Annotated in this window: 55 protein-coding genes (1 of these 55 cut by a window edge); 33 read left to right on the forward strand and 22 right to left on the reverse strand. The window is 59.6% G+C overall.

Features of this window, described 5'->3' with window-relative positions; translation table 11 throughout:
* The 8 genes from uvrC to secG form a co-directional block, all read left to right on the forward strand.
* Positions 1-558, forward strand: the end of a protein-coding gene (uvrC, locus tag WG915_RS01070) for an excinuclease ABC subunit UvrC (protein ID WP_339563508.1). 1,434 nt of this gene lie to the left of the window's left edge; 558 of the gene's 1,992 nt are visible here — the last part of the coding sequence; its start codon lies off the left edge, out of view; it ends in the stop codon at positions 556-558.
* 183 nt (positions 559-741) lie between these two features.
* Positions 742-1,596 (forward strand): RNase adapter RapZ, encoded by an 855-nt coding sequence (rapZ, locus tag WG915_RS01075; RefSeq protein ID WP_339563663.1) that lies wholly within the window; start codon positions 742-744, stop codon positions 1,594-1,596.
* A gap of 80 nt (positions 1,597-1,676) precedes the next feature.
* Positions 1,677-2,627, forward strand: coding sequence for a gluconeogenesis factor YvcK family protein (locus WG915_RS01080; protein WP_445227752.1), 951 nt, complete (start codon positions 1,677-1,679; stop codon positions 2,625-2,627).
* A 51-nt stretch (positions 2,628-2,678) separates the two neighbouring features.
* A complete protein-coding gene (gene whiA, locus WG915_RS01085) occupies positions 2,679-3,662 on the forward strand; it encodes a DNA-binding protein WhiA (protein WP_339563510.1) in 984 nt (327 codons plus the stop codon).
* A 335-nt stretch (positions 3,663-3,997) separates the two neighbouring features.
* On the forward strand, positions 3,998-5,005 hold the full coding sequence (gene gap, locus WG915_RS01090; RefSeq protein ID WP_339563511.1) for a type I glyceraldehyde-3-phosphate dehydrogenase: 1,008 nt from the start codon (positions 3,998-4,000) through the stop codon (positions 5,003-5,005).
* 108 nt (positions 5,006-5,113) lie between these two features.
* A complete protein-coding gene (locus WG915_RS01095) occupies positions 5,114-6,319 on the forward strand; it encodes a phosphoglycerate kinase (protein ID WP_339563512.1) in 1,206 nt (401 codons plus the stop codon).
* A gap of 15 nt (positions 6,320-6,334) precedes the next feature.
* Positions 6,335-7,117 carry a triose-phosphate isomerase gene (gene tpiA, locus WG915_RS01100; RefSeq protein ID WP_339563513.1) on the forward strand — a complete coding sequence of 261 codons (783 nt, stop codon included), beginning with the start codon at positions 6,335-6,337 and terminating at the stop codon, positions 7,115-7,117.
* A 91-nt stretch (positions 7,118-7,208) separates the two neighbouring features.
* The gene (gene secG / locus WG915_RS01105; RefSeq protein WP_339563514.1) at positions 7,209-7,442 is read left to right on the forward strand and encodes a preprotein translocase subunit SecG; all 234 of its coding nucleotides are present in this window, start codon (positions 7,209-7,211) and stop codon (positions 7,440-7,442) included.
* 64 nt (positions 7,443-7,506) lie between these two features.
* Here the strand turns inward: secG and pgl are convergent, their stop codons facing one another.
* Genes pgl through tkt form a run of 5 tightly spaced genes read right to left on the reverse strand, consistent with a single transcriptional unit; the run spans position 7,507 to position 14,008 of the window.
* Positions 7,507-8,259, reverse strand: a complete 753-nt coding sequence (pgl, locus tag WG915_RS01110) for a 6-phosphogluconolactonase (protein ID WP_339563515.1) — start codon at positions 8,257-8,259, stop codon at positions 7,507-7,509.
* Between the two features lie 2 nt (positions 8,260-8,261).
* Positions 8,262-9,209 carry a glucose-6-phosphate dehydrogenase assembly protein OpcA gene (locus tag WG915_RS01115; RefSeq protein ID WP_339563516.1) on the reverse strand — a complete coding sequence of 316 codons (948 nt, stop codon included), beginning with the start codon at positions 9,207-9,209 and terminating at the stop codon, positions 8,262-8,264.
* Between the two features lie 16 nt (positions 9,210-9,225).
* Positions 9,226-10,764, reverse strand: a complete 1,539-nt coding sequence (gene zwf / locus WG915_RS01120; protein WP_339563517.1) for a glucose-6-phosphate dehydrogenase — start codon at positions 10,762-10,764, stop codon at positions 9,226-9,228.
* Positions 10,765-10,807: 43 nt separating this feature from the next.
* Positions 10,808-11,893, reverse strand: a complete 1,086-nt coding sequence (tal, locus tag WG915_RS01125) for a transaldolase (RefSeq protein ID WP_339563518.1) — start codon at positions 11,891-11,893, stop codon at positions 10,808-10,810.
* A 24-nt stretch (positions 11,894-11,917) separates the two neighbouring features.
* Positions 11,918-14,008, reverse strand: a complete 2,091-nt coding sequence (gene tkt / locus WG915_RS01130; protein ID WP_339563519.1) for a transketolase — start codon at positions 14,006-14,008, stop codon at positions 11,918-11,920.
* A 273-nt stretch (positions 14,009-14,281) separates the two neighbouring features.
* Here tkt and WG915_RS01135 point away from each other — a divergent pair, with 273 nt between their 5' ends.
* Entirely contained in the window at positions 14,282-15,196 is a 915-nt protein-coding gene (locus tag WG915_RS01135; RefSeq protein ID WP_339563664.1) for a heme o synthase, read from the forward strand.
* A gap of 64 nt (positions 15,197-15,260) precedes the next feature.
* Complete coding sequence (locus tag WG915_RS01140) at positions 15,261-15,845, forward strand: DUF4126 domain-containing protein (RefSeq protein WP_339563520.1); 585 nt, start codon at positions 15,261-15,263, stop codon at positions 15,843-15,845.
* Here the strand turns inward: WG915_RS01140 and WG915_RS01145 are convergent, their stop codons facing one another.
* The 4 genes from WG915_RS01145 to mptB all read right to left on the reverse strand — a co-directional run bounded on the left by WG915_RS01145 (position 15,846) and on the right by mptB (position 20,235).
* Positions 15,846-16,760, reverse strand: coding sequence for a COX15/CtaA family protein (locus WG915_RS01145; protein WP_339563521.1), 915 nt, complete (start codon positions 16,758-16,760; stop codon positions 15,846-15,848).
* Positions 16,761-16,856: 96 nt separating this feature from the next.
* Positions 16,857-17,621 carry an ABC transporter permease gene (locus tag WG915_RS01150; RefSeq protein ID WP_339563522.1) on the reverse strand — a complete coding sequence of 255 codons (765 nt, stop codon included), beginning with the start codon at positions 17,619-17,621 and terminating at the stop codon, positions 16,857-16,859.
* 4 nt (positions 17,622-17,625) lie between these two features.
* Positions 17,626-18,570 (reverse strand): ABC transporter ATP-binding protein, encoded by a 945-nt coding sequence (locus WG915_RS01155; RefSeq protein ID WP_339563523.1) that lies wholly within the window; start codon positions 18,568-18,570, stop codon positions 17,626-17,628.
* 6 nt (positions 18,571-18,576) lie between these two features.
* Complete coding sequence (gene mptB / locus WG915_RS01160) at positions 18,577-20,235, reverse strand: polyprenol phosphomannose-dependent alpha 1,6 mannosyltransferase MptB (protein WP_339563524.1); 1,659 nt, start codon at positions 20,233-20,235, stop codon at positions 18,577-18,579.
* A gap of 132 nt (positions 20,236-20,367) precedes the next feature.
* On the opposite strand from mptB, the gene WG915_RS01165 reads away from it, so the two are divergent.
* The 7 genes from WG915_RS01165 to WG915_RS01195 are packed head-to-tail and all read left to right on the forward strand — an operon-like array spanning position 20,368 to position 26,595.
* The gene (locus WG915_RS01165; protein ID WP_445227753.1) at positions 20,368-21,090 is read left to right on the forward strand and encodes a helix-turn-helix transcriptional regulator; all 723 of its coding nucleotides are present in this window, start codon (positions 20,368-20,370) and stop codon (positions 21,088-21,090) included.
* Positions 21,074-22,519, forward strand: coding sequence for a Fe-S cluster assembly protein SufB (gene sufB / locus WG915_RS01170; protein WP_339563526.1), 1,446 nt, complete (start codon positions 21,074-21,076; stop codon positions 22,517-22,519). The genes WG915_RS01165 and sufB overlap by 17 nt, the downstream gene beginning before the upstream one ends.
* A 5-nt stretch (positions 22,520-22,524) precedes the next feature.
* Positions 22,525-23,706, forward strand: coding sequence for a Fe-S cluster assembly protein SufD (gene sufD / locus WG915_RS01175; protein WP_339563527.1), 1,182 nt, complete (start codon positions 22,525-22,527; stop codon positions 23,704-23,706).
* Positions 23,707-23,731: 25 nt separating this feature from the next.
* Positions 23,732-24,487 (forward strand): Fe-S cluster assembly ATPase SufC, encoded by a 756-nt coding sequence (gene sufC / locus WG915_RS01180; RefSeq protein ID WP_339563528.1) that lies wholly within the window; start codon positions 23,732-23,734, stop codon positions 24,485-24,487.
* Positions 24,487-25,752 (forward strand): SufS family cysteine desulfurase, encoded by a 1,266-nt coding sequence (locus WG915_RS01185; protein WP_339563529.1) that lies wholly within the window; start codon positions 24,487-24,489, stop codon positions 25,750-25,752. The genes sufC and WG915_RS01185 overlap by 1 nt, the downstream gene beginning before the upstream one ends.
* The gene (sufU, locus tag WG915_RS01190; RefSeq protein ID WP_339563530.1) at positions 25,753-26,202 is read left to right on the forward strand and encodes a Fe-S cluster assembly sulfur transfer protein SufU; all 450 of its coding nucleotides are present in this window, start codon (positions 25,753-25,755) and stop codon (positions 26,200-26,202) included. It begins immediately after the preceding gene.
* Entirely contained in the window at positions 26,203-26,595 is a 393-nt protein-coding gene (locus WG915_RS01195; protein WP_339563531.1) for a metal-sulfur cluster assembly factor, read from the forward strand. It begins immediately after the preceding gene.
* On the opposite strand, the gene WG915_RS01200 is transcribed toward WG915_RS01195, so the two are convergent.
* Both WG915_RS01200 and WG915_RS01205 read right to left on the reverse strand, forming a co-directional pair.
* A complete protein-coding gene (locus tag WG915_RS01200; RefSeq protein WP_339563532.1) occupies positions 26,592-27,095 on the reverse strand; it encodes a hypothetical protein in 504 nt (167 codons plus the stop codon). The genes WG915_RS01195 and WG915_RS01200 overlap by 4 nt on opposite strands.
* Before the next feature lie 4 nt (positions 27,096-27,099).
* Complete coding sequence (locus WG915_RS01205) at positions 27,100-28,104, reverse strand: lycopene cyclase family protein (protein ID WP_339563533.1); 1,005 nt, start codon at positions 28,102-28,104, stop codon at positions 27,100-27,102.
* A 25-nt stretch (positions 28,105-28,129) separates the two neighbouring features.
* On the opposite strand from WG915_RS01205, the gene WG915_RS01210 reads away from it, so the two are divergent.
* Complete coding sequence (locus WG915_RS01210; RefSeq protein WP_339563534.1) at positions 28,130-29,758, forward strand: ABC-F family ATP-binding cassette domain-containing protein; 1,629 nt, start codon at positions 28,130-28,132, stop codon at positions 29,756-29,758.
* A gap of 52 nt (positions 29,759-29,810) precedes the next feature.
* A complete protein-coding gene (locus WG915_RS01215; RefSeq protein ID WP_339563535.1) occupies positions 29,811-30,407 on the forward strand; it encodes a GNAT family N-acetyltransferase in 597 nt (198 codons plus the stop codon).
* A 39-nt stretch (positions 30,408-30,446) separates the two neighbouring features.
* Here the strand turns inward: WG915_RS01215 and WG915_RS01220 are convergent, their stop codons facing one another.
* Positions 30,447-31,814, reverse strand: a complete 1,368-nt coding sequence (locus tag WG915_RS01220) for a PFL family protein (RefSeq protein ID WP_339563536.1) — start codon at positions 31,812-31,814, stop codon at positions 30,447-30,449.
* A 12-nt stretch (positions 31,815-31,826) separates the two neighbouring features.
* Positions 31,827-32,096: an ACT domain-containing protein gene (locus WG915_RS01225; protein ID WP_339563537.1), complete on the reverse strand. Its 270-nt coding sequence runs from the start codon at positions 32,094-32,096 to the stop codon at positions 31,827-31,829.
* A gap of 45 nt (positions 32,097-32,141) precedes the next feature.
* Between WG915_RS01225 and WG915_RS01230 the strand changes: the two genes are divergently transcribed.
* Positions 32,142-32,378, forward strand: coding sequence for a hypothetical protein (locus WG915_RS01230; RefSeq protein ID WP_339563538.1), 237 nt, complete (start codon positions 32,142-32,144; stop codon positions 32,376-32,378).
* Positions 32,379-32,481: 103 nt separating this feature from the next.
* Complete coding sequence (gene nagB / locus WG915_RS01235; protein WP_339563539.1) at positions 32,482-33,246, forward strand: glucosamine-6-phosphate deaminase; 765 nt, start codon at positions 32,482-32,484, stop codon at positions 33,244-33,246.
* On the opposite strand, the gene WG915_RS01240 is transcribed toward nagB, so the two are convergent.
* Complete coding sequence (locus tag WG915_RS01240) at positions 33,243-33,956, reverse strand: glutamine amidotransferase (protein ID WP_339563540.1); 714 nt, start codon at positions 33,954-33,956, stop codon at positions 33,243-33,245. The two genes, nagB and WG915_RS01240, sit on opposite strands and share 4 nt — an antisense overlap.
* A gap of 24 nt (positions 33,957-33,980) precedes the next feature.
* Between WG915_RS01240 and WG915_RS01245 the strand changes: the two genes are divergently transcribed.
* Entirely contained in the window at positions 33,981-34,472 is a 492-nt protein-coding gene (locus WG915_RS01245) for a DUF1990 family protein (protein ID WP_339563541.1), read from the forward strand.
* Here WG915_RS01245 and WG915_RS01250 read toward each other — a convergent pair.
* Positions 34,455-35,018, reverse strand: a complete 564-nt coding sequence (locus WG915_RS01250; RefSeq protein ID WP_339563542.1) for a TetR/AcrR family transcriptional regulator — start codon at positions 35,016-35,018, stop codon at positions 34,455-34,457. The two genes, WG915_RS01245 and WG915_RS01250, sit on opposite strands and share 18 nt — an antisense overlap.
* A 124-nt stretch (positions 35,019-35,142) precedes the next feature.
* Complete coding sequence (gene can / locus WG915_RS01255) at positions 35,143-37,959, reverse strand: aconitate hydratase (RefSeq protein ID WP_339563543.1); 2,817 nt, start codon at positions 37,957-37,959, stop codon at positions 35,143-35,145.
* A gap of 247 nt (positions 37,960-38,206) precedes the next feature.
* Between can and WG915_RS01260 the strand changes: the two genes are divergently transcribed.
* From WG915_RS01260 to WG915_RS01270, 3 genes are all read left to right on the forward strand, one after another.
* Entirely contained in the window at positions 38,207-38,713 is a 507-nt protein-coding gene (locus tag WG915_RS01260) for an Rv1476 family membrane protein (protein WP_339563544.1), read from the forward strand.
* A gap of 430 nt (positions 38,714-39,143) precedes the next feature.
* Positions 39,144-40,814, forward strand: coding sequence for a DIP1281 family NlpC/P60 protein (locus tag WG915_RS01265; protein WP_445227760.1), 1,671 nt, complete (start codon positions 39,144-39,146; stop codon positions 40,812-40,814).
* Between the two features lie 24 nt (positions 40,815-40,838).
* Positions 40,839-41,906, forward strand: coding sequence for a ferrochelatase (locus tag WG915_RS01270; RefSeq protein ID WP_339563546.1), 1,068 nt, complete (start codon positions 40,839-40,841; stop codon positions 41,904-41,906).
* Here WG915_RS01270 and WG915_RS01275 read toward each other — a convergent pair whose 3' ends face one another.
* A complete protein-coding gene (locus WG915_RS01275) occupies positions 41,907-42,671 on the reverse strand; it encodes a hypothetical protein (RefSeq protein WP_339563547.1) in 765 nt (254 codons plus the stop codon). It abuts the gene before it with no gap.
* 34 nt (positions 42,672-42,705) lie between these two features.
* Between WG915_RS01275 and WG915_RS01280 the strand changes: the two genes are divergently transcribed.
* Genes WG915_RS01280 through WG915_RS01290 form a run of 3 tightly spaced genes read left to right on the forward strand, consistent with a single transcriptional unit; the run spans position 42,706 to position 45,272 of the window.
* Entirely contained in the window at positions 42,706-43,542 is an 837-nt protein-coding gene (locus tag WG915_RS01280) for a DUF3097 domain-containing protein (protein ID WP_339563548.1), read from the forward strand.
* A 40-nt stretch (positions 43,543-43,582) separates the two neighbouring features.
* A complete protein-coding gene (locus WG915_RS01285; RefSeq protein WP_339563549.1) occupies positions 43,583-44,011 on the forward strand; it encodes an NfeD family protein in 429 nt (142 codons plus the stop codon).
* Between the two features lies 1 nt (position 44,012).
* Complete coding sequence (locus WG915_RS01290) at positions 44,013-45,272, forward strand: SPFH domain-containing protein (protein WP_339563550.1); 1,260 nt, start codon at positions 44,013-44,015, stop codon at positions 45,270-45,272.
* Here the strand turns inward: WG915_RS01290 and WG915_RS01295 are convergent.
* Both WG915_RS01295 and WG915_RS01300 read right to left on the reverse strand, forming a co-directional pair.
* Entirely contained in the window at positions 45,223-45,831 is a 609-nt protein-coding gene (locus tag WG915_RS01295) for a MarR family transcriptional regulator (protein ID WP_339563551.1), read from the reverse strand. The two genes, WG915_RS01290 and WG915_RS01295, sit on opposite strands and share 50 nt — an antisense overlap.
* Positions 45,832-45,841: 10 nt before the next feature.
* Positions 45,842-46,525, reverse strand: coding sequence for a TVP38/TMEM64 family protein (locus WG915_RS01300; RefSeq protein ID WP_339563552.1), 684 nt, complete (start codon positions 46,523-46,525; stop codon positions 45,842-45,844).
* 238 nt (positions 46,526-46,763) lie between these two features.
* On the opposite strand from WG915_RS01300, the gene WG915_RS01305 reads away from it, so the two are divergent.
* From WG915_RS01305 to meaB, 3 genes are all read left to right on the forward strand, one after another.
* Entirely contained in the window at positions 46,764-48,662 is a 1,899-nt protein-coding gene (locus tag WG915_RS01305) for a methylmalonyl-CoA mutase family protein (protein ID WP_445227754.1), read from the forward strand.
* 8 nt (positions 48,663-48,670) lie between these two features.
* Complete coding sequence (scpA, locus tag WG915_RS01310) at positions 48,671-50,884, forward strand: methylmalonyl-CoA mutase (protein WP_339563554.1); 2,214 nt, start codon at positions 48,671-48,673, stop codon at positions 50,882-50,884.
* Positions 50,885-50,971: 87 nt separating this feature from the next.
* Positions 50,972-52,069 (forward strand): methylmalonyl Co-A mutase-associated GTPase MeaB, encoded by a 1,098-nt coding sequence (meaB, locus tag WG915_RS01315; RefSeq protein WP_339563555.1) that lies wholly within the window; start codon positions 50,972-50,974, stop codon positions 52,067-52,069.
* Between the two features lies 1 nt (position 52,070).
* Here meaB and WG915_RS01320 read toward each other — a convergent pair whose 3' ends face one another.
* Positions 52,071-53,465 carry a DUF222 domain-containing protein gene (locus tag WG915_RS01320; protein WP_339563556.1) on the reverse strand — a complete coding sequence of 465 codons (1,395 nt, stop codon included), beginning with the start codon at positions 53,463-53,465 and terminating at the stop codon, positions 52,071-52,073.
* A gap of 130 nt (positions 53,466-53,595) precedes the next feature.
* Here WG915_RS01320 and WG915_RS01325 point away from each other — a divergent pair, with 130 nt between their 5' ends.
* The gene (locus WG915_RS01325; protein WP_339563557.1) at positions 53,596-54,021 is read left to right on the forward strand and encodes a cupin domain-containing protein; all 426 of its coding nucleotides are present in this window, start codon (positions 53,596-53,598) and stop codon (positions 54,019-54,021) included.
* Here the strand turns inward: WG915_RS01325 and WG915_RS01330 are convergent.
* Both WG915_RS01330 and WG915_RS01335 read right to left on the reverse strand, forming a co-directional pair.
* The gene (locus WG915_RS01330) at positions 54,018-54,614 is read right to left on the reverse strand and encodes a GNAT family N-acetyltransferase (RefSeq protein ID WP_339563558.1); all 597 of its coding nucleotides are present in this window, start codon (positions 54,612-54,614) and stop codon (positions 54,018-54,020) included. The genes WG915_RS01325 and WG915_RS01330 overlap by 4 nt on opposite strands.
* Positions 54,608-56,098 (reverse strand): SDR family NAD(P)-dependent oxidoreductase, encoded by a 1,491-nt coding sequence (locus WG915_RS01335; protein WP_339563559.1) that lies wholly within the window; start codon positions 56,096-56,098, stop codon positions 54,608-54,610. Before WG915_RS01335 ends, WG915_RS01330 begins: the two co-directional genes overlap by 7 nt.
* Before the next feature lie 35 nt (positions 56,099-56,133).
* On the opposite strand from WG915_RS01335, the gene WG915_RS01340 reads away from it, so the two are divergent.
* Positions 56,134-57,600 (forward strand): DUF5129 domain-containing protein, encoded by a 1,467-nt coding sequence (locus tag WG915_RS01340; RefSeq protein ID WP_339563560.1) that lies wholly within the window; start codon positions 56,134-56,136, stop codon positions 57,598-57,600.
* The last annotated feature ends 71 nt before the right edge of the window (positions 57,601-57,671 follow it).

Consider the following 57,671-nt stretch of genomic DNA (forward strand, 5'->3'; position numbering starts at 1 on the left):
CGCTTCCTGCGCCACAACCAGGACCGAACTGCGGTGCCTGATGCCGAGGAATTTGACGGCACACGCTTTGCCGACGAACAGGTCACGGAATATTCCGTCAGCGGCAAGAGATTCGCATATCCGCCGCAGCTTTACATCGTTGACGGCGGCCTGCCGCAAGTCAATGCCGCCCAGGAGGTCTTTGAGGAGCTTGGTGTACACGACGTCATGCTCATCGGACTGGCGAAACGCCTCGAGGAAGTATGGTTGCCAGGAGAGGAAGACCCGCTCATCCTGCCACGAAACTCTCAGGCGCTGTATCTCTTGCAGCACATTCGTGATGAGGCGCACCGCTTCGCGATCACATTTCATCGGCAGCAGCGCTCCCAACGGCTGCGGGTTTCCGAGCTGGACGATATCCCCGGATTGGGGCAACAACGCAAGGCGGAGTTGGTGAAGCATTTCGGTTCGGTGAAGAAACTGCGCTCCGCCACCCAGGAGGAGATCGAACAAGTCAAGGGCTTCGGGCCGAACCTAGCGGCGAAGGTTGTGGAAAAGTTACAACAGAGCGCTACCTGAGCGCTACGCAGATGCATTTTCCCGGGCTACACTGTGAGCATGACACAAGCCGATCGCAGTGGGGAACCTGTGACCAATGGACTTCCGACTTCCGCGGACATCGTAGTAACACCGGAAGCCGACGACGAGCGCACCCGTGGCGCGGTACTCAAACATGCCGAAAAGGAAGAAAACGGTACTAAAATGCCGGTGCTTATCACCGGTATGTCTGGCGCTGGCTTGAATTCTGCTGCCCGGGTCCTGGAAGACATGGGCTGGTATGTTGCGCAGAACCTACCGTCCGCCCTCATCTTGGACATGGTGCAGATGTGCTTGGCCGAGGACTCGCCGGTGGAGCGGCTGGCACTGGTCTCGGATGTGCGATCCCGACCATTCAGCGGCAACCTCATTCAGGTTATCGACGAGCTAGACGCCCGGGGGCAACGCCCAATTATTTTGTATATGGAAGCCCGCGATGACATTCTCGTGCGCCGCTTCGACTCCGTGCGCCGCACCCACCCGATGCAAGGTCCAGATACCTTGCAGCACGGGATTTCCCGCGAGCGCCAGGCCATGTTCGAGGTGAAGGAAATTGCGGACATCGTCATCGATACTTCGGACTTGTCCGTTCATGACTTGCGGCGTGCGATTGAATCCAGCTTCTACAGTGTTACCTCCAACAAGGAGCATGTGACTCTGCAGTCTTTCGGTTTCAAACGCGGTGCCCCGCATGACACCGACTTGATTTTGGATGTTCGTTTTCTGCCGAATCCCTATTGGGTGGGGGACTTGCGCAAGTTCCGCGGTACAGACGCACCTGTCTCCGAATATGTGCTGGCACAAAAGGGCGCCCGCGAGTTCATTGACAACTTTGTGAGCATGTTTAACACCATGGTGCGCGGCTACCGCCGGGAGGGGAAGCGCTTTGTCACCGTCAGCATCGGCTGCACCGGAGGACACCACCGCTCCGTTGCAATGGCGGAAGAGATCGGGCGAATTTTGTCACAAAACAGCGAACTTGAAGTGGCTGTTATCCATCGCGACATTAAACTTAGCTAATTATTCATCACTAGCCACTGATACTAACGAGGTTTATCATGCCTTCCGAGGACGTCTCCTTACCTGAACACTTACGCTCAATGGTGTGTTTAGGCGGCGGACACGGACTATTCCAGACCCTGCGAGCAGCGCGGATCCTACAAGTCCCGAATATTCAGGCGATCGTCACGGTTGCCGATGACGGTGGCTCATCAGGACGCATCCGGCGGGAACTCGGACAGATCCCGCCCGGAGATCTCCGGATGGCGCTGTCCGCGCTCGCCCGGGACGACGCGGAAGGGATGATGTGGGAGCAGCTGCTGCAGCATCGATTTGCAGGCACCGGGGCGCTAGCCGGACATGCCGTGGGCAATCTGCTGATCGCAGGCCTGACGGATGTGCTCGGCAATGAGACAGCGGCGCTGGATGTCGTCGCAAAGCTCACGCGCTCTTATGGGCGGGTGCTACCGATGTGTGCACAGCCGCTGGAGATTGAGGCGGAAGTCGCTGGGCTTTCCGACGACCCGAGGCTGATCCGCAACCTGCGGGGCCAAGTGGCGGTGGCAACCACCCCCGGCGAGGTACGCCGGGTGCGGCTGTTGCCGGATCGCCCGCCAGCTTCTCTGGAGGCGTTGGCGGCCATTCAGGACGCTGACTTGCTCACCATCGGTCCGGGGTCGTGGTTCACCAGCGTGATTCCGCACATCCTGGTGCCGGACATCGTGGCGGCCATTAACGAGTCGCAGGCGCTGCGCGTGGTGATCCTGAATCTCTCCAACACGCAGCTGGAAACTACCGGCTTCTCCATCGAACGTCATGTGCATATGCTTCGCCAGCACGCGCCGGAACTGCGAGTTGATCGCTTCCTACTGGATCGGGCGATGCCGATCGATTCCACTGCATTAAGTCACCTGGAGCGTGCTGCTGCGGCTATGGGCGCAGTGGTGCAGGTTGATGACGTGCGCAAATTCCGGGACAACGGCGAGGTTACTGATCGTCATGCGCCGGAAAAGCTAGCCCGATCACTGCTGCGCCTCATGCCTGCAGACTAGAGTGTTTATTCATCCCGCAACCATCTATGTGAAAACCAGGAGAGAAGCTTCGTGACGCTCACCGCGCAGGTCAAAGACGAGTTGGCAGTTGTATCTGTAAGCAGGGCGTCCGCACGAGTGGCGGAGGTGGCTGCGATAGTACGCTTCGCGGGGTCCGTGGAGACGGTTGCCGGCCACAACATCTTGGAGATTGAGCTCGACAATTCTGGGGCCGCTCGTCGGGTGCAGGAAACCCTTTCCGAGCTGTATCACAAGCAGGTGCAGATCCACACGATCGGCCCGGGCGGGATGAGTAAATCCACCCGCTATGTGTTGCGCATAAGCGATGGCGTGGATGAGGTTATTCGCAGGCTCGGACTGATTACTCGATCCGGCCATCCGGTGCGCGGATTGCCGCCGCAGGTGGTTTCCGGCACCGTTTCGGATGCCGAGGCAGCGTGGCGGGGTGCCTTTCTAGCCGCGGGTACGTTGACGGAACCGGGGCGTACCTGCTCTTTGGAGATCGAATGCCCAGGGCAGGAAGCAGCCTTGGCGTTGGTGGGGTGTGCTCGCCGCCTTGGCATCAGTACTAAGACCAAGGAAACCCGGGGCAGTGAGAAAGTATTCGTCCGTGACGGGGAAGCCATTGGCGCGCTTCTCACGCGTATTGGCGCTATGAGCACTCGTTTGGAGTGGGAGAAGCATCGCGAACGCAAGCAGCAGCAAAGCGGCGGGCATCGCCTGGCAAACTTTGATGATGCCAACCTGCGACGTTCCGCGCGGGCCGCTGTCGCTGCCGCGGCACGGGTTGAGCGAGCCCTCGAGATTCTGGGCGATGACATCCCGCAGCACCTTGCCGAAGCCGGCCAGTTGCGGGTGCTTCACCGCCAGGCTTCGCTGGAAGAATTGGGCCGACTGGCTGACCCGCAGATGACCAAAGACGCTGTTGCCGGCCGTATCCGTCGACTGTTGTCGATGGCTGATAAGCGTGCCGAGGAGATGGGGCTGCCGGATACAAACTCGGCTGTTACGGAAGAGTTGCTCGAAGATCTCTAGCCTGTGTCTAGAGTCACACAACATTTCAAAAGATACATAGCTTACTGTCCAGATTAGGGTACCTTTCGGTGGCGGTTCTTCGCAGCTAAGGGCTTATTTCTCTGGCCACACGGCAGGCGACTTCGGGCACTCCACAAGCCCGAACTAAGTTATGTGAGAATATGCCCGAATATGTGGTCTTTTGTGGGGGTGGGCCAAACCGGGCAGGGCTGCAATGGGCTTTTCCCGCTGCACGTCAGTGATTGCGTAGGTACGCTTGGGGCAGACGCGGATGCAGCGGCCCGAAAGTCGGTCGGCATTCTCGTGGCACAGCACCCTAACTAAAGGAGAACATTGTGACCATTCGTGTGGGAATTAACGGCTTTGGCCGAATCGGACGTAACTTCTTCCGCGCTGTCCTGGAGACTGGCTCGGACATCGAGATCATCGCAGTTAACGATCTGACCGACAACAAGACCCTGGCAAACCTGCTGAAGTACGACTCCATCTTGGGTCGCCTGGGCAAGACCGTTGAATTCGATGATGAATCCATCACCGTCGATGGCAAGAAGATCATCGTCACCGCCGAGCGCGATCCAAAGAACCTGAAGTGGGGCGAGTGGGGCGTAGACGTAGTCGTCGAGTCCACCGGCTTCTTCACCAAGAAGGAAGACGCACAGGCCCACATCGACGCTGGTGCCAAGAAGGTCGTCATTTCCGCACCCGGTTCCGGTGTTGACGGCACCTTCGTTGTCGGTGTGAACCACACTGATTACGACCCGGAGACGATGACCATCATCTCCAACGCATCGTGCACCACCAACTGCCTGGCTCCAATGGCAAAGGTGCTCAACGACAAGTTCGGCATCGTCAAGGGCCTGATGACCACCATCCACGCTTACACCGGCGACCAGCGCCTGCACGACGCTCCGCACAAGGATCTGCGTCGTTCCCGCGCCGCTGCAGTGAACATCGTTCCTACCTCCACCGGTGCAGCTAAGGCAGTTTCCCTGGTTCTCCCAGAGCTCGAGGGCAAGCTGGACGGCTTCGCAATGCGTGTCCCAGTGATCACCGGTTCTGCTACCGACCTGACTTTCGAGGCTTCTCGTGAAGTAACCGTCGAAGAGATCAACGCTGCCATGAAGGAAGCCGCAGAAAACGGCCCACTCAAGGGCACCCTGATGTACTCCGAGGACCCACTGGTTTCCTCCGACATCGTCACCGATCCACACGCTTCCATCTTCGACTCCGGCCTCACCAAGGTTATGGGCAACCAGGTCAAGGTTGTCTCTTGGTACGACAACGAGTGGGGTTACACTAACCAGCTCGTGAAGATGACCGAATACGTAGGCGAGCGCATCTAATCCTCGCTAGACTTTAAGCAGTGGCCCGCGCCTGTAAGAGGCTGCGGGCCAGCTGCCTATCTGGACCACATTTTTTACTCGCAGCAACAATTCAGGAGACTGTGACTAATGAAGAACCTCAACGACCTGCTCACCGAAGGCGTCGCAGGCCGCAACGTGCTCGTACGTTCGGACTTTAACGTCCCGCTCAACGACGAAGGCGATATCACCGATGCTGGCCGCATCAACGCTTCGCTGCCAACGATTAAAGCACTGGTAGAAGCCGAAGCCCGCGTCATCCTCATGGCGCACCTTGGCCGACCTAAGGGCGAAGTCAATCCTAAGTACTCCCTGGCGCCGGTCGCTGAGGCACTGTCTGAGGCACTCGGTCAGTACGTTCCGCTGGCTGCTGACGTCGTTGGCGAGGACGCCCATGAGCGGGCCAACGGCCTGAACGATGGCGACGTCCTCCTGCTGGAAAACGTCCGTTTTGACGCGCGCGAGACCTCCAAGGACGAGTCCGAACGCGGGGCATTCGCGGATCAGCTGGTCGCATTGACCGGCGACAATGGTGCCTTCGTATCCGACGGCTTTGGCGTGGTCCACCGTGCCCAGGCTTCCGTTTATGACGTCGCGCAGCGCCTGCCACACTACGCTGGCGGCCTGGTGCAGAAGGAAATTGAGGTTCTTAAGAAGATCGCCGATGAGCCTGCACAGCCTTATGTTGTCGTACTCGGTGGCTCAAAGGTTTCCGACAAGCTCGGTGTGATCGAGGCACTGGCTCCGAAGACGGACGCGCTCATCATCGGTGGTGGCATGTGCTACACCTTCCTCGCTGCACAGGGTTACAACGTACAAAAGTCCATGCTGCAGGAAGAGATGATCGATACCTGTAAGGACCTGCTCGAGCGCTACGGCGACAAGATCAACCTGCCGGTGGACCTCGCATGGGCACCAGAGTTCGCGGAATCTGCTGAGAAGACCATTACCGGCTTGGAAGACACCCCAGCAGGTCAGCTTTCTTTGGACATCGGACCGGAGTCCGTCAAGAAGTTCGCTGCGGTGCTCAGCACCGCCAAGACCATTTTCTGGAATGGCCCGATGGGCGTCTTCGAGTTTGAGAAGTTCTCCGATGGCACCCGCGGCGTTGCACAGGCAATCATCGATGCCACCGCTGCTGGAGCCTTCTCTGTGGTCGGCGGTGGCGATTCCGCTGCTTCCGTCCGCGTACTCGGCCTGAATGAAGACGGCTTCTCTCACATTTCCACCGGTGGTGGCGCTTCCCTCGAATACCTCGAGGGTAAAGAACTTCCCGGCGTCGCAGCGCTGGCATAGAAAGGTAGTAGAAACATGACCCGTAAGCCACTTATTGCCGGCAACTGGAAAATGAACCTGACTCACCTGCAGGCGGTCGGTTCCGCACAGAAGCTGGCTTTCTCCCTGCCTAAGGACCGCTACGAGAAGGTGGACGTTGCCCTGATGGTGCCGTTCACCGACATCCGCTCCGTGCAGACGCTTGTCGACGGCGACAAGTTAGAGTTCACCTATGGTGCGCAGGACATCTCCCAGCATGAGTCCGGAGCCTACACCGGTGAGGTCTCCGCTGAAATGCTCAAGGCACTTGGTTGCACCTGGGTGGTCGTCGGCCACTCAGAGCGCCGTGAGTACCACGCTGAAACTAACGAGATTGTGGCTGCTAAGGCGAAGGTCGCGCTGACACACGGAATTTCTCCAATCGTCTGCGTCGGCGAAAAGCTGGATGTACGCGAAGCAGGGGAGCACGTTGCGTTCGTCGTCGAGCAGACTAAGCAGTCCCTGGCAGGGCTCAGCGCCGAGGAACTCGCTACTACCGTCATTGCCTACGAACCAGTGTGGGCGATCGGCACCGGCAAGGTTGCCTCAGCAGCGGACGCCCAGGAAGTGTGCGCTGCGATCCGCGTTGCCGTGCGTGAGCTGGCTGGCGACGCCGTCGCAGACGGTATGCGGATCCTCTATGGTGGCTCCGTGAAGACGGATTCAGTGGGCGAGATCGTCTCCCAGCCGGATGTTGATGGTGGCCTCGTCGGTGGTGCCTCGCTCGACGGCGAGGACTTTGCCAAGCTCTGCGCTGCAGCAGCAGCCGCCGCAGTCTAATTCGCTATGCGAGTCGTTTAACTTCAGCTGATGTGCCACGTGTACAATGGCTGAAGTTAATCGCTTTTCACTTATGAAGGATCATTGAAACATGGCTCTCGCACTACAGATCATCCTTGTCGCAGCCAGCGTCATCATGACCATTCTGGTCCTGCTGCACAAGGGTAAAGGCGGCGGCCTGTCGAGCTTGTTCGGTGGTGGCATGCAGTCGAACCTGGCGGGATCTACCGTGGTGGAAAAGAACCTCGACCGCTTCACGATCATCACTGCCGTGATTTGGATCGCGTGCATCATCGGTCTGAACCTGCTGCAGGCCTACAGCTAAGCCCTTAAGCACTAAGGAGCCCCCTCATCCCATTAAGGGAGAGGGGCTCCTTCGCTGTGCGATGTTAGTGAAGACTAGCATCCTGCGCGAGGTATAGGCGAGAGTCTTTCCGGCCCTGCGCCCCTGCAGCGGGCCAATCCACATGGCTCGACCCAGCGATCACATGACCGGCAGCCACAGCTTTCTCTGCACCCGCGACCAACAACCACACCGCATCCGCGCTGCGGACAGCAGGTAAGGTGAGCGACACGCGGGTAGCCGGTGGCTTAGGAGAATCCTGCACCGCCACCACGAGTTTGCTGTCTTCTCGCACGGCAGCTGTATGCGGGAAGAGGGAGTTGATGTGGCCTTCGCCGCCCATGCCGAGCAAGTGCAGGTCGAAGCCTTTCGGAGCCCAGGTGGCCAGCTCTTGTTCGTACCAAGCAGTTGATTCCTCTAGGGACATCTCACCGAGCCGGTAGGAATGTACCCAGTCCGGATTGACGGGAACGTGGTTTAGTAGCGCTTCCCGTGCCTGGCCTTCATTGGAGTCAGGGTGCGCCACAGGAACGGCGCGCTCGTCACCGAAGAACACGTGCACCCGTGACCAATCGATACGCAGTGCCGGGAACGTTTCCGCCTGCGCAGTGGCTGCGGCGTCGAACTCAGCGAGAGTGCGCAGGACACCGATGCCAGCACCGCCGCCGGTGAGCACCACGCGGGCGATGCCGTCGCCATGCACGCCGCCTCCGGCCTGAACAGCAGCGATTTTTGCGATGGTGTCGCTGGCGGCGCGCTGGATGAGGGCATCGAGGTCAGAAACATTAATGACGTCCATTCTTAGACCTCCTGTACTCGGTAGAGACCACGCAGCGCCTTGGCGTAAGCGTTATCGGGATCGAGGTGGCGCAATTCCTCAGCCAGGCAGTCAGAGTTGGCGCGGCGCCCAACCGCGACGAGGGAAGGTGGACAACCCGGCAACTGGACAGACATGGTGTGGGCGTCGCTGACCGCGACGATGACCGTGCCGGAGCTGCGGTGTAGTTCGATCTTTGAGATCGGGTGGCAGCATTCGCCACTCTGGTCGCGGTACTCGCAATCGTGGGTAGTGCGGTGCAGTCGGATTGGCACTGCGAGGCGATCGGCGAGCCAGCCAGCGGCCACATTAACGGCCGGGTCGTTGGGCCCATGAATGTCCACGGAGGTTACCTGTTCGTGGGGTGGCTGATCCAATGCGGAGGCCAAGACACCGCGCCACGGGGTTAGTCGTGACCAGGAGAGATCCGAATCCCCAGGGGTGTAGTGGTTGCGGCGGGACAGCGCGGCGGTGGGGTCTGGATCGTAGGCCACATCCGTGATGCGCCGCTGGGCGATCTGGCCAATAGGATCATGAGCCAATTGCTTCGGGGCGCTCGTGGGCCACCACGCGACGATAGGGGTATCGGGAAGCAGCAGGGGAGTGACGATCGCGGCCAAGTGTTCGGTGATCTCGCCACTCACCCGCATAATAATGATCTCGGAGGCACCGGCGTCGCCGCCGATGCGGATCTCGGCGTCGAGGCGCGTGGTGGCGGTGACATCGCCGCGGATCAGGACCAGCACGCGGGAGGGATGCTCGCCCGAGGAGTCATTGATGGAGTGCAGGATGTCATCGATGGGACTGCTGGTGTCTGTAACCACGATCAGGGTCAGGACGCGGCCAGTGGTGACCTGGTTGCCCATTTCGCGAATCGTGACGAGTTGCTTCGCGATGTCCCGGGTGCTGGTGTCTGCAAGTTCAAAAATCATGTCCAGAATCCTTCTGCTATGGGCGTCGCCACGTGCGGCCTTCACGGGCCATCATTCGGTCAGCACTCTCAGGGCCCCACGTACCGGCGGGATAGTCCTCCGGCTTGCCACGCCCGGCCCAATACTCCAGAATCGGATCGAGGATAGCCCAGCTCAACTCGACTTCCTCGTTGGTCGGGAACAGGGAGTTCTCGTCCAACAGCGCGTCGAGGATGAGGCGCTCATAGGCCTCGGGAGATTCCTCGGTAAAGGCCTCAGAATAGGCGAAATCCATGTTGACGTCACGAACCTCCATGGTCGAGCCGGGAACCTTGGAGCCAAAGCGCATCAGCACGCCCTCGTCGGGCTGCACGCGAATGACCAGTGCATTCGGCCCCTGGGACGCGGTGGTCGATTCATCGAAAGTCAGGTGTGGTGCCTGCTTGAACACGACGGCAATCTCAGTCACGCGCCTGCCGAGCCGCTTACCGGTGCGCAGGTAGAAGGGGACGCCCGCCCAGCGCCGCGAGTTGATGTGCAACGTACATGCGGCAAAGGTCTCGGTGCCGGACTCGGGGTCAAAGCCCTCTTCGTCGCGCAGCCCGACGACGCGCTCCGAGCCCTGCCAACCTGCGGTGTACTGGCCGCGTGCAGTAGTTTTTGCCAGCGGGTACACCGGCGCAGTTGCACGCAGTACCTTGATCTTTTCTGCCCGCAATTCACGAGGGTTAAAGGTGATCGGCTCTTCCATGGCCACGAGCGCCAGCAGCTGCAGCAGGTGGTTTTGGATCACGTCTCGGGCAGCGCCAATGCCGTCGTAATAGCCGGCACGGCCGCCCAGTCCGATGTCCTCTGCCATGGTGATTTGGACATGGTCCACAAAGTTCGCGTTCCAGAGCGGATCGAAAAGCTGGTTGGCAAAGCGCAGCGCCATGATGTTCTGGACGGTTTCTTTGCCCAGGTAGTGGTCGATACGGAACACCGAGTCTTCTGGGAACACCGCGTTGACAGCCTGGTTGAGGACCCGAGCGGAGTCTTGGTCATGGCCGAAAGGCTTCTCAATAATGACGCGACGCCAGGAAGAGTCAGTGCCGTGGGCCATTCCGGAGCGATCGAGCTGATTGACTACGTCGTCAAAGAAGTCTGGGGGAACGGAGAGATAGAAGGCCCAGTTGCCGGCGGTACCGCGAGAAGAATCGAGGTCGGCAAGCAGTGCCGCAAGGCTGTCGAAGGCGAGGTCGTCATTGAAGGCACCACTAACAAAGTGCATACCGTCCGCAAGCCGTTCCCAAACATTCTGGCGGATCTCAGTGCGAGCCCCGGCGATGACCGCCTCGTAGACATAATTCTCAAAGTCTTGTTTGGACCATTCGCGGCGCCCAAAACCGACAAGAGAAAAGCCCGCAGGCAGCAGGCCGCGATTGGCGAGATCATAAATCGCGGGCAGCAGCTTCTTGCGGGCAAGGTCACCCGTCACACCGAAGATGACCATGCCGGAAGGGCCAGCAATGCGCGGCAAGCGCTTGTCTTGGGGATCTTTTAATGGATTCACCCATTGTCCGGTGCTTGCTGCCACGCTGATTTCCTTCCGACGGCTAAAACGGTACGTGAAAGAAATCTTATGCTAGTTTGCCCTCGATCGAAATCAACAGGTCGCTCCAACTAGCAATGAACTTGTCCACGCCCTCTTGTTCGAGTACTCGGAACACGTCCTCAGTGTCCACCCCGGCGGCGAGAACCTTGGCAAAAAGCTCCTCGGACTCTACCTGGCGGCCGGAAAGGGTATCGCCGTGCAAGACATCAGAATCCAGGAGCGCGCGCAGCGTTGCCTCTGGCATGGTGTTGACGGTGTGTGGGCCTGCCAGTTCGGAGACGTACATCGTTGCGGGGTAATCCGGGTTCTTCACACCGGTGGACGCCCACAGTGGACGCTGGACATTGGCTCCGGCTGGCAGCACGTTGTCAGCGAGGAGCAGATCCTCGAAGGCAGCATATGCCAGGTGAGCATTTGCTAGTCCGGCTTTGCCCTTGAGATCCAATGCCTCTGGAGTTCCGATGGCATCGAGGCGCTTATCAATCTCAGTATCCACGCGGGAGACGAAGAAGCTCGCCACGGAGTGGATCTTTGAGATGTCGAGGCCCTTCTCGTGGGCGCGGTTGATGCCGTCGATAAATGCTCCGACGACCTCGCGGTAGCGGGCTACGGAGAAGATCAGGGTGACGTTCACGCTGATCCCCTCTGCAAGTGCTTCGGTGACTGCTGGCAGCGACTCCAATGAGGCCGGGATCTTGATCATGACGTTCTCGCGGCCGACACGTTCGTAGAGCTGGCGGGCCTGCGCGAGGGTGGCATCCTTGTCCTGGAACAGGCGGGGATCTACCTCGATGGAAACCCGGCCATCCTGGCCGTTGCTTGCTTCGTAGATTTCGCTGAACTGATCGCAGGCATTGCGTACGTCCTGGATGGCCATCTCATAAACCGCCTCGTCAGCGTTCATGCCTTGGGCCTTCAATTCGGCAAGCTGTTGGTCGTAGGCGTTGCCCTTGCTCATCGCGCTGGCGAAGATAGCAGGATTGGTGGTCACGCCCACGATGCCGGTGGTGTCGATGATTTCGCGGAGGGTGCCGGAATCTAGGCTGTCCCGGGAGAGATCATCGAGCCAGACGGATGTGCCTAGCTTTGCTAGTAGCTCTACTTGGGTCATAGTTGTATCTTCTTTCTGCATCGGCTAGTTGCCGAGCGTTTCGCGAGCTGCGGACACAACTGACTCAGTGGTCAAACCGAACTCGCGGTACAGGGTTTGGTAATCGGCGGATGCGCCGAAGTGCTCGAGGGAAACTGCCTTACCTTGGGTACCCAGGAATTGGTGCCATGGCATCGCAATCCCGGCTTCCACGGATACTCGGGCTGGCACGGTGGCTGGGAGGACTTCCTCCCGGTAGGACTGATCTTGTTGCAGGAACCAATCCATGCACGGCATGGACACTACGCGCGCCTTGATGCCATCCTTGGCCAGTTCGGCTGCTGCCTCAACCGCAATCTGGACTTCAGAGCCCGAGCCCATGAGGATGATGTCAGGGGTGCCCGCAGTGTCCACCAGGGTGTAGGCGCCCTTTGCGACGCCGGCCATGGCCTTCTCCTTGGTGCCTTCCAGCACCGGCACGTTCTGGCGGGTGAGCGCCAGGCCCTTTGGGCCGGCAGGTGCCTCGAGGGCACACTTCCAAGCCGCAGCGGTTTCGTTGGCATCAGCGGGGCGCAAAATGCTGAGGTTCGGCATCGCGCGGAGCGCCGCGAGCTGCTCGATGGGCTGGTGGGTTGGGCCGTCTTCGCCGAGACCGATGGAATCGTGCGTCCAGACGTAATAGGTATCAATTCCCATCAACGCGGCCTGACGCACGGCCGGACGCATGTACTCGGAGAAGATGAGGAAGGTGCCGCCATAAGGCCGGTTGCGGCCGTGCAGCGCCATACCGTTGAGGATCGCGCCCATGGCGTGCTCACGGATACCGAAGTGCAAGTTGCGGCCATAAGGGGAGGTAGTCCACGTCTCGGTGGTGATCTCCTCTGGGCCGAAGGACTTCTCACCCTTAATAACGGTGTTGTTTGAGCCGGCAAGGTCGGCGGAGCCGCCCCACAACTCAGGCAGGGACTTGCCCAACGCCTGCAGGGTGGCCTCCGAAGCCTTACGAGTGGCTACACCCTTGGGATCGGCATCCCACGTTGGCAATTCCTCGGCCCAACCGGCAGGCAATTCCCGGGCCTGGGTGCGTTCGAGGTAGGCCTTGCGCTCTGGGTACTGGGCGGCCCAGGCGTCGAAACGCTGCTGCCACTCGGACTGCATGGCTTCGCCGCGCTCGGCAGCCTTGCGGGTGTGGGCAAGTACGTCGTCGTCGATGTGGAAGTGCTTATCGACGTCAAAACCGAGCTCGCGCTTAGTCGCAGCAACCTCTTCTGCGCCCAGTGCCGCGCCGTGAATACCGCCGGTATTCATAAGGGTAGGGGCGGGGTAGCCAATGATCGTGCGCAGCCGGATGAACGTCGGACGCTGGGTGTCCGCCTTGGCTTCTGCTACTGCTGCGAGAATCCCTGCGACGTCTTCGCCACCTTCGATCTCGAGCACTTGCCAACCGTAGGCACGGTAGCGGGCGCAGACATCCTCGGTGAAAGCGATCTGGGTGTTGTCTTCGATGGAAATGCGGTTGTCATCCCAGAACACAATGAGATTGCCTAGTTGCTGGGTACCGGCGAGTGAGGAAGCTTCTGCGGTGACGCCTTCCTGCATGTCGCCGTCGGAAGCAATGACGTAAATGTGGTGATCCCAAATGGACTCACCTACAGCCGCCTCTGGCTCGAGCAGGCCGCGCTCGCGGCGGGCAGCCATTGCCATGCCAACGGCGGAAGCCAGACCCTGACCGAGTGGTCCGGTGGTAATTTCCACACCCTTAGTGTGGCCGAATTCGGGGTGTCCAGGGGTCAATGCGTCCCAGGTGCGCAGTGCCTGTAGGTCCGGCATTTCTAATCCGAATCCAGCCAAGTACAGCTGGATGTACTGGGTGAGGGAGGTGTGCCCGCAGGAGAGAACGAAGCGGTCGCGACCTAACCATTGGTCGTCCGTGGGGTTATGCCGCAGGACGCGTTGGTAGAGGGTGTACGCCAGGGGTGCCAAACTCATTGCGGTACCTGGGTGGCCGGAGCCCACTTTCTGGACTGCATCGATGGCAAGAACGCGTGTGGTATCCACCGCCTTAGTATCTAGCTCGGTCCAGTCAGCTGGATAGGTGCGCTTAAAAAGAGCTTGAAGATCCGGCGACAATGCCACGATAGGTTCCTTCTTTCCAGGTGGTATTCAACTTATAAGGCACCCCGAACTTGCCAGAGGTGCAAACAGGATCCAGTTTAGTGGAAAGCCCCAACTGGGGTTCCGATTCGGCATTCTGCTGTGCTAGGCGATACCATGGCTCAGTTGGCATTTCCACACTCGGGAACTAATTGGGCTCCAGATCCGACTACTGTTGGTGAAGCCTTGAATAACGACGGGCTCGTGGTGTCGAAATGCGGCGAAAATACTGACATTTGTGCTGGAGGGACATCCTTGGAGACAATCAAGGCTTACATTGCGCTGACGAAGCCAAGGGTGATTGAGCTCCTGCTGGTGGCAACAATCCCTGCCATGCTGCAGGCGGACCGTGGCGAACATCATGCAGGTCTAGTCTTGCTCACCGTCATTGGTGGTTGGATGGGTGCAGCTGCCGCCAACACCTTCAATATGGTCGCCGATTCTGATATCGACAAGGTGATGGGACGCACCCAGAAGCGTCCGCTCGCAAAGGCCACAGTCTCCAATCGTGCCGCGACGATCTTCGCGTGGACGCTCACCATCGTGAGCTTCCTCTGGCTTTGGTTGCTGTGTCACTCCTTGCTCGCTGCGGTGTTTGTCATGCTGACCATCGCGTTCTATATCTTCGTCTACACCAAGTGGCTGAAGCGTTCCACACCGATGAATATCGTGTGGGGCGGCGCAGCTGGCTGCATGCCAGTTGTCGTTGGCTGGGCTGTGATTAAAGACAACCTACCGGCTGGTTCTCCCTATGTCTGGTGGCAAGCCGTCGTGTTGTTCATGGTCATTTTCTTCTGGACTCCACCCCACACCTGGGCGCTGGCGATGAAGTACAAAGAGGACTACAAGGCTGCGGGCGTGCCCATGCTCCCCGTGGTTAAGGAGCCGCACGAGGTAACCCGGCAAATGGTCTGGTACACCTGGGCAACTGTGATTACCACCTTGTTGCTCGTTCCTGCTGCTGGCTGGGTCTATGCTGCGACTGCTGTAATCGCTGGCATCTGGTTCATCGTGATGGCAACCTCCCTGCACCGCAAGGTGTGTAAGGGCGAGGAAACTAAGCCCTTGGCGTTGTTCATCTTGTCCAATAACTACTTGGCAGTGCTCTTTGTTGCACTTTCTATCGACGCGATTATGGCTCTAGAACCCCTGCGTACCGTGTTGTTCTAACTGACTCTCATTGCGCCCTGGCTGATTGATATCAGCTGGGGCACTTTTATGTTTAACTATCAACATGGGTTTATCAGCTGCCATTGGTTTGGCCACGTCCGCAGGGCTCAACGCCTACATCCCGCTGCTGGCCTTCGGGCTTCTGGCGCGCTATACGGAGCTCGTGACGCTCCCCGAAGGGTGGGTGTGGCTCAGCAACCCCATCTTGTTAGCCGTGGTGGGCGTTTTGTTGCTGATCGAATTAGTGGCCGACATGATTCCGGCCGTTGACTCCGTTAATGACGTGATCCAGACTTTGGTGCGACCTACCTCTGGCGGCTTGATGTTCGCCTCCGCATTCGGGGACCAAACGGTTTCATCCACGGAGACCTTCTCGAACCCTAAGACCTGGGGTCTTTTGGCTGCGGGATTTGTGATCGCGTTGATTATGCATCTGATGAAGTCCACCTCGCGGCCAGCCATTAATGCGGGGACGCTAGGTTTCGGTGCGCCAGTAGCCTCCACTGCTGAAAATGTTGCGGCGGCCTCACTCACCGGCGCGGCGCTCTTTGCGCCGGCGTTGGTGTTTGTGCTGCTGATTCTGCTGTTGGGTGGGGCCGCATGGCTGTTGTTGAAGCTGCGCGGTTGGCGCGAACGGCTGCGCGGCTAGCTAAGCGACGCGCTCGCGTCCGGCTGCGTAGAGCAGCGCAGTGTACGCGGTGACGACGCCCGAGAGGACAACGTGGAACGGCACTGTCCACCGTGGGACACCGAACCAGAATTGGATCATGCCGACAGCTGCTTGTAGCACGATGAAGAAAATCAGCAAGTAGCCGAGCTTACGGGAGCGCTGAGAGGAACGAACCGTGATGAGTGCAACCACCAGTCCGATGGTCAGCCCCAAGTACAGGTACATGAATCCGGCGTGGACATGGGCCATTCCGGCGATGTCGACTTCAAGGCGGCCTTCCATGCCCTTGGTGGAATCGCCGGAGTGCACGCCTGCGCCAGTGACCATGGTGCCGGTGATCAGGACAGCAGAAAGGGCCGCAGCAGAACCGACGGCCAGGTAGCGCAGCGGACGTGGGTAGCGCCATTCGTCGTGGCCCTCGTCTGGGGCTTTGACGTGCTCATAGAGCAGCGCCGCGAGCCAGATGAGGATGATAGAAGGCAGGAAGTGGATCGCAACCGCCCACCACTTCAGATCGAGGTGCACCGAAATGCCACCGAGCACTGCCTGGAAGATGACGCCAATGAGCTGGTACCACGCATGGGCCTTCACGACGCTGCGGCGGCCAGCCAGATACACGGCGAGCAGCAAAAGACCAACGACTAGGCCAAGTACAACCGCGAGCCCGCGGTTACCGAACTCGATCAGTTGATGGATCCAGGGGGCCGCGCCTTCGACAGGGATCAGTGATCCTTCGTGACAATTCGGCCAGGTATCACAGCCCAAACCGGAGCCGGTCACTCGGACAACTGCACCGGTAAAGGTAATGGCAATTTCACCGATAAGGACTGCAAGGGCCAAACCGAGCTGCGCCTTCGGTGCGGTTATTCGGCGTTGTGGGGTAGCGGTATTCACGGTTGTTTATCTTATCTGGTTGGCTCTGGAAGCCCGCATTGATGCCGGCGGAGACGGTGAGAGTCTTGCCACACCGTCGGGTGGGGCTACTGCCCGCTAGCTAAACCGGAATAGCCGGATCGCGGCGGCGGAGCTCACAGCCGCCCATACCGCGAGACTCAGCAAGTTCATCCAGGCGATGGTGCCGTGGAAGGCTTGCCGAAGGGCGTCGGCAAAGGCCACGGAAGGGATCGCCAGGGAGTATCCGGGCACAGTGCCGCCACCGCGGAGCACGAAGTAGGCCGCAGCACCGAGAAGCACGAACCACGCGGTGTTCGCAACTGCCAGCACAACCTCTGAGCTCAGCGTGCCGCCGAGCAGCAACCCGATTGCGGTAAAGGTGCCCACGCCGAGCACCATAGCCAGCACTGTGGGGACAATCCCGCCCAAAGGCATGCGCCAGCCGAGCACTAAGGCCACGCTCCCCAGGATCAACGTCTGTACTAGTGCCACGCCAAGGACCGCGACCACCTTGCCAAAGATGATGGTCCACGCTGGAACTCCGGAAGCCCCGATTCGTTTCAAAGCGCCGTATCTGCGATCGAAGGCGACAGCAATTGCCTGGCCGGTAAAACCTGCGCTCATGCCAGCGACGGCAAGAGTAAAGGGAAAGACTGTGAAAACTGGTTTCTCACCTGGCAACAGGGTGGTTAAGGACAGCGCTATCAGCAGACCGAGCGGAATGATGAGGGAAAGCAGCTGCTGTTCACCGTGGCGCAAGAAGAGTTTTGCTTCAATGAGAGCCTGTGAGCCGATCATGGCGCCCATTCCCGCCCGCGCGGGATCAGGGGTGAAGCTGCCTGACTTAAACTGCTGGGTCATGGTGTTAGCTCCGCATCTCTCGGCCGGTGACATCGAGGAAGACTTCCTCCAGGGAGGTTGCATCGACGCCCAGGTTTCGGATCAGGACTCCTTGGCGCGCCGCCTCGGCAGTAACAACTGCAAGCAACTCCGGTGTGGCAGGGATTTCCAGGTGATAAGCCTGCGGACGAATTGGAGTGAGAGTACCCGTGGCGCCCGCGACTCGCAGCGCCGCCTCCATCGCTGGTACATCCAGGCTGGCCATGGTCTCTAGGTGCACGCTGGAAAGTTGTTCGGCGCGCGCCCGCATTAACTGAGCTGGGCTTCCGGAGGCAACGACGCTGCCTCGATCCACGATCACCACTTGGTCTGCCAGTGCTTCCGCTTCATCCATGAGATGCGTGGTGAGAACCACGGCAACGCCGTCGGCACGCAGCTGCGCGATGAGGTCCCACACTAGGAGCCGGGACTGTGCGTCCATGCCCGCGGTTGGCTCATCAAGAAAAACTAGCTCGGGTCTGCCGACCAGTGCGAGTGCAAGGGACAGGCGCTGCTGTTGCCCTCCCGAGAGGCGTCGATAAGCGGTGCGGCGGTGCTCACCCAGCCCCACCAGCTCTAGCAACCAATCCGGGTCCAGCGGGCGAGCGCTATACGACGCCACTAGCCGCATCATCTCTGCAACCCTGATACCGGGATAGGCTCCGCCACCTTGCAACATAATTCCGATGCGTCGTCGCACCTCATCGGTGTGGGTGACTGGGTTGAGCCCCAACACCCGGATCTCACCGCTCGACGGGGTTTGGAAACCCTCGCATATTTCGATCGTGGTGGTCTTGCCTGCGCCGTTGGGGCCGAGGAGAGCCAGCACAGACGCAGCGGGGACATCGAAGCTTAAGTCCGCGACGGCGACGGTAGAGCCGAAAGTCTTGCGCACGTTGCGCAAAGACAAGGCGATATCGGGAGCGTTCACAAGGAATCAGTGTAGGCCAACGATGCCGCGACGCTTTAACAGCCACCATAGGGCGCACAACAAGAGCGCGAAGAGCACGGCAGCGCCGAAATAGATGCTGAGTACGGTCACGGGCGGTAGCCGTAGTCCACGAGGCAAGACGAAAAAGCTCATGATCACCGAATATCCCATTGCCAAGACACGAAATAGCGGTCGGTTTGCCCATGCAGCGAGTGGCGCCAGCGACCACAGCAGGTACCAGGGGTGTACGACGGGGAAGAGGACAACCATGACGAACATCGCTACGCCAAGGCCACCAACGGGGTGAATCCGGCCGTAGAGCGTGGCCAGCAGCATGCGGAGCATAAAGAGCCCGGCGATGAAAACGCCAACCGCCCGGGTGAACACCAACATCTGCTCGGTGTGGTCGCCGAGCTGCAGCCAGCTGCCCAAAGCGCCAGCGATGACGCCGACATCCGTGCTGATGGACATCCAACTGCGGATAGTGGCGGCGCCGCCTTGCCCGGTGATCCAGCCCAACCCGATCCCGGATACCGCTGTTACCAGCCCTGTGGTAGCCACCAACACAGCCAACATGCTGCCCGCTGCGACCGTTAGCGCGAGAATTTTATTAAAGCCGCGCAGCAACAGTTGGCGCGCTAGGGCCATCCCCAGGAATCCAAGCGCGATGAAACCTGTGACTTTGACCAGCCCCGCACAGGTGATCAGAGCGGCACCAATTACCAGAAGTACTGCGCCCTTACGGGGGCCGCGATCCACGCCCCGGAGACCGACCTCCAGGCCGACCAGCATGAAACCGATCAGGATGGCCTCGTTGTGAATCCCGCCAATCAGGTGCAACAGGCACAGTGGGTTCAGGATGCCGAGCCACAGCGCCGCCTGTTTGGACACACGACACCGCCCCGCCAGCTTGACGACGCCCCAGGCGGCGGCCACTAGGCCCAGCACCGACACCAAGCGATGCGCTAACACCCCGAGCACGATGCTGTTGTTGGTAATCATGCTGATTCCAGCAGCGATCGCGAGGGCTACAGGACCGTAGGGGGACGGCGAGTGTGCCCAAATGAAGGGAACGCTGCGTGCCAAGGGATTATCGGGGCTGAGCAGGTCAATCGGGCCACCAGAGTAGGGATCCATTCCGGCAGCAACGATCGCACCTTGTGCCAGATAAGAGTAGATGTCTTGCGTAAAAAGTGGGGTAGTCAAGGAGATTGGCAATACCCAAGCAATGAAGGTGCGTCGCAGCATTTTCATGCTCACTCTGGCAGCATTCTCGCGAGTGCCCGTGATAGGGGCGGCCAGCGTGGTGGAGACGAAAGGAGCCATCAGCGCCCAGGCGAGGACCAGAAAACCGACGCCGATCAACGTGATGATCGATGAGGTAGTCAGCATTCGGGCGAGGATCTCGCCGCCCGGAAAGTGTGGATAGGGATTGTCAACTACCGGGAAGGCACCAGCGCCCAAAGCGCCCATCCCGATCATGAGCGAACCAACTGTGCCGATCCACCGGAGCGTGGCGAATCTTTCGAGCTCAGTAAAGTTCAGCTGTCTCGCATCGAGGGCGCGGTCATCGTGAAGCTCAGCAGAGCGGGAACCTGGACTACCCAGCCGGGGCAGGGCATTCCTGAGCCACCCGAGGGGGCGAGTTTCACTGGAAAGTATCACGGAGCCAAATTCTACTCGAGCCGAGTCTGCGACCGTTTCGGCGTGTCTGTGTCCTACCGCTGGACTTTAACGGCGAATTACGGAACACTTGTGTTGTCTAATAGATAAAGACATGGAAAGTGGTACAAGGAGGTGACGGTCTTGTCTCGAACAGAAGGACTCGAAGGACGCACACGCAGCGACATTCTGGTCACCCTGCTCAAGCATGGGCCGTGCAGTGCCTCTTATCTTGGCGATCACCTTGGATTCTCCGCTGCTGGCGTGCGCCGGCACCTCGATAACCTCGAGGCGGAAGGGTTAGCAATGGTGGCCGCCACGCGAGGTGGCAGCACTCGGGGTCGTGGCCGACCAGCCAAGGAATACGTCCTTACTGATAAGGGACGTAGCCAATTCGGACACGACTACGACGGCCTGGCAGCCTCCGCACTGGAGGCACTCCGGGAAACCGGTGGGGAAGCGGCAGTGCGGGCATTTGCTCGCAAGCGGATCGAAAGCATCGTGGCGGGGATTTCTCCGGCCGGTGAATCGGCCGACTCCGTGAAGGAAACCACCGAGCACATCGTTGATGCCTTCGTGAAGTCGGGTTATGCGGCGTCGACAAGCAACGCAGGCAGTGGCGTGCAGCTCTGCCAGCACCATTGTCCGATCTCACACGTAGCTTCGGAATTTCCGGAGTTATGCGAGGCCGAACACCGTGCGATCGCGGAGCTGCTCGGGCAGCATATCCAGCCCTTGGCCACCATTGTGGATGGTCACGGCATTTGTACCACCAACATTCCACTGACTCCTATTAACAACTCACCCAAAGAAACATCCCAGCACAGGAAGGGAGTGGCTGATGACGCAGGCAATTAACCAACGCGATGTCAATGCCCAACTCACCGACGAAGAGATCATTGACTCCATCGGTGCCTACCAATTCGGTTGGCACGACCCAGATGCCGCTGGTGCCGCAGCGAAGCGCGGTCTGAACCAGGCCGTAGTTAAGGACATCTCCCGGCTTAAGAACGAGCCAGAGTGGATGCTGGAGCGCCGTCTGAAGTCGCTCGAGATCTTCGATAAGAAGCCAATGCCGAAGTGGGGTGCGGATCTTTCCGGCATCGACTTCGACAATATTAAATACTTCGTCCGCTCCACAGAGAAGCAGGCCACCAGCTGGGAGGACCTGCCCGAGGACATCAAAAATACTTATGACAAGCTGGGCATCCCGGAGGCGGAAAAGCAGCGCCTAGTGGCCGGCGTTGCCGCGCAGTACGAATCTGAGGTGGTTTACCACCAGATCCGCGAGGACCTGGAAGAAAAGGGCGTTATCTTCGTCGATACCGATACTGCTTTGCGTGAGCACGAAGAGATCTTCCGCGAGTACTTCGGCACCGTCATCCCTTCCGGCGATAACAAATTCTCCGCGCTCAACACTGCCGTGTGGTCGGGTGGCTCCTTCATCTACGTGCCCAAGGGCGTTCACGTGGACATCCCGCTGCAGGCCTACTTCCGCATCAACACCGAGAACATGGGTCAATTCGAGCGCACCCTGATCGTCGTGGACGAGGACGCTTATGTTCACTACGTTGAGGGCTGTACTGCGCCGATCTACAAGTCTGATTCCCTGCACTCTGCAGTGGTGGAAATCATCGTGAAGAAGGGCGGCCGCTGCCGCTACACCACGATCCAGAACTGGTCGAATAACGTGTACAACCTGGTGACCAAGCGCACCAAGTGTGAAGAAGGCGCCACCATGGAATGGGTCGACGGCAACATCGGCTCCAAGGTGACCATGAAGTACCCGGCAGTCTGGATGACCGGCCCACACGCTAAGGGTGAGGTCCTTTCCGTCGCCTTTGCTGGTGAAGGCCAGTTCCAGGACACAGGCGCAAAGATGGTGCACATGGCGCCATACACCTCCTCCAACATTGTTTCTAAGTCTGTGGCCCGCGCCGGTGGACGTGCCGCCTACCGTGGCTTGGTGCAGATTAACAAGGACGCGCACCATTCGACTTCTAACGTCGAGTGCGACGCGCTGTTGGTGGATAACATCTCGCGTTCGGATACCTACCCTTACAATGACATCCGCAACGACCACGTCTCGCTCGGTCACGAGGCAAAGGTCTCCCAGGTTTCCGAGGACCAGCTGTTTTACCTCATGTCCCGCGGCCTGGCCGAGGATGAAGCAATGGCGATGATTGTGCGTGGCTTCGTGGAGCCTATCGCCAAGGAACTGCCAATGGAATACGCCCTTGAGCTCAACCGACTCATCGAGCTGCAAATGGAAGGATCGGTGGGCTAAGCGCAATGACCGCCCCTGTAGAACGAGTTAAGAACGCCACTTACCACGACACCAAGGGAGACCTATTTTCCTCCTTTGATGTCGCGGACTTTGAGGTTCCGCACGGCCGCGACGAAGTGTGGCGCTTCGTCCCAATGCGTCGCCTGCGTGGCCTGCACGACGGCAGCTTCGCGACGCCAGTCGCCCCGAAGGTAGCCGTCGAACTGCCGGAATCGGCAAGCGGCATCAGTGTTGAAACCGTGACTAAAGACGATCCTCGCCTCGGTCAGGCGGGTGCACCAGTGGATCGCACCGCGGCTCAGGCATGGACTGCCATGAGCGAAGCAACCGTGGTTACCTTTGCCAAGAACAGCGTGAACGCGGATGCAGTGAACATTACCGTCAGCGGCTCCGGCGCGGACGTCACCTCCTTCGGCGCAATCACGATCATCGTAGAAGAAGGCGCGGAAGCACTGGTCAATCTGCACTTTGTTGGTTCCGGCACGCATTCCGATAACCACGAGTACATCGTTGGCGATAACGCGCGCTTGTCCGTGGTCGTCCACGAAGACTGGGCTGATGATGCGGTGCACCTCGCAGGTGAGCGTGCCCTCGTCGGGCGGGATGCTGTGCTGCGTCACGCCGTTGCCGTATTCGGTGGCAGCTTGGTGCGCCTGGTGCCACAGGTGAAGTTCGCAGGCCCAGGTGGCGACGCCGAACTCCTCGGTGTCTACTTCGCCGATGATGGACAGTTCTTTGAACAGCGTCTATTGGTGGATCACGCACACCCGAACTGCAAGTCAAACGTGTTGTACAAGGGCGCTCTGCAGGGCGATCCCAGCACCGAGCGCACCGAGGCCCGCACCGCATGGGTGGGAGATGTGCTCATCCGCGCCAACGCTCAAGGCACCAGCACCTATGAGGCAAACCGTAACCTTGTCCTCACCGAGGGTGCACGCGCTGATGCAGTGCCGAACCTGGAAATCGAAACCGGTGAAATCGCCGGTGCAGGTCACGCTGCCACCGTGGGTCGTTTCGATGACGAGCAGCTGTTCTACCTGCTGTCTCGCGGCATCGAAGCTGATGATGCCCGTCGCTTGATCGTCCGCGGCTTCTTCTCCGAGGTCATTGGTCGCATTCCGGGTGAAGCCACCCGCGAACTGCTGGAAGCCAAGATCGCGCAAGAACTTGACGGCACCGAACTTTAATCAAACTTAAAACAAGGAACGACATATGAGCACTCTTGAAATCCGTAACCTGACCGCCCAGGTGCTGCCTTCCGACGACAACGCCGAGCCAAAGCAGATCCTGAACGGCGTCAACCTCACCATCAACTCCGGTGAGACCCATGCCATCATGGGCCCTAACGGCTCCGGCAAGTCCACTCTCGCTTACACCCTGGCGGGCCACCCTCGCTACGAGGTCACTGGCGGCGAGGTGCTACTCGACGGCGTGAACATCCTCGACCTCGAGGTTGATGAGCGCGCCCGCGCCGGCCTGTTCTTGGCAATGCAGTACCCAGTAGAGGTACCGGGTGTCTCCATGGCGAACTTCCTGCGTACCGCCGCCACTGCCGTTCGCGGTGAAGCCCCTAAGCTGCGCGACTGGGTGAAGGAAGTTAAGGAAGCCCAGGAAGAACTTTCTATCTCCAAGGAGTTCTCCGAGCGCTCCGTCAACGAGGGCTTCTCCGGTGGCGAGAAGAAGCGCCATGAGGTGCTACAGCTCGGTCTGCTTAAGCCGAAGTTTGCCGTGCTGGATGAGACCGATTCGGGTCTCGACGTCGACGCACTGCGCGTAGTCTCCGAGGGCATCAACAAGTACCAGGAACGCGAGAACGGTGGCGTGCTGATGATTACGCACTACAAGCGCATCCTGAACTACGTCAAGCCTGATTACGTGCACGTGTTTGCCAACGGCAAAATCATCACCACTGGTGGCCCTGAGCTTGCTGATGAGCTTGAGGCAAACGGCTACGACCAGTACCTGTAATGGCCACACTGACACATTCCGACGGATCGCTGAACACTCAGGCGATCCGGGCGGAATTTCCCATCCTGCGCCGTAAGGTACGCGGTGATCAGCCACTGACGTACCTCGACTCCGGTGCAACTTCACAGCGCCCGGAGCGGGTATGGCGGGTGGAAGAGCAGTTTGTGCTGCACACCAACGCGCCGGTGCACCGGGGAGCCTATTCGCTGGCCGAAGAAGCAACCGATGCTTATGAGTCTGCGCGCGCTGCAATTGCGGCGTTCGTCGGCGCAGCGCCGGAAGAGCTCGCCTTCACCAAGAATGCCACCGAGGCGCTCAACCTGGTGGCCTATGTCCTCGGCGATGAGCGGGCGGGCGACTTGGCTGTGGGTGAGGGCGATACGGTCGTCGTCACGGAGCTGGAGCACCACGCCAACCTGGTGCCGTGGCAGGAACTGTGCCGCCGCACCGGCGCGACGCTCAAGTGGTACGCCACCACTGACGACGGCCGGATTGACCTGGATTCGCTGGAATTGGATGATTCCGTGAAGGTTGTTGCCTTCACCCACCAGTCCAATGTCACCGGCGCGGTTGCTGACGTGCCCGAGATGGTGCGTCGTGCACAGGCCGTCGGCGCGTTGACCGTACTGGATGCCTGCCAATCAGTGCCACACATGCCGGTGGACTTCCATGCTCTTGGCGTCGATTTCGCTGCTTTCTCCGGCCATAAGATGTGTGGGCCCTCTGGTGTGGGTGCGGTATATGGTCGCGCAGAATTGCTGCGCCAGCTGCCGCCTTTCCTCACCGGTGGTTCGATGATTGAACTAGTGCGTATGGACGGTTCTACCTATGCACCGCCGCCGCAGCGTTTTGAGGCGGGGACGCAGATGACCTCTCAGGTGGTTGGTCTCGGTGCTGCAGTGCAGTTCTTGACCGAAATCGGCATGGAGCACATCGCAGCACACGAGCATGCACTCACCGAGTATGCGTTGGAGCAGCTGCAGCAGATCGATGGACTGCACATCTTCGGACCCCGTACCGCGGAAAGTCGTGGCGGTGCCATTTCCTTTGCCGTTGACGGTATTCACCCGCACGATCTCGGTCAGGTCTTAGACGATCAGGGCGTGTCCATTCGAGTTGGTCATCACTGTGCATGGCCTATCCACCGCGCGAAGGGAGTGCAAGCGAGCGCTCGCGCCAGCTTCTACCTCTACAACACGATGGAAGAGGTGGACCGGCTGGTAGCAGCAGTCCGGCATGCGCAGGAATTCTTTGGAGTAGCGTAAATGAAGCTAGAGCAGATGTACCAAGAAGTGATCTTGGATCACTACAAGCACCCTCAGCACGCCGGATTGCGAGAGCCCTTCGGTGCCGAGGTGCACCATGTCAACACCTCCTGTGGCGACGAACTGACGCTGCGGGTGCACCTGTCTGAAGACGGGGAGACCGTGGCAGATATCTCCTACGAGGCCGAGGGCTGCTCCATCAGCCAGGCATCGACCTCCGTGATGGCGGAGGAGATCGTCGGTCGGCCGGTGAAAGAAGCAATGGCAACCCTGGCCGCGTTCGAAGAGATGGTGACTTCACGCGGCACAGTCGAAGGTGATGCCGAGGTGATTGGTGATGGCATTGCTTTCGCCGGCGTGTCCAAGTACCCGGCCCGCGTGAAATGCGCCCTCCTGGGGTGGAAAGCATTCCAAGCGGCCACCGCTGAAGCTTTGGAAGGAAAGAAGTAAGTGAGCGAAGAGAACACCCCCGCACCGGAGGACACGAAGCCTCCGGTACCACCGAAGCCCGAGCAGTCCGAAGCTGACCTTGCTAAGGCAGCTGACGTTGAGGAATACATGCGCGACGTCATTGACCCTGAGTTGGGCATTAACGTGGTTGACCTCGGCTTGGTGTACGACGTTTACATGGTCGAGGGCACCCATGCAGTAGTCAACATGACGCTGACCTCCCCGGCATGCCCGTTGACTGATGTCATTGAGGAACAGGCCGAGCAGGCTGTCGTGGGCGGCGGCGTCGCAGAGAAAATGACCCTGCACTGGGTATGGATGCCGCCATGGGGCCCGCACATGATCACCGAAGATGGTCGCGATCAGCTACGGGCCTTAGGATTTTCGGTCTAGCTCTGCTTCGCCTGACCGATGGTCACCCCGGCGATGCATCCTGCGTATTGAGTTAGGTATGCGGGATGCCAGATGTCCGCCTCTGAGCGATGGCTCGCTACCGTGCTGCACAGCATTAGTGCGTCTGGCGCGGAAGCGAGCTTTTCGCCGTCTTCCATGGCGCTAAAGCCATTCGGGATCTCCACCATAATGCCGAAGAGATACAGTGCGAGGGCGATCTTCAGGAACGTGGAAAGACACCCGCGCTGCTTTTTCGGCTGCGCAAGTTGGGGTTGGATCGGCCCTTGGACAGTCTGCATTGCGGGAGTTGGCGCATGGCCCACCCGGTGTACCGGCTCGTGGAAAGTAGCTTTCAGTTCCTTCGGTTCGATGCCGTATTTTTCCAACTCGGCGGCCACATCCCGCTGACTAGGTTCGCGCATAAACCTTAAATTGATGCGACCTTGCTGTCCCGAGTTCAGCGTGTACGCAACGTAGTAGTCCTGTCCGATATCGGCCATGAAGTTAACCTTTCACTAACGCGCGGACGATGGCGAGCTTGGTGGATAGTGGCACTTGCGCGAAAACCAGCGCCATGCCAACCAGGGTGCCTCGGAGATTGCCGAGCTGCAGGAAGTCGCGGTGCAGTGGCGTCGGCAAGCGCAGCAGGGCGCGCAGCAAGTGCTGCACCCGTGGTGGCTCGAGGTTGAGCAAAGCGCGTTGCAGCAGCTCGGCCAGGTGTCGGTCAGCGCGGAAAGCCCGAGTGCGCCAGGGCAGTGTGCCATGGCCCCACAGCGCGTCCAGCGTGGGCTCTGCCATGCGGATTGCCGTGGCAAGGCTAAACCCGGTGATGGGGTTGATGAATCCCGCGCGGGCACCGAAAGGCAGTGCGCTTTTCGACGCCGGTGGCCGCCCCAACGGGATCACCACGCGCTCCACCTCCCGTGGCTTCTTCCCCGGGAAACGACGGCTCAGGGCGCCTTCCAACTCTCCCCAGGAATGGAAGTCAGCAATGGCCAGATAAGTTTCCTCCACGAGCCGGCCGCGCGGGGTGTCGAAGCTATAGAGAAAGGTGGACTCGCGGAAATCCATCCAGGCATCAGGAGCGGAATCAATGAACCAGCCCAAGGCCTGTTGCAGTGGTTGGCCCGCTACGTAGGACATGCCCCGAGCATCGACGACCACGTCGGTGAGATGCTTCTGGCCGTCGATAAGCACGCTGTTGGCGTTGCTGATCTCCGCCTCGCCGATGACGATGGGGAAGTCGAGGAGTTGGCTGCGCCAGCGATCGGCGTCAATAATCGCGTACTCACGCTCGAGAACACGACCGACGCCGCCGAAGCGCACCGTAGGCTTTGTGCGGCTGTACAACGGCACACCCGGTAGCTCGTCGACCCAACCGCCATAAGTGGCATCCCAGGCGTCTTTCCTGTCTACACCTAAGACCTTGAGGCCCCGGGCATGCGCGCGGTGGCCGAGGTAAGCACCGGCGGGGCCGAGGCCAACAATGATCAGGTCGTAGGAACTCATACTTCACACGCTATACTGACCTGCTGTGATTGTCACCGAAGATTTGGAAGTGCGCGTCGGCGCCCGCACCCTGCTCAACGCCCCCGGCCAGCACCTGCGTGTGCAACCCGGCGACCGGATCGGCTTGGTCGGCCGTAATGGTGCAGGCAAGACGACGACCATGCGCATCCTTGCTGGTGAAGGGGAGCCTTATGGCGGCAAAGTAGTGCGTTCCGGGGAGATCGGCTACCTGCCGCAGGATTCGCGCGAAGGAAATATCGACCAGACTGCGCGGGATCGCGTGCTATCTGCCCGCGGCTTGGATCGCCTCAAGACCTCAATGGAGCGACAGCAGGAGCTCATCGAAACCGGAACCGATGCGGTGCGCGATAAGGCCGTGAATAAGTACTCCCGCCTTGAGGAGCAGTACTATTCCCTCGGTGGTTATGAGGCGGATGCTGAAGCGGCCCGCATTTGCGACGCCCTGGGACTTCCTGAAAGAGTCCTCGACCAGCAGCTCAAGACACTTTCCGGTGGTCAACGTCGCCGTGTAGAACTCGCGCAAATCCTGTTCGCCGCCACCGCAGGTTCGGGTCGTTCGCAGACGACGCTGCTGCTCGATGAACCTACGAACCACCTCGATGCAGACTCCATCACTTGGCTCCGCGAATTCCTGTCCAAGCACGAGGGCGGTCTTATCATGATCTCTCACGACGTGGAGCTGCTGGAAGCGGTCTGTAACAAGGTCTGGTTCCTCGATGCCGTCCGCAGTGAAGCGGACGTGTACAACATGGGTTGGAAGAAGTACCTGGATGCCCGCGCCACCGACGAAGCTAGACGACGTCGGGAGCGTGCCAACGCAGAGAAGAAGGCATCTGCGCTTAAAACTCAGGCTGCAAAGCTGGGAGCTAAGGCTACCAAGGCCGCAGCTGCTAAACAGATGCTCGCCCGCGCCGAGAAGATGGTTTCTTCCACCGATGATCTGCGCCAGGCAGATCGCGTGGCTCACATCCAGTTCCCAGAGCCAGCGCCATGCGGCAAGACTCCGCTGAACGCCACGGGACTAACCAAGATGTATGGCTCCCTCGAGGTGTTCGCGGGAGTGGACTTGGCCATTGATAAGGGCTCACGAGTCGTCGTGCTTGGCTTCAACGGTGCTGGTAAGACCACGTTGCTCAAGTTGCTCGCAGGGGTGGAACGCACTGATGGCGAAGGAGGTATCGTTTCTGGTCACGGTCTGAAGATCGGCTATTTCGCGCAGGAGCACGACACCATTGATCCCGCGAAATCCGTGTGGCAAAACACCATCGATGCGTGCCCGGAGGCGGGGGAGCAGGATCTGCGTTCTCTCCTCGGTGCCTTCATGTTCTCCGGCGAGCAACTAGACCAGCCAGCCGGCACACTGTCCGGCGGTGAGAAGACCCGCCTTGCATTGGCATCGCTCGTGTCATCGCGCGCTAACGTGCTGCTGCTGGACGAGCCGACCAACAACCTCGATCCACAGTCTCGCGAGCAAGTTCTTGACGCGCTGCGCACCTACACCGGTGCCGTCGTGCTGGTCACCCACGACCCGGGCGCTGTGAAGGCCTTGGAACCGGAACGCGTCATCGTGCTTCCCGACGGCACCGAGGACCTGTGGAATGACGAGTACATGGAAATCGTGGAGTTGGCATAGCCCGCACTTTGTGCAGGCTTCGAGCCGGAGAATCGGCAAGTATCCTTAACCTATGTGGATTTCCCCAACCCTCACCCTTGCTAATGACCACGTCCGTCTCGAGCCGCTGAGCGTCGCACACACGCCGGAGTTGCAGCGGGCCGTGGGGGACCTCAGTGAAGCGTTTTGGACTTCAACGCCGACTCCCGAGGGCATGCATGCCGATATCGAGGGCAAGTTGCAGCGCCGCGACACCGGAGCCATGATCCCCTTTGCCGTGCGCTCCGCATTTACCGGCGAAGCGCTGGGCGTGACCGCCTACTATGACCTACAACCCGAAGTACCACACCTGGAAATCGGGTACACGTGGATCTCCGCCGATGCCCAAGGCACAGACACCAATCCCGCAATGAAGCTGCTGCTCCTAGAGCATGCCTTTGAAACACTCGGGTGTGAGGCGGTGGGTATCCGCACCAAGTGGAGCAACCAGCAGTCTCAACGAGCGATCGAGAAGGTGGGTTTCAAACTCGATGGCATCATCCGGGCAAGCGCCCGCCTCAGGAATGGCGTACTGGATGATCAGGTGTTGTACTCAATGGTGAAAAGCGAATGGCCAGCCGTGAAGGCTGGCCTGGAATGTCGAATTACTGGATCGAAAACATTGGTTTAGGGCTTAAAATCATGTTTTCGATCCACAAATTCGGTCAAGCTAGTTCCTAAACCCGTGCACCGGCGCAGGAATATAGCCACCACGGTGAATGAACTGCGTGTTGCCCACGGTGTTCACCGGTATGACCGGTGCATATCCGAGCAGACCGCCGAAGTTGACCTCGTCGCCCGGCTGCGTGCCCGGCACCGGGATGACGCGCACGGCGGTGGTCTTATGGTTCATGATGCCGATGGCTGCTTCGTCGGCAATCATGCCGGAGATCAGTGCAGCGCTCGTATCACCTGGGATAGCGACCATATCCAGGCCGACGGAGCAGATCGCGGTCATCGCTTCCAACTTGTCGATCGAGATGGAGCCGGCGCGGACGGCGTCGATCATGCCCTTGTCCTCTGAGACCGGGATGAAGGAACCGGAAAGGCCACCGACGCGGGAACAGGCCATCATGCCGCCTTTTTTGACGGCGTCGTTAAGCAGCGCAAGCGCGGCGGTGGTGCCGTGGGTGCCTACCTGGTCCAAGCCCATCGCCTCGAGGATGTTAGCCACGGAGTCGCCGACCTCGGCGGTCGGGGCCAGCGAGAGATCCACGATGCCGAATGGGACGCCGAGGCGCTCGGAAGCGAGGTTGCCCACGAGCTGTCCCGCGCGAGTGATCTTGAAAGCAGCCTTCTTGATCTCCTCTGCGACTTGATCCAGGGAGGCGTCGGCAGGCATGCGCTCGAGGGCGCGGGCGACCACACCCGGCCCGGACACGCCAACGCTGACCACGCAGTCAGGTTCCTCGATGCCGTGGAAAGCCCCCGCCATGAAGGGATTATCACCCACAGAATTAGCGAACACGACGAGCTTTGCACAGGCGATGGCGCTGCGGTCTTTGGTCAGCTCTGCGGCCTCCTTAACCACTTCACCCATGCGCTTGACGGCGTTCATGTTGAGTCCTGCGCGGGAGGTGCCCACGTTGACGGAAGAGCACACGCGTTCGGTGACGGTGAGTGCCTCTGGGATGGCGTCGATGAGGCGGCGATCACCGGAGGTAGCGCCCTTCTCCACGAGCGCAGAAAAGCCTCCCACAAAGTTGACGCCAGTCTCATTGGCCGCACGGTCCAGCGCCTTCGCGAGTTCTACCGGGCTGCCTTCGACAGATGCTGCGAGGAGTGCGATCGGGGTGACCGAAATGCGTCGGTTGACGATGGGAATGCCAAGCTCGCGTTCGATGCCTTCGCAAGTGCTCACGAGATCTTGCGCCTGGGTGGTCAGCCGGTCATAGACGGCGTCGCAGGTCTCCGCCATGGTGCCACGGATGCAATCAAGGAGGCTAACGCCCATCGTCACGGTACGAATGTCCAGCCGGTACTGCTGGATCATCTCAATAGTGTCCCAAATGGCGTGGCTGCGCTGTGCAAAGTTCATGGTGGCCGCCCGTTAAATTTCAGTGGTGGCGTTAAAAAGCGCCTCGGACTGTACCCGGATGGCCAGGTTTTGTTGCTTGCCGACGGCCGTCATGTGTTCCTGCACTGTGACGATATCCAACTTGGACTCGTCGAAGGCAACATGCAGGATCATGGTGAAATAGCCCTCCATGATCGTCTGGGAGACATTGTGGATATTGACATCCATGGCCGCGAGGTCAGTGGCAACGGCGGCGATAATGCCCGAATGGTCGGGGCCGGCGACGGAAATGATTGCATACATGCTCTCAACATTAGCGCGTCTGCGAGCAGTGGTAAGACTAAAGCTATGAGTAAAGATAGTGAGCAGCATAGGAAACCGCGCTGGGCGGATCTGAGTCCCGCAGCAAAGCGCTTGATCATCGGACTTGTCACCTGGGAAGTCCTGGAGAAACTCATGGTGTGGCACTTCATCTACCACACGCCGAAAGAGCGAACGCGGGGATCGAAGTGGATGTGGTTCGGTTTAAGCTCGATCGACTTCTTCGGCCCAGCAGCTTATGCGCTATTTGGGCGAAAGAAATAGTGCACTAACGGGGCTACTAACGAGCACTTTCCGGCAGTTGACAATATATTAAATTAGTCCGCAATTGGATTTAGCAAATAATTAACTGTCAGGAAGTGCCGACATGGAAATCCTCATTAAGCAGTCCGCTGCAGAGGTCGCGATACACGCGGCCGACATCATGGCCAGCTACGTCACCCCAGGGGCTGTCCTCGGCTTAGCAACCGGATCAACTCCGCTGCAAATGTATCGCGAACTAATTTCCAGGTGCGAATCCGGGCAGATCAGCTTTGCTGGCACGCAGGCGTTCTTGCTGGACGAATACATCGGGCTACCGCGTGAGCATGATCAGAGTTACTACCGATTCATACGCGAGGAGTTCACCAGCCACATCGACATCGACGACGCGCAGGTGCACAGCCCCAACGGCTTCGCCAGCGACATTCACGCGGAGGGACCAGCCTACGACGCCGCGATTGCGGCTGCTGGTGGCGTGGACATCCAACTGCTCGGCATCGGCAGCAATGGCCACATCGGATTCAATGAGCCCGCGAGCTCCCTCACCTCTGGCACGCGAGTGGAAACGCTGCATCCACAGACGGTCAAGGACAATGCGCGCTTCTTTGACGGCGAGGAAAGCCAGGTACCGGTCCATGTGCTTACACAGGGACTCGGCACCATTTCCAAGGCGGGCCACCTGCTATTGATCGCTACCGGCGCCAACAAAGCTCACGCAGTCCGCGACATGATCGAAGGCCCACTCTCCGCGCACTGCCCAGCCTCAATCCTGCAACTGCACCCAAAGGCAACGGTGATTGTCGACGAAGCAGCAGCAGCGCTATTAGATAACAGCGACTACTACCGCTTTTGTGCAGCGAACAAGATCTAGCTAGCGCACATCGCCACGAAGTTGCGCATGATCTGATGAGCGTGCGTGGTATCGACGCTTGCAAGTGAGGTGATGATTTCCTCCAGCTTTTCCGGGGCAAAGTAGCCGTTGTTCAGGTAGAAGCGCATCCGCGCCGCCAGTCCGGCTGCATCCATCTCGGGGTGAAACTGGCACGCCCAAGTCGAATCGTGCAGGCGGAACATCTGGACCGGACATGCGGGGCCGGTGGCCAGTAGTATCGCTCCCTCCGGCAATTCGTGGACGCTTTCCGTATGTCCCGTCAGCGCCGTGAACTGTTGTGGCACGGCGCGCAATAGCGGATCGGACTGTCCGGCGGGGGTCAGTGCGACCTTTGTGGCACCGGCGTCCTCAGCGAACTCGGCCCGCACCTCGCCACCGCAAAACTGCGTGAGCAAACTCGAGCCAAAACAGACATAGAAGGTGGAGATCGGGCTTAGCGCCAGCGCCAACATTTCGCGCTGCACATGAAGCTGCACTTCCGACTGCTGCGCGTCGGTGACGTTAAAGGGGCTACCGCCTAAGAAAACACCAGCGTAGTCCGCAACAGAAGGAATGCGGGAGGTAGCTGAATCAAGGACGCAGCGGTCTAGCTGCTCGGCGCGCAGCCCAGTGGACTTGAGGAAGTCCTGATACTCGGAACGCAGAACCTCTGCGCCCTCTCGCGCCTGGACCAGCAGAAACTTAGACATACCGCTTAGTCTAGTATGGGGAATATGGCGCCCGTGACATATCCAGCAGAATTTCTTGGCTGGTCTCTCGATCTCGACCCACACCAATCCGAACTCACCCGCCAGGGCTGGCATTGCTTCACGATCCGCCGCAAAATTGGACACGGACAGGCTGCTTTCCGCGAAGCTCGGAGGCGGCTGCTGGCATGGGAAATGCAACGTGCGGTGCGTCTTCGACCGCTTATCGACGGCAAAATCATCACCCTCCACCTTGGCTGCCTGCGCCAACGCTGTTGGATTATTCATACAACCCAGTCCGATACCCACGCCTGCGTGGCTTATGGAACTTTGCCAGGGCACCTCGAGACCGGGGAGGAATCCTTCCGAGTGTGGCTGGAAGATGGGACGGTCTGGGCTGAATGTGCAGCGTTTTCTCGTCCAGCATCGTGGGTGACTCAGCTGGGTGGCAGCCTCGCGCGGCTCCTCCAACGACTCATCGCGCGGCGCTACCTCGCTGCACTAGTCCCGGCGGACTGAGGCTTCCACGAGGTCTAGAACGGGGGAGAAGGCGGCGGTTTCGATCCCTGATGCGAGTTTCGCAGTCAGGCCGTCGAACATCGTCTCCAGGTAAAGGTAGAGCACCTCTGAATCGACGTCGGTACGCATCGTTCCGGCATCGGCGTTTGCTTGGAGGCGGCGGCGAACGGCGTCGTCAAGCACGGCCTGTTGCTCCTGCCAGCGTGCGCGGAAGGCGGCGTCGGTACGCAGCAAGCGGGTGATTTCGAGGCGAGTGGACAGCCAGTCGTAGCGGTCCGGGTAGGCCAGCATATCGCGCATAACCTGTACTAGACCTTCTTCGGCAACGGTTTCCGCCATACGCAGGGCATCCTCGCGGCCGATTTCGAGGAAGAGGGTTTCCTTGTCCGCGAAATGGTGGAATATTGCGCCGCGGGACTTGCCGGTGGCCTCTTCGAGGCGGCGCACGGTAGCGCCCTCATAGCCGTGCTCCGCGAAACACTTGCGTGCGCCTTCGAGGATCTCGTGGCGGCGTTCTTCGAGATCAGCACTGCTAACCCTAGGCATGCTTAAATCAACGCTCCTTCGCGGAAAAGTTTCTAAAGAAATGCCCTGGGGCTGCCCAGGCTGGCCACGATTGCTATCGCGACCTGCCGTGGACAGCCCCAGAACTAGAGATCAACGAGGCAGATTAGCCCTTGATCATGTTGCGCAGCACGTACTGCAGGATGCCACCATTGCGGTAGTAGTCAGCCTCACCTGGGGTGTCGATGCGGACAACAGCGTCGAACTCGACCTTGTCGCCGGACTCCTTGGTTGCGGTGACCTTAACCGTCTTAGGGGTCACACCGTTGTTCAGTTCCTCGATGCCCTCAATGTCGAAGGTCTCGGTGCCGTCCAAGCCCAGCGAAGCGTGGGACTCGCCAGCAGGGAACTGCAGTGGGATGACACCCATGCCGATGAGGTTCGAACGGTGAATACGCTCGAAGGACTCGGTGATAACGGCCTTGACGCCCAGGAGGTTGGTGCCCTTAGCTGCCCAGTCGCGGGAAGAACCGGTGCCGTACTCCTTGCCAGCAAGGACGACCAGCGGGATGCCGGCGGCCTTGTAGTTCTGGCACGCGTCGAAGATGAAGGCCTGCTCGCCACCCTTGGTGAAGTCACGGGTGTAGCCACCGGCGATGTCAACCAGCTGGTTCTGGAGGCGGATGTTGGCAAAGGTGCCACGCATCATGACCTCGTGGTTACCACGACGGGAACCGAGGGAGTTGTAATCCTTGCGCTCCACGCCGTTCTCGTCCAGGTACTGCGCAGCAGGGGTACCCGGCTTGATGGAAGAAGCAGGGGAGATGTGGTCGGTAGTGACCGAATCGCCCAGCTTAGCCAGCACGCGAGCGCCCTTGATGTCAGAGACCGGAGCTGGCTGGAGCTCCATGCCATCGAAGTAAGGAGCCTTGCGGATGTAAGTGGAGTTCTCATCCCATTCGAAGGTCTTGCCCTCTGGGGTTGGGAGGTTCTGCCACTGCTCATCGCCCTTGAAGACGTCAGCGTAGTCAGCTTCGTAGAGCTCGCGAGAGATAGCCTGCTGGATCGTAGCTTCGATCTCTTCGGTGGAAGGCCAGATGTCCTTCAGGAAGACGTCGTTGCCATCCTGGTCCTGACCCAGGGCCTGGGTCTCGAAGTCGAAGTCCATGGTGCCGGCGATAGCGTAAGCGATGACCATGATTGGCGAAGCCAAGTAGTTCATCTTCACGTCAGGGGAGATGCGACCTTCGAAGTTACGGTTACCGGAAAGCACTGCGGTAGCTGCGAGATCATTCGCGTTGATCGCATTGGAAACCTCGTCTGGCAGCGGGCCGGAGTTACCGATACAGGTGGTGCAGCCGAAGCCGGAGAGGTAGAAGCCCATGGCCTCCAGGTCCTTCCAGAGGTCAGCGCGCTTGTAGTAGCCGTCGACGACCTGGGAACCAGGGGCACAGATGGTCTTGACCCAAGGCTTGGACTTGAGACCCTTCTCGGCAGCCTTGCGTGCGATCAGGCCAGCGCCGATCATCACAGAAGGGTTAGAGGTGTTGGTGCAAGAGGTGATGGAGGCGATGGCAACCATACCGTGGTCGAGGGTGTACTCGCCGCCCTTAGGGGAGGTCACGGTGATTGGGTTGGACTGGCGACCCGCACGGCCGATGGCAGCGGATTCACCGTTGCCAGCCTGGGAGACATTCAGGTCGGTGACCTGGTTGGTCTCGCTCTGATCACTGTTGGCTTCGCCTTCAGCTTCCATGCGCTTTGCAGGCAAAGACTCGTCGGTGCAGACTTCGTCCTCGGTATAGCTAGCCAGGTCCTTGCGGAACTGCTGCTTGGCCTCGGAGAGCAGGATGCGGTCCTGTGGACGCTTCGGGCCAGCGATGGAAGGAACAACTGTGGACAGATCCAGCTCGAGGTACTCGGAGTAGGTAGCTTCTGGAGCGTCTTCCTCGAGCCACATGCCCTGAGCCTTGGCATAAGCCTCGACCAGTGCAACCTGTTCTTCTGGGCGACCGGTGAGCAGCATGTACTTGGTGGTCTCCTCGTCGATCGGGAAGATCGCACAGGTGGAGCCGAACTCCGGAGACATGTTGCCGATGGTGGCGCGGTTTGCCAGTGGGATGGACTTGACGCCGTTGCCGTAGAACTCGACGAACTTCTGGACCACACCGTGCTCGCGGAGCATCTGGGTGATGGTGAGAACGACGTCGGTAGCGGTGACGCCGACAGGGATTTCACCGGTCAGCTTGAAGCCGACGACACGTGGGATGAGCATGGAGACTGGCTGGCCGAGCATGGCTGCCTCGGCTTCGATGCCGCCCACGCCCCAGCCCAGGATGCCCAGGCCGTTTTCCATGGTGGTGTGGGAGTCCGTACCAATACAGGTATCTGGGTAAGCCAGGCCGTTGTTGTCGAAGACAACGCGCGCCAGGTTCTCGATGTTTACCTGGTGGACGATGCCGGTTCCTGGAGGAACAACGCGGAAGTTGGAGAATGCCTTGGAGCCCCAACGGAGGAACTTGTAGCGCTCTTCGTTGCGTTCGTACTCAATGGCAACGTTCGTCTTAAGGGCGTCCTTGGAGGCGAAGGCCTCAACAATGACGGAGTGGTCGATGACCATCTCGGCAGGATTCAGTGGGTTGACCTGATCTGGGTCGCCGCCGAGGACCTTCACTGCTTCGCGCATGGTTGCCAAGTCGACAACACAAGGAACGCCAGTGAAGTCCTGCATCAGCACGCGGGCAGGGGTGAACTGAATCTCGATGCTTGGCTCAGCAGCGGCATCCCAGTTGGCGATTGCGTTGATGTGGTCAGCGGTGATGTTCGCGCCATCTTCGGTACGCAGCAGGTTCTCTCCGAGAACCTTGAGAGAGTATGGCAGTTTCTCCATGCCTGGCACAGCGTTGAGTGCGAAGTAGTCGTAAGACTTGTCGCCAACCTCGAGGGTGCTCTTAGCATTGAAGGAGTTCTTGCTTGTCGTCACAGTCAGCTCCACTTCCTATTAATTATGGGTGAGTAAACGGGAGGCTTAAAGTAGCCTTCGTCTGTCAGACAGCTTAACAGTACGGGCGTTCTGTTGGGAGTATTTCCCTCCGCGCGCCCCCTGAATGGGTAGTTGGGCTGTTACCGTTGCCGTCCATCTTTGAGCCTACGTGGAATTCGGGGCTGATTGGGCGCGTCACTTAGGAGGGAGTTTGATCCCACACTAAACTTCTAGGACACCAGCATTATTGTCGAACGAAACGGACCGGATGATTCCTGAGGATGTGGATCTGAACTCGCTACGGAGTCAGATCGAGGCTGACAGTGTGGCCATTAATAAGCTCGGCCTCGAGTACCCCTCGTTGGAGCCTGAGCTTGTCGACGTCAGCCGCCACGCCAGCGAGTCCGGCTTTGGCAAGACCGCCTTCGTGCTCTTGGATCGCACTCCCAATGGGGCAGCGGCAACGCGCGACGTTGCGCAAGAGCTTCTGAACACCACCGACTTTGAAACAATCATCGTCCGCACGCCCGGTTCCGGGGCGATCGTGAGTCACGACTTTTCTCGCGCTCAGATTGAAGCAGCGCAGTATGACTTCTTTGCGAACCCGGAGATAGCGAGCGGAGCGCGGGAGTTCGTGGACACACTCAATACGCAGCAGTACCCGTGGATGTACATCAACATCGCCATAGCAGTAGCTCTACTACTCGCTATCCTTGTTAGCGCCTACTTTGCACGGTCAAGCACTCACGCTTGACCAAAGAGGTCACTGTTAGATAACAGTTTGAGCGGCAAATATTCCGCGCAACACGGCAAATGTTACACAATGTGACATATTTCACTTTCTGTTTGAACTTTAGATGTTTCTGCAGGCCAGTCCCACTAAGTTAGTCATGGGACTGGCCTTTACTAGTGTGACTTCTGGGTTACGAGTGTTGAATTTGCACAATTGTGACTTATCGTGTCCATGTCGGCTCATGAGTCTGCACGCTTCACAAAAGTTAATCTCCGTCCCAATTCGCTGATGTGGGGAAGCATTGCGCGAAGATCAAGGGAATAAGCTTGATTAGCGTCGTTTAGCGGTAGGAATGTGAGCCCACGTATTACCCGTATCTTGTCTCAGACACCTTCAATGAGCTGCTTGCAGCCATCGGTGGTGGAATGGAGTTCACGTGGCAACGAAGTTAATGTCGCAAGCCCGCATTTCGCAGGCGCGCACCTGGGTGGCAGCTGCCGCCTGCTGCGCGTCGCTAAGCACTGTGCCCGCTGTGGCTGAACCGGTCGCGCCACCAAATCCCTCCGACGCAGAGATCGGTGCTGCCGAAAGTGCGGTGTCTGCGGGCAACGGCGATGTCTCGCGCTTGGCCACTGATCTCTCCGCGAAAGAATCTGAAGTCTCAACCCTCGAAAATGAGATGGGCGGACTTCGCGAAGCCGTAAACAAGGCGAACGTAGACCTCGCCAACGCGCGTGCGGAAGCCAAGAAGGCCCGCGATGACGTCAATGCGGCGCGTGCGGACCTCGACGAGACCCAAAAGCAGATCGAGCAAGCGCAACAGGTGCTCGACGAGGTCTCGCGTACTGCGTACCGCCGTGGTGCTGCAAACCCAGCTGTCGCCGGCGCCGCCGGCACGGCAAATACCGAAGACGCATTGGCGCGGCAGACATACCTTCGTTCCAATGCTGCTAAGCAGCGTGCTGCAATCGAGGAATTGGATCGCCTGCGCGCTGAAGCCGCGAACAAGGAATCAGACCTCCGCGAAAAGCGTCGTATTGCCGAAGCGCGGGAAGCTGAGGCAAGCCAAGCGGAGATCGCCGCTAAACAAGCACTCGATGCCAACTCCGCCTTGTTGGCGCAACGTGCCACCGAACACAGGCAGCTGATCGAAGAACGTAACGTAGCCAAGGCCCGCCTCGAAGCAGCCAAGGCAAACCGCAGCACCCTTCACGAACAACGCAAGGAATACACTGACTTCGTTAAGGCAGAAGAAGCTCGTAAGGCTGCAGAAAAGGCCGCAGCGGAAGCTGCCGCAGCTAAGGCGAAAGCAGAGGCAGAAGCCCGTGCTCGTGCGCAGGCTGAAGCAGAAGCAAAGGCACGCGCCGAAGCTGCCGCTGCAGCCGAACGCGCGGAAGCCGAGCGCCAGGCGCAGGAAGCGGCGGCCGCAGCAGCTGCCGCTGAGCAGGCGGCGCAGACCCAACGCGAGCAGGAACAGCAGCTAAACCAAGACTCGACCGCTGCGGCCGCCGCAGCGGCTGCCGCTGCAGCCGCCCTGGCTGCTGCTGAAGCTGCCGATCAGGGCGCAACTCCAGGTGCAGCTGCACAGGAGAACAGCGGGGCACAGGAAAGCGCCGGCGCAAGCACTGGTACTCCTTCATCGGGCGCAGGTTCCGCAGGATCCGACAGTGCTGCGCCCGGCACCGTAGCCTCTGGTACACGCGCAGCAAAGGTCGAGGCAGTAATCGCCCGCGCCAAGGGGCAGCTCGGTTTGCCATATGCCTGGGGCGGCGGCGACGCGAGCGGTCCGACACAGGGCATCCGTGATGGTGGCGTGGCTGACTCCTACGGCGACTACAACAAGATCGGTTTCGACTGTTCAGGTTTGACGCTCTATGCTTTCGCCGGCGTGGGTATCTCACTACCGCACTACACCGGCTACCAGTACGAGCACGGCACCAAGGTCAGCCCGAGCGAGATGCAACGCGGAGACCTCATCTTCTATGGTCCGAACGCTGAACATCACGTGGCCATCTACCTTGGCGACGGCATGATGATCGAAGCACCACAATCCGGATCCACCGTGTCCATCAACCCGGTTCGCTGGAGTGGCATGAGCCCTTACGCGGTGCGTCTGCTCTAACGTCGGTGCAGTATCCTTGTCTGCATGATTAACAACGAGGAGCTCATATCGGGCCTGCCGTTCGACGCACTTTTGGTGTTGTCCTTCGGCGGGCCCGAAGGCGTGGCGGACGTCCGCCCCTTCATGGAAAACGTCACGCGGGGCCGCGGAATTCCCCCAGAGCGTCTTGATGAAGTCTCCGAGCACTACTACTACTTTGACGGTGTTAGCCCGCTTAATGCGCTGAACCGCGAGATCATCGCAAAGCTCCAGGAGGCACTACCGGGGCTGCCCATCTACTTTGGCAACCGTAACTGGCATCCCTTCGGAACCGAAGCGGCAGCTGACATTGCTCGCGACGGCCATCGCAAGGTCGCTGTGTTCGCAACCTCGGCATGGGGTGGCTACTCCGGTTGCCGACAGTATGACGAGGACATCGAGGCAATCCGCGCAGAGCTCGCAGCACAGCAATTGCCGGAACTGACGTTTACTAAGCTGCGGCAGTTCTTTGACCACCCGCTGTTTATCTCCGCCAACGCGCGCCTCGTACAAGAATCCATTGCCGCTCTGGGTGACGGAGATTTCCGCCTGGTGTTCACCGCGCATTCCATCCCTTTGGCCGCGGACAATTCCTCCGGTACGCCCGCGGACGGCCCCCTCTACTCAAGCCAGGTGGCTGAAGCGGCGCGCTTGATCGCTGCGGAGGTTGGGATCTCTGACTATGACTTAGTGTGGCAGTCACGCTCCGGAGCTGCGCACATCCCATGGCTGGAACCAGACATTGTGGACCATGCGCAGGCGCTGCATGAGCGCGGGGTGGCAACGATGGTGGTTTGTCCGGTCGGATTCATTTCCGATCACATCGAGGTGGTGTGGGATTTAGACACCGAGTTGATCAACGCCGCCAAGGCTAATGGCCAACAGGTAATCCGGGTAAACACCGTGGGACCGACCCCTGAGTTCACTGAACTGGTCGTCGAGTTGCTCGCGGAACACGCAGGGCTCGCGCAGCCCCGGAAGTTGGGCAAGGTTGCAGGCCGAGGTTGCACTGTCGACGGTGCGCCGTGCGCTGCCGACTGTTGTCGGCCGGCGCGGCGTCCGACTGCTAGCTAATTAAAGCCGGGCAAGCTCGCGGACGGCATAGTCCACTCCGGCCATGCGAGCCAGGCGGATTTGCCTGGTTAGTGGCAGCAGGAAGGGATCCAAGGAATGATCCACAATGCGGGTAGTCACAGCTTCGATGATTGCGGAGACTTGGTCCGCGCGCGCAAAGAGTTTGGCGGCCCGCGGCGGCGTGCAATGCGGAAGCCCAGGAGTGTCGTAGAAGTCTGCCAGTGTGCCGATAGTCAGCCGGGGATTCGGGAGGTCGGGCGTCGAAAAACGCTGGCTCTCGATCAGTGTAGCCGCCTGGCGGGTGGCGTCGGCAAGCAGCAAATCGGCATCACCCGGGGAAAGGTACGCCGGGGCGGGCAGCGGGGCAGATTCCTCGAAAATACGCCACTGCGTGCCTACGGCGCTGGCCACCGGCACGAAAATGCGGCTGTGTGGGAAAGCTCCGGGCATGATGAGAGCGCCGATGCCATTAGCGACGGCCGCTGCCATAGCCGCAGAACCCGCACGCAAGCCCGGAGCATCGCCAGGCCCAGACAACGCCAATTGCAGGGTGACCCCCTCCTCCGGTGCAGCGGCGCGGAATTGCCGCAGGAGCTCTGCGGTCTGGCCGATATCCTGCGAACCCGGTTGCGCCAGCAGGTGCGGCCCACCGAGGTCACGCAGGGCATCCAGACACTCGTCGGTAGAAATTTCGCCGTAGAGCCAAGCTGCGACCCAGATAGCAGTGTTCTGTAGCGGCGAGTAGACGTTGGCGCGGTGATCCATAATTCAATCAAGTTACCCGATAGGCTGTTTCTCCATGACTGATCCCTACTCTGGCGATATTTTCTCCGGTCACAAACGCAAGCAGCGCCCCACATATCCCACGGTCCCAGCGCAGCCTGGCCTCGTAGTGGAGGTGTTGAGCGACGGCTACGTTGGCGCCGTCACCGGGTTTGAGCGCACCTACGACGGCGACTTCATCCGGCTGGAGGACCGACAAGGTCGGGAACGCCTTTTCAAGCTGGTTACGGGCGGATTCCTCGTGGAGGGTAAGCGTGTGAGTCTCACCCGCTTTGTGCCAAAGCAGACCCCGGCGCGTTCCAATTCTGGCTCACGGAAGGTTGCGGGCGTGCAAGCGAAAGTGGCGGCCCCCTCGCGGATCTGGGTCGAGGGCATTCACGACGCCGCCATCGTGGAAAAGGTGTGGGGCCATGACCTGCGGGTGGAAGGAGTCGTCGTGGAGTATCTCGAGGGCTTAGACAACTTGCCCGAGCGCCTAGCGGAGTTTCAACCCGGCCCAGGACGACGCGTGGGGGTGCTAGCAGACCACCTGGTTCACGGATCCAAGGAAACCCGGTTGGTCGCGGACGTCGGAGAGCATGTGCTTGTGACGGGCCATCCCTTCATTGATATCTGGGCGGCTGTGAAGCCACAGAAGCTCGGGTTGCGGGCGTGGCCGGAGGTTCCTTATGGCGAGGACTGGAAGACCGGAATCTGTCAGCGCGTGGGGTGGGGCGATCCGCGCGAAGGATGGAATCGGGTGTTCCACGCCGTTGAGAGCTTTCGAGACCTCGATCCGACGCTAATTGGGGCCGTCGAGAAGCTCGTAGACTGGGTGACCGTCCCGGAACTTACTAAGGCTGACTTTCGTTAAGCCTCCCACATATGGCTGAACTCTTAGGTAGTTTGGTGGTGTGGGAACACTCATTTGGTTTATTGTCGCCGTGGTTCTAGCCACGGCCGAGTTACTTGCTGGCGAATTCACCATGCTGATGCTGGCCGGTGCCGCGTTGGCGACTGCGGGTATCGCGCTTGCCGACGTCCCGGTTTGGGCTGAGGTAGCCTGCTTCGCGGTGTGCGCAGTGGCTCTGCTGGTTTTTGTCCGCCCTGTCCTGAATCGCCACATGCGGCGGGATCTCGTGTTGGATACTTCTCCTAAAGCGCTGGTAGGCCAGACCGCAGAGGTGCTCGAGTCCGTCGATGCGGGTCGGGGGCAGATCCGTCTGGATGGATCCATTTGGTCAGCCCGCTCCCTCGTTCCCACTGAAACGTTCGCAGTCGGCGAACGCGTCCACGTTGTCAGTATCGATGGCACAACGGCCGTCGTGTTTAAGGAGCTTTGATATGGGGCTTATTGCTCTTGCCGTCATCCTGCTCTTTGTGGTCATCGTGCTGGTTAAATCCATCGCGTTGATCCCTCAGGGTGAGGCAGCGGTCATTGAAAGACTTGGCCGCTATACCCGTACCGTTTCCGGTGGCATTACGCTGCTGGTGCCGTTCATTGACCGGGTGCGCGCGAAGGTGGATACCCGTGAGCGCGTCGTGTCCTTCCCACCGCAGGCCGTAATTACCCAGGACAACCTCACGGTTGCGATTGACACGGTGGTGACTTTCCAGATCAACGATGCCGCCCGTGCTATCTATGGCGTGGACAACTACATCGTGGGTGTGGAGCAGATTTCTACCGCTACGCTGCGCGACGTCGTGGGCGGAATGACGCTGGAAGAAACCCTTACCTCCCGTGAAGTAATCAACCGTCGCCTACGTGGTGAGCTCGATGCTGCGACCACGAAATGGGGTCTGCGCATTAGCCGCGTGGAGCTGAAGGCAATTGATCCGCCACCATCGATCCAGCAGTCGATGGAAAAGCAGATGAAAGCAGACCGTGAGAAGCGCGCTACGATTCTGACGGCAGAAGGCCAGCGCGAGGCGGACATCAAGACCGCCGAAGGTGAGAAGCAAGCCAAGATCCTCGCCGCCGAGGGTGAGAAGCATGCCGCGATTCTTTCCGCCGAAGCTGAGCGTCAAGCGATGATCCTCCGCGCTGAAGGTGAACGCGCAGCCAAGTACCTCAAGGCACAGGGTGAGGCGCGCTCGATCCAAAAGGTTAATGCTGCAATCAAGTCTGCACAGCTGACTCCCGAGGTATTGGCATATCAATACCTGGAGAAGCTGCCGAAGATGGCACAGGGGAGCGCCAACAAGGTGTGGATGGTTCCGAGCCAGTTCGGAGATTCTCTCGAGCAGTTCGCCCGGGCTATGTCCAAGAAGGATGATGACGGTGTATTCCGCTTCGAGCCGACTGAAGTAACCGATGCCACCCGCGAATTGGCTACCGAAGACAACACTGAAGAGTGGTTCAATACCGAGTCTGATCCAGAGATTGCAGCTGCTGTTGCCGCAGCCAACGCAGTGGCCAATAAGCCGGTAGAGCCGGAAGTTCCGGAGTTGGCTGGAAAGCGTCCAGTGCCAGAAACCTCCAACTCCACCCCGGTAGCCTCAGAGTTCCCAATGATCTCCCCGGAAGCTACCTCTCAGCAGCCTTACGGCGAGTTCATTCGGCCGGAGCAGGGCGGAACTCCTGAGCACGAGCCAAGAGGTTAACCGCTAACTGCCATCCGGCAGTTTCGGCTTGCCACCCGGCCGCTTGTAGCCGCTGGGACATCGCCTGTTTGGTGATGCCCAGCTCTGCAGCGGCCTCGTTTTGGTTGTAGCCCCGGCGCATGAGCGAGGTGGCTTCCCGCCCTTCGGTGCTGCGCTTGGCTAGGACTGTTGCTAGCAACAGGAAGCATGCTGAAATATCGTTCGCCCACGCGGTGGCCTCTTCTTTCGCTCCTCGCGGCGCCTGCAACTTTGCTTTGACGACGCCACTGCGTGCCCGCGAGCCGAGCGCTGAGGTGGCCATGCGCTTTGCGACGTCCGCAGCCTGCTTCATACTGTCCGGAACAATCCCGATTCCGACTGCCCATTCGCCCGCCGAAAGCAGCGCCATCGAGGTATCCGCGACGGCTTCTGGCGTGTTAACAATCGCGATGATGTCCTCAACGCCGATGACCTCAAAGACCCCGACACCTTCTAGGGTGGAGAGGGCTTCCGCAGAGCGGCTCACGAGTTCCGCCCTACGGACGGCACGTCCTCGATAACGAGCATGAATGGCGTACATGCAGTTAAGTCTACTCTGACGGCTTGACTGGCAGCAATATGTCCAACAGGAGCCCCAGGAACCCGGCGGCCACCAGGCAACCTAGCAGCACTGCGACCAGTGAGTTGGAACCGCTGGTGAGCGAGTCGCCGAGCAACACTCCAATGACAGTCGAAGGGGCAGAGCCAAACAAAGTGGCGATGGTGAAGTCGCGCCTTTTTACCGGGGTAAATGATGCTGCGTAGTTGAGTACTGAGAAGGGGATTCCGGGGATCAACCGCAGACTGAAGATCGAAAGCCAGCCACGGCTAGCCAGGCGCGCATTAATCTTCGTCATCGCCTTGTGTCCGCGGTGCTTCGTAGCAAGCCTTTCGGTCCAAGAACCAGCTCGCGTATCAGTGCCGAGGAGCGCGCGCAGCAGGGTAATGGAGAGGAACGCTGCTGTCGTCGTAGCGCTCAGTGCAAGGCAAATTCCCAACGCCGGCCCGAACAATACTCCAGCTGACACAGTCAACGCGGTGCGCGGTATGGGGAATTGGGTGATCACCACGTATAGCGCGAAGAATCCCAGCAACGCCCAGGGGCCCATCGCTGACGTCCACCGGCGGAGCTGCTCCAGGCTGGGCAGTTCCACCGTGAGGGCGAGGATGATGCCCACGATGAGAAAAGCTCCGAAGGCCACGAAGCGCCAGTAAGTAGGACGAGGAGTCTGCACAAAGTCCAAGGTTATCCTGGGCAAGCGCTGTCAGAGAGCATCGGCGCGCGGGTGTATTGTGACGTGCCCCAACCTGTTTCCCCGGCGATAGCTTTTGAACTGGGATTTTGCCGTCGGGCGGGGTTAACCATGTTGTGTGTCTGCCCGAACGCGGCACGCACGGGTGCGGTCCTCGGTACACTTGAAGGTAATTGTGAGCTGCAACTACGGTGTGGTTTTTGGCTCGCGGTGACTAGTTATGCAACTTAAAGTGACGCACAAGGGGAGAAGGTCCGTAGTGACTGATGTACAGTCGAACGCGGTAAATACCTCGCTGCCTGCAGATTTCGAAGCGAATCAGCAGGAGTGGTACAAGGCAGTAGCCAAGGTGTTTGCACGTGTACAGAAGAAGGACATCGCAGATGTCCCAATGGATGTGTGGACCCGTCTGGTTCACACGACCGCAGAGGGTATCTACGTCAACCCGCTTTACACTCGCGCCGATGAGCAGGCCGAGGTGTCTGCACCCGGGGTGTTCCCATACACCCGCGGTGGCGTCAACACCTCCGGTGACAGGATCGGGTGGGGAGTGACTGAAACCTTCGGTGGTATTGCCTCCGGTACCGCCGGTGATGCAGCCTCCACCAACAAGGCAATCCTGCACGCGCTAAATAATGGCACCACTGACTTGGTCATCGACCTCACCGCAGGACTGCGCCCCTCCGATCTGGAGACTGTGCTTAAGGATGTGCTCCTCGATCTCGTCGAGGTTCGCGTCATCGCAGGCAAGGACGCAGGTGCTGCAGCAGCAGAGCTGAAGAAGCTGGCAGACAACGCCCGTTTCGAGCTTTCCGTAGCCCCACTCACCGCGCCTCTGCTGGGCGCCGAGTCCCTGAGCCTCGATGAGGCAGTGGCGCTGGCCGTCGATAGTGCGCAATACGCTGGCACGATGCGCACGCTGCTTGTCGACGCCGTGGCCTTCAGCAACCAGGGCGCCACCGACGCGCAGGAAGTCGGATTCGCTCTCGCAGTTGGCGTCGAATACGTCCGTGCACTCACAGCAGCCGGCTTGTCGGTCGAAGATGCGCTGGCGCAGATCTCCTTCCGCTTCGCTGCAACCGACGACCAGTTTGAGCAGATCGCTAAGTTCCGCGTGGCTCGCACCTTGTGGTCGCGAGTAGCCGAGGTCCTCGGCGCACCTGGGGCGGCTCTCGCACCGCAGCATGCCCAGACCGCACCGGCGATGTTCTCCCAGCGAGACCCCTGGGTGAACATGCTGCGCGTGACCGTCGCTGCGTTCGCCGCGGGTGTCGGTGGCGCAGCTGACGTTGAGGTATTGCCTTTCGACCACGCTATCGCGGGTGGTTTCCCGGGCACCTCGCGGGTCTTCGCCGCGCGCATCGCACGCAACACGAACCTGTTGCTTCTAGAGGAATCCCACCTCGGCTACGTGGTTGACCCTGCGGGCGGTTCCTACTTTGTAGAGTCTTTGACCCAGCAATTGGCAGAGAAAGCCTGGGAAGAGTTCACTGCTGTTGAAGCTGCTGGTGGATATCAGGCCGCGCAGGCCGATGTACAGGCGAAGCTGCTGGCGTCATTCGAGCAGGTTCGCAAGGATGTTGCGCACCGCGTGAAGAAGATCACCGGCATCAATGAGTTCCCGAACCTCGGCGAGAAGCCACTACCCGCCGAATTGCGCAAGGAACCGCTCGGAGTGCGCCGCTGGGCCGCCGAGTTTGAGGCGCTGCGTAACCGCTCCGACGCCTTCTTGGAGGCCAACGGTAAGCGCCCGCTGATCGGGATGATCCCTATCGGCCCGCTGGCCAAGCACAATGTGCGCACTGGTTTCACCGCGAACCTGTTGGCTTCTGGTGGCATAGAGACGTTGAACCCAGGTCAGCTCACTCCTGGCACCGAGGAATTCGCGGCCGCCGCGCAGGCCACCGACATCGTGGTGGTGTGTGGCACCGATCAGGAATATGAAGCCACGGGCGTGGACGTCGTTAAGGCGCTGCGCGAAGCTGGCGTAGGCACAATCCTGGTCGCCGGCGCAGAGAAGTCTTTCGCGGCCGCTGAAGTACAACCAGATGGCTACGTCAATATGAAGATCGATGCAGCGTCGACACTGGCCGACCTGCTTTCCAAGCTGGGAGCGTGAGAGGAATCATGACCACCATCCCGAATTTTGCTGAGGTGCCGCGCACCTCGGACGCTGCACCGAACACCGACGCACCTGCTGCATCTACCGCAGACAAGGTGTGGGCCACCCCGGAAGGGATCGACGTCAAGCGGGTATATACCCGTGCTGATCGTGACGATGCCGCCGCCGCGGGGCACCCGATTGATTCCTTCCCAGGTATCGCACCGTTCATGCGTGGACCATACCCAACCATGTACACCAACCAGCCCTGGACGATTCGTCAGTACGCTGGCTTCTCCACGGCTGCGGAATCCAACGCCTTCTACCGCCGTAACCTGGCTGCTGGTCAGAAGGGCCTGTCGGTCGCTTTCGACTTGGCAACCCACCGCGGTTACGACTCTGACAACGAGCGCGTTGTTGGCGACGTCGGTATGGCTGGCGTGGCCATCGACTCCATCCTGGACATGCGCCAACTGTTCGAGGGCATTGACCTCGGAAACGTGTCCGTGTCCATGACCATGAACGGCGCTGTGCTGCCGATCCTTGCGCTTTACATTGTGGCTGCTGAGGAGCAGGGCGTCGCCCCCGAGCAGCTTGCCGGAACCATTCAGAACGATATTCTGAAGGAGTTCATGGTTCGTAACACCTACATTTACCCGCCGAAGCCGTCGATGCGCATCATCTCGAACATTTTCGAGTACACCTCGCTGAAGATGCCGCGCTTCAACTCCATCTCCATCTCCGGTTACCACATCCAGGAAGCGGGCGCGACCGCCGACCTCGAGCTCGCCTACACGCTTGCCGACGGCATCGAGTACATTCGCGCCGGTAAAGATGTCGGATTGGACGTGGACAAGTTCGCGCCACGACTGTCCTTCTTCTGGGGTATTTCGATGTACACCTTCATGGAGATCGCCAAGCTGCGCGCTGGCCGTCTGTTGTGGAGCGAGCTGGTGGCTAAGTTCGACCCGAAGAACCCTAAGTCTCAGTCGTTGCGTACTCACTCGCAGACTTCTGGTTGGTCGCTGACGGCGCAGGACGTGTTCAATAACGTCTCTCGTACCTGCATCGAGGCCATGGCTGCAACCCAGGGCCACACCCAGTCGCTGCACACCAACGCGTTGGATGAGGCGCTGGCGCTGCCTACTGACTTCTCGGCTCGTATCGCTCGTAACACTCAGTTGTTGCTGCAGCAGGAGTCTGGCACGGTCCGTCCGGTTGACCCTTGGGCTGGCTCTTATTACGTGGAGTGGTTGACTAACGAGCTGGTCAAGCGCGCTCGTAAGCACATCGAAGAAGTTGAGGAAGCCGGCGGCATGGCCCAGGCGACCAGCGAGGGAATTCCTAAGCTGCGCATTGAGGAGTCTGCTGCGCGCACCCAGGCTCGCATCGATTCGGGCCGCCAGGCGCTGATTGGTGTGAACAAGTACATCGTCGAGGAAGACGAGCAGATCGAGGTGCTGAAGGTCGAGAACTCCAAGGTTCGCACTGAGCAGCTGGAGAAGCTCGATCGGCTGCGTGCTGAGCGCAATGAGGCCGATGTGCAGCATGCGTTGGAGGCTCTCACTAGTGCCGCAGCTACCGAGGAACGCGAAGCCGGCGATTTGGATTCCAACCTGCTCAAGCTCGCGGTGGATGCCGCCCGTGCGAAGGCGACTGTGGGCGAGATCTCCATGGCGCTGGAGAAGGTCTTCGGTCGCCACGAGGCTGAGATCAAGACCCTGTCCGGCGTGTACAAGGACGAGGTCGGAAAGGAAGGCGAGGTGTCTAACGTCACCAAGGCGATCGCAATGGCTGATGCCTTTGAGGCTGAGGAAGGTCGCCGTCCGCGTATCTTCATCGCCAAGATGGGCCAGGATGGCCATGACCGCGGTCAGAAGGTTATCGCTTCCGCATACGCCGACCTCGGCATGGATGTGGATGTCGGACCGCTGTTCCAGACCCCTGCGGAAGCGGCACGCAGTGCCGTCGACGCGGACGTTCACGTCGTGGGCGTATCCTCCCTCGCGGCCGGTCACCTGACTCTGGTGCCTGCGCTGAAGGAGGAGCTGGCAAAGCTGGGTCGTGAGGACATCATGATCATTGTCGGTGGCGTTATCCCTCCGGGAGATTTCCAGGAGCTTTATGACATGGGTGCCGCGGCGATCTACCCTCCGGGTACGGTCATCGCGGACTCTGCGATCGACATGCTGACTAAGCTGTCAGCGAATCTTGGCTTCGATCTGAAGGTCGACGCTTAAGTTTTCCCCAAGGGCGGCGTACAAGCTTCAGGTGAGGCTGGTACGCCGTCTGCGCTATTTAGCAAGCACTTTAGGAGTGGATTCACCGTGGATAACGGCTTTCTCGAGCACTCGCTTGGCTCGTTGACCACCACCGCCGGTACTGATCTCGGCTCGCAGACGGCGGTCGCCCCGGAGATGGTCAAGCGGGCGCGCCAGCGTATCGACGTCGATAAGCTTTACGACGCCGTCCGCGCTGGAGACCGCACGCAGATCGCCCGGGCGGTGACGCTGTTGGAATCTACCGCCCCTGCTCATCGGGTGTTGGCTCAGGAACTGCTGGTTCGGTTGCTGCCGCATTCCGGGAACGCGTTGCGGGTAGGGCTGACCGGTGTTCCGGGTGTGGGCAAGTCGACGACCATTGAGGCCCTCGGTATGAAGCTGATTGCCAAGGGTCACAAGGTGGCGGTGCTGGCGATCGACCCCTCGTCTACTAAGACACGCGGCTCGATTCTTGGCGATAAGACCCGCATGTCGAAGTTGTCTGCGGAGGATAATGCGTTTATTCGACCTTCGCCTTCTGCTGGCACGCTCGGCGGTGTGGCTAAGGCGACGCGGGAATCGATGGTGGTGTTTGAGGCAGCGGGCTATGACGTGATCATCGTTGAAACCGTGGGCGTGGGACAGTCTGAGGTGGCTGTGTCGCAGATGGTGGATGTGTTTGCCTTCTTGGCGCTTGCTGGGGCTGGTGACCAGCTCCAGGGCATCAAGAAGGGGGTGTTGGAGATGGCGGAAATCGTTGCGATCAACAAGGCTGATGGTCCGAACGTCAAACACGCGAAGCGAGCTGCCCGGGAGTTGCAGGCAGCGCTGCGGATGGTTCGGAGTGAGAAGGAGCTTTGGCACCCGCCGACAATGACGATGTCCGCGGTTGATCACAGTGGCATTGATGAGTTCTGGGAGCACATTCTGGAGCACAACCGTGTGATGCGTGAGGCCGGGGAGTTCGATAAGCGGCGGCGTGAGCAGCAGGTTGGTTGGATGTGGTCGATGGTGCATGAGACGCTGTTGCAAAGACTGACTACCAACAGAGAAGTAGTGGCAGCACGCACTGATGTCGAGCAGCAGTTGCGCACGGGCAAGATCACCCCGACCCTCGCTGCGGAACGCATTTTGCGAGCTTTTGACGAGCACGCCTCCGAGTAGCTTAGGCAGCATGCTGGAATGGCGGAACCGCAGCAGGGGTGTGCAGCCCGAATCTTAGTGCCTGTCCCGGGTTGAACCAGGTACTGGGATTGAAGTTCGCTTGTGCTTCCCGCCCGGGGGATTGTCCGCGCGGCGGGCGCCATAACATTTGGCCGCTGTCCGAACAGAAGGTCCACCATTTGTCGGGGTTGGATTTTTCATCGTCGATGTTCCGGTGGGTGCGGTGGCCTACCAGCATCAAGTTCTCGCCACTGGTTTTGCCTCCGAAGCGCCACGCTGTTAGATGATGCATTTCGCACAGTGCTGCTGGTAGGTCCGATCCTGGTGTCATGTCTCCGCCTTGGGCTGCGACAAGCCCAAGATAGGCATAGATATCAGCCACGCGCTTGCTGCGCCCAAGTTCGATGAGGTTTCCTGTGTCTTCGTCCAGGATCGCGAGGAAGGCGTTCTTGTCTGCGCCGAGGCGCAGGAGATCGCGGACGGGCAGCATGGTTCCCACGTCGCTAGGAACTATCCCCGCTGCTGCACGCAGCTGCTCCATAGTCATCGTCGCAACCACTGTGCTACAGCCCCGGGTCGGCGGCATCGGGCCATTGCGGTGCAGTGCATGTGCCAAGGCCGCTACGAGTGCATCGTGTCGGCGTTGACCGGCTGTGCGGGTATCTGCGTCCTTTTCGCCTGTGGGCAGAAGATCGCCCGGGCCACCGTAGTCTGCGAACAGTCTGCGCAATAGGGCATCCAATTCGGGAGTGGCTGTCACTTTGAGTCCCGACATCAGGTTTGCGCCTTGGCCGGACAAGGTAGCGTCGCGTTTCCGTTGCCGTTCCGCGTCGGCTGGTTCATCATCGGCGTTCAGACCCTGCAGGATTTTCAGCCCTGCCTTGCGGAGGTCTTCCGGGGCTAGCTGTGTTGCTATCTCCGCCAAGGTACCTTCCACCCATGCCAGCGTTTCGGCTGGCGTGTTCGCGGGTACTTGGTCCAGTACACGAGCGATCTCCATGGCTGAAGCTACCCCAAAAGCGCCAGCAGCCATCCCAGAACGGGTTGCCGGCATTGTTGCCTGTTTGCCGTCGGGATGGGTGAGGGCGGCCGGGGCGTCGAAAAGCTCGGCGCTGAGGCGGGTGAGGTCCCGCAGCTCGCCACGGCTGAATCTGCCCGCGTGGATCATCTTGTTGCGACTGTTTCGGGAATTTGGATGAAAGCCGGAGCGTTGTTCTAGTTCCCGCAGCAATCTGATGCTGGTCAGCTCGGTTAGTCGCTGCAACTGTCTTAGGGAGAGCAGTAGATTCTTCAGGTGGTCCGGTCCGCAACCATGAGTTTCCAGCATCGCGAGGACCTCGAGCTGGCCGCATACGCCAGCATCGATCACCTCGGCAATCTGTTCGAAACTCTTCATAGCTCTAATTGTAAATTCACCACCGGACACAGACCACAAGCAATACGCACATATGTTCGAACGGCACAAGTCTCAGCAGTTTTACCTACACTGGTAGTTAAAGAATCCATCTCACACAGGAGGAAACCAGATGTCCGATTTGTTGCAGGATCACGGCCCGCACCCATACGTCTTAGATATCGAGAAAGCCACCACGGACAACGAGAACTTCCGCGACACGCTGTGGACCGGCAAGTTCCTCCAGATGACCGTGATGAACATACCGGCAGGCGGCGAGATCGGGGCAGAGGTTCACGACGATCATGACCAGTTCCTGCGCGTAGAGGCCGGTAAGGGCCATGTCATGATTGGCGACTCCGCAGATAGCCTCGATATTGACCAGGTCGTTGAAGACGACTGGGCTATTTTTGTCCCTGCCGGCAAGTGGCACAACGTGGTTAATGAAGGCACCGAGGAGCTCAAGGTGTACTCAATCTACGCTGCACCTGATCACAAGCCAGGTACGGTTCATAAGACTAAAGAAGACGCCGATAACGACCCGAACGAGCAGCACTAACTAGCGTTTCGGCACATCCCCACTTCATTTGGCTGCGCGCCAGGAGTGGGGATTTCTCTTTGCGCTACAAACCCCCAACGCTCATAAAGCCGCTGGGAATCGGGCGTTGTTGCCTCCAAATAGCAAGGCATGTCCGCGTCGTCGGCACGCGCGAGGCCGTGGGACAGCAACGCCGAACCCACGCCGCGCCCCTGGGCAGCCGGTGCCACTGCCAGCGTGTATAAGTACCAATGCGGTTGCCGCGGTGTGAACATGTCCGCGTAGCACTCCCGGGCCATTATCAGGGGAGCGTGCCGACCAAACATCCGGAAATAGTCCCGCACAGTTGGGCTTGGCGCATCGGGCGGATACCAGCAGCCAGCGCCGAGCAGCTCGGAATTCTCATAGGCAAGATCCACGCGCCCTAAGGGGAGGTATTCAATGCTCAGCTGTTGCGCGAAGAGCTTTGCCAACGCGGATTCGTGCTGCGCGGTACCGATTCCGGGAAGGCCTTTGAAATACCGGGTAATCGCATCGTCGGCGGAAAAGGAAGCTGCCATGAGCGCAGCGACGTCCGGAACATCGGCTGCAGTGGCGGGTCTAATAGTTACCATTGATGTGGCCTGTAATCCTTCAAGAAGCAGCCATAGAGGTCGACGCCGTTTTCACCTTGCACAATCGGATCGTACACCCGAGCTGCACCGTCGACTAAGTCTAGGGGAGCGTGGAATCCTTCCTCCGCCAGCCGTGACTTGGTGGAGTGCGGTCTTTCGTCGGTAATCCAGCCCGTGTCGACGGCAGTCATGAGGATGCCATGCTCGAAAAGTTCCCCCGCAGCTGTCCGCGTCAGCATGTTCAATGCGGCTTTGGCCATGTTGGTGTGCGGGTGTCCCGGCCCCTTATAGCCCCGCCCGAAGACACCTTCCATGGCGGAAACATTCACTACGTACTTGCGTCTAAAAGTCGAGGCTTCTAATGCAGGGCGCAGTCTGTTGATCAGAATGAACGGGGCGGTTTGGTTGCACAGCTGCACCTCTAGCAGCTCCAGCGGATCGACCTCGCCCACCGTGGCTACCCAGGAATTGTGGGACACCAAGTCGGGGATCAGACCGCCAGCATCCACCGCAGTGCCGTCGGCTACGCGGGCTGGGGAGGAGGAGCCCCCGAGCATCGCCAACTCCGCCAGCTGCCCAGCAAAACCAGGTCCTGCACGGCCAGGTCGTGCAAAGCCAGGACCTTCCGAGCCACCGACCAGCGCGGCCGGGTGCAGATCCGCGGAGGCGCCTAAGGCCTGCAGGTCCACGCCACGCTGTGCCTCAGTTAGCGGCTCGGCTTCCGCGTCCACCAGACTCGAATAGGCGCCAGGGGAGCGCCGCACGGTTTGGGCTGCGTTGTTGATCAAAATGTCCAAAGGCCCGGCGGCAGCAACGTTATCTGCGAGGTCGGCGACGGCAACCGGGTTACGAAGATCAATACCCACCACGTGCAGACGTGACAGCCATTCATCCGAGTCGCCCACTGCAGAAAAGCGACGCACCGCATCGCGCGGGAAACGCGTCGTGATGGTGACGTCCGCGCCGTCGCGAAGCAGCTTCAAAGCGATGTACATGCCGATTTTCGCTCGGCCTCCGGTCAGCAGCGCACGTCGCCCCCTCAGGTCGACCCGGGCATCGCGGCGGGCACGGTTATCAGCCGCGCACTCGGGGCACAACTGGTGGTGGAAGGAATCTACCAATGTGTAGGGCTGCTTGCACACGTAGCAGTTCTGCGGACGGTAGAGCGCCCCCGCCCAACCCTGTGGTGTTGCCACCGCGCCGCGTTCTAAGGCAACAGGTGCTGCGCCCACGGGGCGGACGAGCAGGCCGGCGGTTTCGTCGTCGATACGCGCGGGGTTCGCGGTTGCGGTTGTGGAAAGCACCGCCGCATCTGCCTCCCGCCGGGCTTGCTTCGCTGCTTCACGACGCCGCTTCTTCACCTGCTTAAACAGCTTCGCCACCGCCCGTTGCAGCGTCAGCGAATCCTCGTCTGTAGCGTCCAAAGAGCCGGCCTGCTCCAGGACTTTCAAACACGTACGCAGTTCGGCGGGATCGATAGCCATGGCTTACAGTCAACCACACCGGTTACAGTGGTCTCATGACCGCTCAGCCCAGAACAACTGTCTCTAAAATCATGGCCGGCACCGCGCTGTCAGCCCTGCTTGTCGGTGGAGGTGTGGGCGGCGCACTGTTTGCTACTACCGATGCGCCCGAACGAGCGGACTACGCTATAACGGCACCGATGCATGCGATTCAGAAGACTGAGATCCACGACCCTGAGGACGTTTTAAGCGCCGAAGACGAGGCGCGGATGCTACACGAGGCCCCTCGCATCCAAGCCCCGGACACTGTCCAGCAGCTGCACTACATTGTTTTTGCCAAGAACAAGGACAACGTCAAAGACACGCTGGAGGAGTACCTGCGGGATAACCGACCCGATTTGATCGGGAAGGACAAGTTCACAGACGGCGTCCTCATCGTCGGAGTAGGCCTCGACCCCCGGGGAGCGTTCATCAACGCTGGCGAGGACGTCGCAGCCCAGTTGGATTTGCGCGAAAGCAGCCACTTGGATGACAGCCTTGATGCAATCAAACCAGGGGTGAAGGACAACAACATCCCTGCGGGCCTCTTCGCGGGCGCGAGCATGGCGACCGATACTGCGGGGCTTGCAGACACCCGCTATGACAACGCGGTGGAGAACCGCTGGGCTGCGGTACTTGGAGGCGGCGGCGGGGCAGCCGCAATAGCGGCAGCGGGCGCAGCCGTTGTGGGAACTACCCGACGCAAGCGGGAACAAACCCTCGCTGCCGCGCGAGAAGACCTAGATTTCATCTCCAAGGAGTATGGCGAGCTAGCGGGCCGTCTAGACGGTATTGATATCCGCGCTAACTCCCTGACCTCGCCGCTAGCGCATGCGCAGATGCGCTCCGAGTGGGCCGAGGTGCGTGATCGTTTCTTGAACCTGTATGAGCAGGTCGAGAGCTTCGGAGGGCTTACTGCCAGCTCGGAACCAGAGCAGATTCTTTCCCGCGCTACCGAGATTGGTGCAGCCGCGACGGTCGCTCGGCAGGTCAGCTATGCCGAGGACAACATTGACACTCTGTTCAAACTGGAACACGGGGATAAAACCACGCGAGAAAGCGAAGTCATTGCGCTGCGCAAGGACATCCTCGCGGCGCAAGGAAGCGTCGCCGACACCTCTTCCGGGTTGTACCAGAGCTTCGCAGCTGCGCACGCAGATGCCGAGCGGCTACTCGAAAGCAGTACTGCTCCGGACTTCCTCGAGCGCTACGCAATGCTACTCGACGATTACCAAAGCGCCTTGACAGCTTTGAAGGAGCAGCAGTTCTCCGATGTTAAGGATGCTTCCTCCCAGCCGAGCGTCCCTACAATTTACGAGCAGAACTACCGCCCCGGATATGGCTACAGCAACTTCGTACCATTCTGGGCGATGCAGACATGGCATAGCGACGCCATCGCGACGCAAAATACCGCAAATAGCAGTGCAACCAGCACAACCTTTAGCTCTGGCTTCAGCGGTGCGGGTGGCTCCTCGAGCTTCTAGTAGGCACGAACTGCGGGCTGCGCTTTCTTGACAGGAGAGTCAGAGGGGGCGCGCCCGGCACTGCGCATAAG

The sequence above is a fragment of the Corynebacterium sp. H128 genome (genome assembly GCF_037482625.1).
In the GTDB taxonomy this organism is placed as follows: Bacteria; Actinomycetota; Actinomycetes; order Mycobacteriales; family Mycobacteriaceae; genus Corynebacterium.

What these genes read in the sequence shown, in the direction of transcription:
- WG915_RS01140 (WP_339563520.1), top strand. Translation starts at nt 15,261, where the DNA reads ATGGGTTTATCAGCTGCCATTGGTTTGGCCACGTCCGCAGGGCTCAAC.
- WG915_RS01305 (WP_445227754.1), top strand. Translation starts at nt 46,764, where the DNA reads ATGCAACTTAAAGTGACGCACAAGGGGAGAAGGTCCGTAGTGACTGAT.
- WG915_RS01115 (WP_339563516.1), bottom strand. Translation starts at nt 9,209, where the DNA reads ATGATTTTTGAACTTGCAGACACCAGCACCCGGGACATCGCGAAGCAA.
- WG915_RS01245 (WP_339563541.1), top strand. Translation starts at nt 33,981, where the DNA reads ATGGCGCCCGTGACATATCCAGCAGAATTTCTTGGCTGGTCTCTCGAT.
- sufC (WP_339563528.1), top strand. Translation starts at nt 23,732, where the DNA reads ATGAGCACTCTTGAAATCCGTAACCTGACCGCCCAGGTGCTGCCTTCC.
- WG915_RS01095 (WP_339563512.1), top strand. Translation starts at nt 5,114, where the DNA reads ATGAAGAACCTCAACGACCTGCTCACCGAAGGCGTCGCAGGCCGCAAC.
- WG915_RS01275 (WP_339563547.1), bottom strand. Translation starts at nt 42,671, where the DNA reads ATGGATCACCGCGCCAACGTCTACTCGCCGCTACAGAACACTGCTATC.
- pgl (WP_339563515.1), bottom strand. Translation starts at nt 8,259, where the DNA reads ATGGACGTCATTAATGTTTCTGACCTCGATGCCCTCATCCAGCGCGCC.
- sufU (WP_339563530.1), top strand. Translation starts at nt 25,753, where the DNA reads ATGAAGCTAGAGCAGATGTACCAAGAAGTGATCTTGGATCACTACAAG.
- WG915_RS01330 (WP_339563558.1), bottom strand. Translation starts at nt 54,614, where the DNA reads ATGGTAACTATTAGACCCGCCACTGCAGCCGATGTTCCGGACGTCGCT.
- WG915_RS01280 (WP_339563548.1), top strand. Translation starts at nt 42,706, where the DNA reads ATGACTGATCCCTACTCTGGCGATATTTTCTCCGGTCACAAACGCAAG.
- WG915_RS01225 (WP_339563537.1), bottom strand. Translation starts at nt 32,096, where the DNA reads ATGTATGCAATCATTTCCGTCGCCGGCCCCGACCATTCGGGCATTATC.
- WG915_RS01320 (WP_339563556.1), bottom strand. Translation starts at nt 53,465, where the DNA reads ATGAAGAGTTTCGAACAGATTGCCGAGGTGATCGATGCTGGCGTATGC.
- WG915_RS01240 (WP_339563540.1), bottom strand. Translation starts at nt 33,956, where the DNA reads ATGTCTAAGTTTCTGCTGGTCCAGGCGCGAGAGGGCGCAGAGGTTCTG.
- WG915_RS01205 (WP_339563533.1), bottom strand. Translation starts at nt 28,104, where the DNA reads ATGAGTTCCTACGACCTGATCATTGTTGGCCTCGGCCCCGCCGGTGCT.
- WG915_RS01290 (WP_339563550.1), top strand. Translation starts at nt 44,013, where the DNA reads ATGGGGCTTATTGCTCTTGCCGTCATCCTGCTCTTTGTGGTCATCGTG.
- WG915_RS01150 (WP_339563522.1), bottom strand. Translation starts at nt 17,621, where the DNA reads ATGACCCAGCAGTTTAAGTCAGGCAGCTTCACCCCTGATCCCGCGCGG.
- secG (WP_339563514.1), top strand. Translation starts at nt 7,209, where the DNA reads ATGGCTCTCGCACTACAGATCATCCTTGTCGCAGCCAGCGTCATCATG.
- rapZ (WP_339563663.1), top strand. Translation starts at nt 742, where the DNA reads ATGCCGGTGCTTATCACCGGTATGTCTGGCGCTGGCTTGAATTCTGCT.
- WG915_RS01335 (WP_339563559.1), bottom strand. Translation starts at nt 56,098, where the DNA reads ATGGCTATCGATCCCGCCGAACTGCGTACGTGTTTGAAAGTCCTGGAG.
- WG915_RS01215 (WP_339563535.1), top strand. Translation starts at nt 29,811, where the DNA reads ATGTGGATTTCCCCAACCCTCACCCTTGCTAATGACCACGTCCGTCTC.
- WG915_RS01325 (WP_339563557.1), top strand. Translation starts at nt 53,596, where the DNA reads ATGTCCGATTTGTTGCAGGATCACGGCCCGCACCCATACGTCTTAGAT.
- WG915_RS01295 (WP_339563551.1), bottom strand. Translation starts at nt 45,831, where the DNA reads ATGTACGCCATTCATGCTCGTTATCGAGGACGTGCCGTCCGTAGGGCG.
- nagB (WP_339563539.1), top strand. Translation starts at nt 32,482, where the DNA reads ATGGAAATCCTCATTAAGCAGTCCGCTGCAGAGGTCGCGATACACGCG.
- WG915_RS01220 (WP_339563536.1), bottom strand. Translation starts at nt 31,814, where the DNA reads ATGAACTTTGCACAGCGCAGCCACGCCATTTGGGACACTATTGAGATG.
- sufD (WP_339563527.1), top strand. Translation starts at nt 22,525, where the DNA reads ATGACCGCCCCTGTAGAACGAGTTAAGAACGCCACTTACCACGACACC.
- WG915_RS01200 (WP_339563532.1), bottom strand. Translation starts at nt 27,095, where the DNA reads ATGGCCGATATCGGACAGGACTACTACGTTGCGTACACGCTGAACTCG.
- sufB (WP_339563526.1), top strand. Translation starts at nt 21,074, where the DNA reads ATGACGCAGGCAATTAACCAACGCGATGTCAATGCCCAACTCACCGAC.
- tpiA (WP_339563513.1), top strand. Translation starts at nt 6,335, where the DNA reads ATGACCCGTAAGCCACTTATTGCCGGCAACTGGAAAATGAACCTGACT.
- WG915_RS01265 (WP_445227760.1), top strand. Translation starts at nt 39,144, where the DNA reads ATGTCGCAAGCCCGCATTTCGCAGGCGCGCACCTGGGTGGCAGCTGCC.
- WG915_RS01185 (WP_339563529.1), top strand. Translation starts at nt 24,487, where the DNA reads ATGGCCACACTGACACATTCCGACGGATCGCTGAACACTCAGGCGATC.
- WG915_RS01080 (WP_445227752.1), top strand. Translation starts at nt 1,677, where the DNA reads ATGGTGTGTTTAGGCGGCGGACACGGACTATTCCAGACCCTGCGAGCA.
- WG915_RS01230 (WP_339563538.1), top strand. Translation starts at nt 32,142, where the DNA reads ATGAGTAAAGATAGTGAGCAGCATAGGAAACCGCGCTGGGCGGATCTG.
- tal (WP_339563518.1), bottom strand. Translation starts at nt 11,893, where the DNA reads ATGACCCAAGTAGAGCTACTAGCAAAGCTAGGCACATCCGTCTGGCTC.
- WG915_RS01340 (WP_339563560.1), top strand. Translation starts at nt 56,134, where the DNA reads ATGACCGCTCAGCCCAGAACAACTGTCTCTAAAATCATGGCCGGCACC.
- WG915_RS01250 (WP_339563542.1), bottom strand. Translation starts at nt 35,018, where the DNA reads ATGCCTAGGGTTAGCAGTGCTGATCTCGAAGAACGCCGCCACGAGATC.
- scpA (WP_339563554.1), top strand. Translation starts at nt 48,671, where the DNA reads ATGACCACCATCCCGAATTTTGCTGAGGTGCCGCGCACCTCGGACGCT.
- WG915_RS01270 (WP_339563546.1), top strand. Translation starts at nt 40,839, where the DNA reads ATGATTAACAACGAGGAGCTCATATCGGGCCTGCCGTTCGACGCACTT.